Annotated in this window: 59 protein-coding genes and 1 pseudogene (2 of these 60 only partly in view); 17 read left to right on the forward strand and 43 right to left on the reverse strand. The window is 46.2% G+C overall.

Features of this window, described 5'->3' with window-relative positions:
* From P4S59_RS10945 to P4S59_RS11110, 34 genes and pseudogenes are all read right to left on the reverse strand, one after another.
* Positions 1-242 (reverse strand): annotated as a pseudogene (locus P4S59_RS10945) (chemotaxis protein CheW) (it extends 1,992 nt beyond the left edge of the window).
* 9 nt (positions 243-251) lie between these two features.
* Positions 252-992, reverse strand: a complete 741-nt coding sequence (locus P4S59_RS10950) for a protein phosphatase CheZ (protein WP_006741709.1) — start codon at positions 990-992, stop codon at positions 252-254.
* A gap of 120 nt (positions 993-1,112) precedes the next feature.
* Positions 1,113-1,481, reverse strand: coding sequence for a chemotaxis response regulator CheY (cheY, locus tag P4S59_RS10955; RefSeq protein WP_017635949.1), 369 nt, complete (start codon positions 1,479-1,481; stop codon positions 1,113-1,115).
* Positions 1,482-1,526: 45 nt separating this feature from the next.
* Positions 1,527-2,261: an RNA polymerase sigma factor FliA gene (locus P4S59_RS10960; protein ID WP_048625854.1), complete on the reverse strand. Its 735-nt coding sequence runs from the start codon at positions 2,259-2,261 to the stop codon at positions 1,527-1,529.
* Entirely contained in the window at positions 2,254-3,141 is an 888-nt protein-coding gene (locus P4S59_RS10965) for a MinD/ParA family protein (RefSeq protein ID WP_005380498.1), read from the reverse strand. Before P4S59_RS10965 ends, P4S59_RS10960 begins: the two co-directional genes overlap by 8 nt.
* Positions 3,142-3,155: 14 nt before the next feature.
* Positions 3,156-4,673, reverse strand: coding sequence for a flagellar biosynthesis protein FlhF (gene flhF, locus P4S59_RS10970; protein WP_150919218.1), 1,518 nt, complete (start codon positions 4,671-4,673; stop codon positions 3,156-3,158).
* 28 nt (positions 4,674-4,701) lie between these two features.
* Positions 4,702-6,801 carry a flagellar biosynthesis protein FlhA gene (gene flhA / locus P4S59_RS10975; RefSeq protein WP_041853026.1) on the reverse strand — a complete coding sequence of 700 codons (2,100 nt, stop codon included), beginning with the start codon at positions 6,799-6,801 and terminating at the stop codon, positions 4,702-4,704.
* Positions 6,802-7,011: 210 nt separating this feature from the next.
* Complete coding sequence (gene flhB, locus P4S59_RS10980) at positions 7,012-8,142, reverse strand: flagellar biosynthesis protein FlhB (RefSeq protein WP_006741705.1); 1,131 nt, start codon at positions 8,140-8,142, stop codon at positions 7,012-7,014.
* A 3-nt stretch (positions 8,143-8,145) separates the two neighbouring features.
* Positions 8,146-8,928 (reverse strand): flagellar biosynthetic protein FliR, encoded by a 783-nt coding sequence (fliR, locus tag P4S59_RS10985; RefSeq protein WP_005384463.1) that lies wholly within the window; start codon positions 8,926-8,928, stop codon positions 8,146-8,148.
* A gap of 8 nt (positions 8,929-8,936) precedes the next feature.
* Entirely contained in the window at positions 8,937-9,206 is a 270-nt protein-coding gene (gene fliQ / locus P4S59_RS10990; RefSeq protein ID WP_012841532.1) for a flagellar biosynthesis protein FliQ, read from the reverse strand.
* A 24-nt stretch (positions 9,207-9,230) separates the two neighbouring features.
* Complete coding sequence (gene fliP, locus P4S59_RS10995; RefSeq protein ID WP_006741704.1) at positions 9,231-10,100, reverse strand: flagellar type III secretion system pore protein FliP; 870 nt, start codon at positions 10,098-10,100, stop codon at positions 9,231-9,233.
* On the reverse strand, positions 10,087-10,500 hold the full coding sequence (gene fliO, locus P4S59_RS11000; protein ID WP_046875540.1) for a flagellar biosynthetic protein FliO: 414 nt from the start codon (positions 10,498-10,500) through the stop codon (positions 10,087-10,089). The genes fliP and fliO overlap by 14 nt, the downstream gene beginning before the upstream one ends.
* Before the next feature lies 1 nt (position 10,501).
* Positions 10,502-10,912 (reverse strand): flagellar motor switch protein FliN, encoded by a 411-nt coding sequence (fliN, locus tag P4S59_RS11005; RefSeq protein WP_012841530.1) that lies wholly within the window; start codon positions 10,910-10,912, stop codon positions 10,502-10,504.
* A gap of 59 nt (positions 10,913-10,971) precedes the next feature.
* Positions 10,972-12,018 carry a flagellar motor switch protein FliM gene (gene fliM / locus P4S59_RS11010; RefSeq protein WP_006741703.1) on the reverse strand — a complete coding sequence of 349 codons (1,047 nt, stop codon included), beginning with the start codon at positions 12,016-12,018 and terminating at the stop codon, positions 10,972-10,974.
* Positions 12,019-12,025: 7 nt separating this feature from the next.
* A complete protein-coding gene (gene fliL / locus P4S59_RS11015; RefSeq protein WP_012841529.1) occupies positions 12,026-12,529 on the reverse strand; it encodes a flagellar basal body-associated protein FliL in 504 nt (167 codons plus the stop codon).
* A gap of 85 nt (positions 12,530-12,614) precedes the next feature.
* Entirely contained in the window at positions 12,615-14,498 is a 1,884-nt protein-coding gene (locus P4S59_RS11020; protein WP_337168403.1) for a flagellar hook-length control protein FliK, read from the reverse strand.
* Between the two features lie 183 nt (positions 14,499-14,681).
* Entirely contained in the window at positions 14,682-15,125 is a 444-nt protein-coding gene (fliJ, locus tag P4S59_RS11025) for a flagellar export protein FliJ (protein WP_012841527.1), read from the reverse strand.
* 6 nt (positions 15,126-15,131) lie between these two features.
* The gene (gene fliI / locus P4S59_RS11030; protein WP_006741701.1) at positions 15,132-16,451 is read right to left on the reverse strand and encodes a flagellar protein export ATPase FliI; all 1,320 of its coding nucleotides are present in this window, start codon (positions 16,449-16,451) and stop codon (positions 15,132-15,134) included.
* A gap of 3 nt (positions 16,452-16,454) precedes the next feature.
* Entirely contained in the window at positions 16,455-17,255 is an 801-nt protein-coding gene (gene fliH, locus P4S59_RS11035; protein WP_109169799.1) for a flagellar assembly protein FliH, read from the reverse strand.
* A gap of 71 nt (positions 17,256-17,326) precedes the next feature.
* Positions 17,327-18,382, reverse strand: coding sequence for a flagellar motor switch protein FliG (gene fliG / locus P4S59_RS11040; RefSeq protein WP_012841526.1), 1,056 nt, complete (start codon positions 18,380-18,382; stop codon positions 17,327-17,329).
* The gene (fliF, locus tag P4S59_RS11045; RefSeq protein WP_337168404.1) at positions 18,375-20,117 is read right to left on the reverse strand and encodes a flagellar basal-body MS-ring/collar protein FliF; all 1,743 of its coding nucleotides are present in this window, start codon (positions 20,115-20,117) and stop codon (positions 18,375-18,377) included. The genes fliG and fliF overlap by 8 nt, the downstream gene beginning before the upstream one ends.
* Before the next feature lie 14 nt (positions 20,118-20,131).
* Positions 20,132-20,443, reverse strand: a complete 312-nt coding sequence (gene fliE / locus P4S59_RS11050; protein WP_012841525.1) for a flagellar hook-basal body complex protein FliE — start codon at positions 20,441-20,443, stop codon at positions 20,132-20,134.
* A 122-nt stretch (positions 20,444-20,565) separates the two neighbouring features.
* A complete protein-coding gene (locus tag P4S59_RS11055) occupies positions 20,566-21,975 on the reverse strand; it encodes a sigma-54-dependent transcriptional regulator (protein ID WP_046875536.1) in 1,410 nt (469 codons plus the stop codon).
* 36 nt (positions 21,976-22,011) lie between these two features.
* Positions 22,012-23,043 carry a sensor histidine kinase gene (locus P4S59_RS11060; protein WP_337168405.1) on the reverse strand — a complete coding sequence of 344 codons (1,032 nt, stop codon included), beginning with the start codon at positions 23,041-23,043 and terminating at the stop codon, positions 22,012-22,014.
* A 196-nt stretch (positions 23,044-23,239) separates the two neighbouring features.
* A complete protein-coding gene (locus P4S59_RS11065; protein WP_006741695.1) occupies positions 23,240-24,706 on the reverse strand; it encodes a sigma-54 dependent transcriptional regulator in 1,467 nt (488 codons plus the stop codon).
* 289 nt (positions 24,707-24,995) lie between these two features.
* Positions 24,996-25,406, reverse strand: a complete 411-nt coding sequence (fliS, locus tag P4S59_RS11070) for a flagellar export chaperone FliS (RefSeq protein WP_012841524.1) — start codon at positions 25,404-25,406, stop codon at positions 24,996-24,998.
* 12 nt (positions 25,407-25,418) lie between these two features.
* Entirely contained in the window at positions 25,419-25,724 is a 306-nt protein-coding gene (locus P4S59_RS11075) for a flagellar protein FliT (protein WP_012841523.1), read from the reverse strand.
* A gap of 3 nt (positions 25,725-25,727) precedes the next feature.
* Entirely contained in the window at positions 25,728-27,719 is a 1,992-nt protein-coding gene (gene fliD, locus P4S59_RS11080) for a flagellar filament capping protein FliD (RefSeq protein WP_337168406.1), read from the reverse strand.
* Between the two features lie 21 nt (positions 27,720-27,740).
* Entirely contained in the window at positions 27,741-28,175 is a 435-nt protein-coding gene (flaG, locus tag P4S59_RS11085) for a flagellar protein FlaG (RefSeq protein WP_048625857.1), read from the reverse strand.
* 92 nt (positions 28,176-28,267) lie between these two features.
* On the reverse strand, positions 28,268-29,398 hold the full coding sequence (locus P4S59_RS11090; protein ID WP_006741693.1) for a flagellin: 1,131 nt from the start codon (positions 29,396-29,398) through the stop codon (positions 28,268-28,270).
* Between the two features lie 287 nt (positions 29,399-29,685).
* Positions 29,686-30,819 (reverse strand): flagellin, encoded by a 1,134-nt coding sequence (locus P4S59_RS11095; RefSeq protein ID WP_005393103.1) that lies wholly within the window; start codon positions 30,817-30,819, stop codon positions 29,686-29,688.
* A 263-nt stretch (positions 30,820-31,082) separates the two neighbouring features.
* Positions 31,083-32,216, reverse strand: a complete 1,134-nt coding sequence (locus tag P4S59_RS11100; RefSeq protein WP_046875529.1) for a flagellin — start codon at positions 32,214-32,216, stop codon at positions 31,083-31,085.
* 149 nt (positions 32,217-32,365) lie between these two features.
* A complete protein-coding gene (locus P4S59_RS11105) occupies positions 32,366-33,268 on the reverse strand; it encodes a Dyp-type peroxidase (RefSeq protein ID WP_337168407.1) in 903 nt (300 codons plus the stop codon).
* A gap of 45 nt (positions 33,269-33,313) precedes the next feature.
* Positions 33,314-33,799, reverse strand: a complete 486-nt coding sequence (locus P4S59_RS11110) for a DUF2919 domain-containing protein (protein WP_012841521.1) — start codon at positions 33,797-33,799, stop codon at positions 33,314-33,316.
* 143 nt (positions 33,800-33,942) lie between these two features.
* Here P4S59_RS11110 and P4S59_RS11115 point away from each other — a divergent pair, with 143 nt between their 5' ends.
* The gene (locus P4S59_RS11115; RefSeq protein ID WP_041853025.1) at positions 33,943-34,296 is read left to right on the forward strand and encodes a DUF2956 domain-containing protein; all 354 of its coding nucleotides are present in this window, start codon (positions 33,943-33,945) and stop codon (positions 34,294-34,296) included.
* Positions 34,297-34,299: 3 nt separating this feature from the next.
* Entirely contained in the window at positions 34,300-34,632 is a 333-nt protein-coding gene (locus P4S59_RS11120) for a DUF4156 domain-containing protein (RefSeq protein ID WP_081441201.1), read from the forward strand.
* A 34-nt stretch (positions 34,633-34,666) separates the two neighbouring features.
* On the opposite strand, the gene P4S59_RS11125 is transcribed toward P4S59_RS11120, so the two are convergent.
* A complete protein-coding gene (locus tag P4S59_RS11125; protein WP_005380433.1) occupies positions 34,667-34,954 on the reverse strand; it encodes a winged helix-turn-helix domain-containing protein in 288 nt (95 codons plus the stop codon).
* A 292-nt stretch (positions 34,955-35,246) separates the two neighbouring features.
* Here P4S59_RS11125 and P4S59_RS11130 point away from each other — a divergent pair, with 292 nt between their 5' ends.
* The 4 genes from P4S59_RS11130 to P4S59_RS11145 are packed head-to-tail and all read left to right on the forward strand — an operon-like array spanning position 35,247 to position 37,665.
* Positions 35,247-35,597 carry an ArsC family reductase gene (locus tag P4S59_RS11130; protein WP_047008853.1) on the forward strand — a complete coding sequence of 117 codons (351 nt, stop codon included), beginning with the start codon at positions 35,247-35,249 and terminating at the stop codon, positions 35,595-35,597.
* A gap of 18 nt (positions 35,598-35,615) precedes the next feature.
* Positions 35,616-36,752: a succinyl-diaminopimelate desuccinylase gene (dapE, locus tag P4S59_RS11135; RefSeq protein WP_047008854.1), complete on the forward strand. Its 1,137-nt coding sequence runs from the start codon at positions 35,616-35,618 to the stop codon at positions 36,750-36,752.
* Between the two features lie 14 nt (positions 36,753-36,766).
* Positions 36,767-37,465, forward strand: a complete 699-nt coding sequence (locus tag P4S59_RS11140; protein ID WP_337168408.1) for a M15 family metallopeptidase — start codon at positions 36,767-36,769, stop codon at positions 37,463-37,465.
* Entirely contained in the window at positions 37,462-37,665 is a 204-nt protein-coding gene (locus P4S59_RS11145) for a DUF2897 family protein (RefSeq protein ID WP_012841517.1), read from the forward strand. The genes P4S59_RS11140 and P4S59_RS11145 overlap by 4 nt, the downstream gene beginning before the upstream one ends.
* 106 nt (positions 37,666-37,771) lie before the next feature.
* Here the strand turns inward: P4S59_RS11145 and bamC are convergent, their stop codons facing one another.
* A complete protein-coding gene (gene bamC, locus P4S59_RS11150; protein ID WP_006741687.1) occupies positions 37,772-38,791 on the reverse strand; it encodes an outer membrane protein assembly factor BamC in 1,020 nt (339 codons plus the stop codon).
* 80 nt (positions 38,792-38,871) lie between these two features.
* Entirely contained in the window at positions 38,872-39,750 is an 879-nt protein-coding gene (gene dapA / locus P4S59_RS11155; RefSeq protein ID WP_012841516.1) for a 4-hydroxy-tetrahydrodipicolinate synthase, read from the reverse strand.
* 476 nt (positions 39,751-40,226) lie between these two features.
* Between dapA and P4S59_RS11160 the strand changes: the two genes are divergently transcribed.
* Both P4S59_RS11160 and bcp read left to right on the forward strand, forming a co-directional pair.
* Positions 40,227-40,769 carry a glycine cleavage system protein R gene (locus P4S59_RS11160; protein ID WP_012841515.1) on the forward strand — a complete coding sequence of 181 codons (543 nt, stop codon included), beginning with the start codon at positions 40,227-40,229 and terminating at the stop codon, positions 40,767-40,769.
* Positions 40,770-40,785: 16 nt separating this feature from the next.
* Positions 40,786-41,256, forward strand: a complete 471-nt coding sequence (gene bcp, locus P4S59_RS11165) for a thioredoxin-dependent thiol peroxidase (RefSeq protein ID WP_005380418.1) — start codon at positions 40,786-40,788, stop codon at positions 41,254-41,256.
* 77 nt (positions 41,257-41,333) lie between these two features.
* Here bcp and P4S59_RS11170 read toward each other — a convergent pair whose 3' ends face one another.
* Together P4S59_RS11170 and P4S59_RS11175 are read right to left on the reverse strand one after the other, a co-directional pair.
* Positions 41,334-42,407: an AI-2E family transporter gene (locus tag P4S59_RS11170; RefSeq protein WP_006741685.1), complete on the reverse strand. Its 1,074-nt coding sequence runs from the start codon at positions 42,405-42,407 to the stop codon at positions 41,334-41,336.
* Position 42,408: 1 nt separating this feature from the next.
* The gene (locus P4S59_RS11175; protein WP_046875522.1) at positions 42,409-42,645 is read right to left on the reverse strand and encodes a sulfurtransferase TusA family protein; all 237 of its coding nucleotides are present in this window, start codon (positions 42,643-42,645) and stop codon (positions 42,409-42,411) included.
* A 257-nt stretch (positions 42,646-42,902) separates the two neighbouring features.
* Here P4S59_RS11175 and P4S59_RS11180 point away from each other — a divergent pair, with 257 nt between their 5' ends.
* Genes P4S59_RS11180 through P4S59_RS11195 form a run of 4 tightly spaced genes read left to right on the forward strand, consistent with a single transcriptional unit; the run spans position 42,903 to position 45,754 of the window.
* The gene (locus tag P4S59_RS11180; RefSeq protein WP_337168409.1) at positions 42,903-44,354 is read left to right on the forward strand and encodes a beta-barrel assembly-enhancing protease; all 1,452 of its coding nucleotides are present in this window, start codon (positions 42,903-42,905) and stop codon (positions 44,352-44,354) included.
* A 16-nt stretch (positions 44,355-44,370) separates the two neighbouring features.
* Entirely contained in the window at positions 44,371-44,721 is a 351-nt protein-coding gene (gene arsC / locus P4S59_RS11185; protein WP_005380410.1) for an arsenate reductase (glutaredoxin), read from the forward strand.
* Positions 44,722-45,291, forward strand: coding sequence for an NAD(P)H:quinone oxidoreductase (wrbA, locus tag P4S59_RS11190; protein WP_337168410.1), 570 nt, complete (start codon positions 44,722-44,724; stop codon positions 45,289-45,291).
* A 22-nt stretch (positions 45,292-45,313) separates the two neighbouring features.
* Positions 45,314-45,754 (forward strand): DUF2069 domain-containing protein, encoded by a 441-nt coding sequence (locus P4S59_RS11195; RefSeq protein ID WP_012841511.1) that lies wholly within the window; start codon positions 45,314-45,316, stop codon positions 45,752-45,754.
* Positions 45,755-45,894: 140 nt separating this feature from the next.
* Here the strand turns inward: P4S59_RS11195 and P4S59_RS11200 are convergent, their stop codons facing one another.
* Complete coding sequence (locus tag P4S59_RS11200; protein WP_065645522.1) at positions 45,895-47,103, reverse strand: DUF2066 domain-containing protein; 1,209 nt, start codon at positions 47,101-47,103, stop codon at positions 45,895-45,897.
* A 365-nt stretch (positions 47,104-47,468) separates the two neighbouring features.
* On the opposite strand from P4S59_RS11200, the gene P4S59_RS11205 reads away from it, so the two are divergent.
* The gene (locus P4S59_RS11205; RefSeq protein WP_047008859.1) at positions 47,469-48,722 is read left to right on the forward strand and encodes a uracil-xanthine permease family protein; all 1,254 of its coding nucleotides are present in this window, start codon (positions 47,469-47,471) and stop codon (positions 48,720-48,722) included.
* Between the two features lie 121 nt (positions 48,723-48,843).
* Here P4S59_RS11205 and upp read toward each other — a convergent pair whose 3' ends face one another.
* Positions 48,844-49,470: a uracil phosphoribosyltransferase gene (gene upp / locus P4S59_RS11210; protein ID WP_041852906.1), complete on the reverse strand. Its 627-nt coding sequence runs from the start codon at positions 49,468-49,470 to the stop codon at positions 48,844-48,846.
* Between the two features lie 179 nt (positions 49,471-49,649).
* Here upp and purM point away from each other — a divergent pair, with 179 nt between their 5' ends.
* Both purM and purN read left to right on the forward strand, forming a co-directional pair.
* The gene (gene purM, locus P4S59_RS11215; protein ID WP_046875517.1) at positions 49,650-50,690 is read left to right on the forward strand and encodes a phosphoribosylformylglycinamidine cyclo-ligase; all 1,041 of its coding nucleotides are present in this window, start codon (positions 49,650-49,652) and stop codon (positions 50,688-50,690) included.
* Between the two features lie 151 nt (positions 50,691-50,841).
* A complete protein-coding gene (gene purN / locus P4S59_RS11220) occupies positions 50,842-51,498 on the forward strand; it encodes a phosphoribosylglycinamide formyltransferase (RefSeq protein ID WP_085342905.1) in 657 nt (218 codons plus the stop codon).
* 370 nt (positions 51,499-51,868) lie between these two features.
* On the opposite strand, the gene P4S59_RS11225 is transcribed toward purN, so the two are convergent.
* Positions 51,869-52,714 (reverse strand): class II glutamine amidotransferase, encoded by an 846-nt coding sequence (locus tag P4S59_RS11225; protein ID WP_006741678.1) that lies wholly within the window; start codon positions 52,712-52,714, stop codon positions 51,869-51,871.
* Between the two features lie 50 nt (positions 52,715-52,764).
* Positions 52,765-53,340 carry a D-sedoheptulose 7-phosphate isomerase gene (gene lpcA / locus P4S59_RS11230; protein WP_005380392.1) on the reverse strand — a complete coding sequence of 192 codons (576 nt, stop codon included), beginning with the start codon at positions 53,338-53,340 and terminating at the stop codon, positions 52,765-52,767.
* A gap of 375 nt (positions 53,341-53,715) precedes the next feature.
* Here lpcA and fadE point away from each other — a divergent pair, with 375 nt between their 5' ends.
* Together fadE and P4S59_RS11240 are read left to right on the forward strand one after the other, a co-directional pair.
* Complete coding sequence (gene fadE, locus P4S59_RS11235) at positions 53,716-56,160, forward strand: acyl-CoA dehydrogenase FadE (RefSeq protein ID WP_258644781.1); 2,445 nt, start codon at positions 53,716-53,718, stop codon at positions 56,158-56,160.
* 211 nt (positions 56,161-56,371) lie between these two features.
* Positions 56,372-57,671 carry the 5' portion of a SulP family inorganic anion transporter gene (locus tag P4S59_RS11240; protein WP_046875514.1) on the forward strand. Its footprint extends 476 nt past the window's final position, so only the first 1,300 of its 1,776 coding nucleotides appear in the window; the start codon lies at positions 56,372-56,374; its stop codon lies beyond the right edge, outside the window.

A 57,671-nucleotide genomic window follows, 5' to 3' on the forward strand; every position in this document is an offset into this window, starting at 1 on the left:
TGGCCGTTTCGTAAAACGTCGAACACGTTCTCCGCACCATGACAAGTATCGACTAGCTCTGCCAAAGACAGGAAGCCAGCACCGCCTTTTACGGTGTGAAACCCGCGGAAAATTGCATTAAGTAAGTCTTTGTCTTCTGGGTTATTTTCCAATTCAACCAACTGCTCAGAAAGCAGTTCGAGAATTTCCCCAGCCTCAATGAGAAAGTCCTGAAGAATATCTTCGTCTAAATCGTAGCTCATACGTTACCTTTAAAATCCAAGACTGGACAACAAGTCATCGACTTCGTCCTGCGATGAAACCGCATCTTCTCTCAGTTCTGGATGAAGAATCGGGCCTTCGGCTTCGCTTGTTTGTGTATTCTTTTTATCTGCCGGTTCTGACAAAACTTGAATGTGTTCTTCAGGTTTATTTCCAGAGAATACGGTTAGGATTTCCACTAAGCGGCCTTCTACTTCATTTACCAACGTAATTACGCGGCGAATAATTTGGCCAGTTAGGTCTTGGAAGTCTTGCGCCATGAGAATTTCGGTCAATTGACCACGCAACTCAGTGCTGTCACCTTCGACTTGAACTAATAGCTCGTCGATTCGGTGACAAAGTGCTTTGAATTCGCTTAATTCGATGCGCCCGTGCATGAGTTCATTCCATTGAGGACGAACTTTCTGAAGGCAATCATGCAGGTTGTCAGCGATAGGAAGGCAGCAGTCGACTGCATCCATCGTTTTGTTGGCTGCTAGCTCTGTCTTCTCGATCACATAATTAAGACGATCCCTTGCGTTAGGGATTTCGTCTTTCGCAATTTCGGTCATGCGCTGATCGAGACTGAACTGCTTGAGTGATTCGTGAAGGTCTCGAGTTAAGGCTCCAATTTCTTGCAGCATTGGATTCTCGGCACCTTCGTAGATCGAGGCAACAAGCATATTGGCTTGGTCTTGTTCCCCGTTTTCTAGCATTTGAACGAGTGACTTCGCCTGCTCTAGTGAGATCATTCTGAATAGACCCTTTTACGTTTAGTTCTTCTTATCACTTTAAAAACGCTAAACGAGTCATTTAATAGGTATTTAATAATTGGTATGAATGACTCGAATAACAAAGAGAAAAAGAGAGAGTTATAAACGCTCGAAAATTTTATCTAATTTTTCTTTTAATGTTGCAGCAGTAAATGGCTTAACAATGTAGCCGTTTACGCCTGCTTGAGCAGCTTCAATGATCTGCTCACGCTTCGCTTCAGCCGTGATCATTAGAACTGGCAAATGCTTAAGTTCTGCATCCGCGCGGATGTGTTTAAGCAAATCGATGCCTTGCATACCTGGCATGTTCCAGTCAGTTACAACAAAATCGAAGTCACCTTTTTTCAGCATTGGTAATGCGGTTAAACCATCGTCCGCTTCTTGAGTGTTATTGAAACCCAAGTCACGAAGCAGGTTTTTAACAATACGGCGCATTGTTGAGAAATCATCAACAATAAGGATCTTCATGTTTTTATTCAAAATTGCCTCCACTGAATCGTAAAATCAGTGTTTTTAGTCATTTTGTGTCCACGCACTGAGCTTGGTGCGCAAACGTTGCATCGCTTGACTCAGTATTTGACTTACGCGAGATTCGCTTACGCCTAACACATCGCCAATTTCTTTCAAATTGAGTTCTTCATCATAATAAAGCGAAAGTACCAAAGCTTCACGCTCTGGAAGCTGTTTTATTGATTCAACCAGTGCTTTTCGAAATGATTCATCGGCAACCCCTTTGAACGGGTTACTGTCATCAGTTTCATCTGCAGGTGAAATCACATCATCAGAAACGCCTAAATCTTCAATACCGACTAATTTTGAGCAGTTGATATCGGTCAGAGCACTATGATATTGATCCAGTGTCATACCGAGATGCGTGGCTACTTCAGAATCAGTAGGATCTCGATTTAATTCGCCTTCCAGCTCCGCAATCGCTTGGTTAATCTCTCGATTATTTTTATGAACAGAACGCGGTACCCAATCGCCTTTGCGCATGTCATCTAACATTGCACCGCGAATACGGATACCTGCATAAGTTTCAAAGCTCGCACCTTTAGAACCATCATAATTCTGCTGAGCTTCGATAAGACCGATCATGCCGGCCTGAATTAAATCCTCTACCTGAACACTCGGCGGTAAACGGCCTAATAGGTGGTGAGCAATGCGCTTAACCAACACTGAGTAGCGCTCTATAAACGCTTGCTGGCTATTAAACTTGCCATGTTGGTCATAGGTTATCGCTTTATTCACCAAAAGGGTCCTCTGCGAATTCGGTACGATTTAGCAACCTTTCCACAAAAAATTCCAAGTGTCCACTTGGTGTTTTCGGTAGTGGCCACGTTAACGCTTTGTTTGCTAGTGAGCTGATAGCTAAAGCGGCAGGTGAGCGAGGGAACGCATCAACGACAATTTTTTGTCTTTTTACAGCCTGTCGTACTTTATCATCTAATGGAATACATGCTACGAGTTCAAGGCTGACATTCAAGAATCGCTCTGTGACTAGCGTCAACTTTGCAAACAATTCTCGCCCTTCACGGTAGCTTCTGACCATATTTGCTACAACTTTAAAGCGTTGGACCTGGTGTTCTTTACTTAACAGCTTAATTAACGCATATGCATCTGTGATTGAAGTTGGTTCATCACACACAACCACAACGACGTCTTGAGCTGCTCGCGAAAAACTGATTACCATGTCAGAAATGCCTGCGGCGGTATCTATCAGCAGGACGTCCATTTCGTCTTCAAGACTACCAAATGCTCGAATGAGTCCAGCATGTTGAGCGTGAGAAAGCTCAGTCATGCTCTGTGTGCCAGAAGTTGCAGGGATTATCTTTATACCATAAGGCCCTTCGACAATCGCATCTTTTAGCTCACATTCACCCGCTAAGACATGTCCTAGATTACGTTTTGCACGAATTCCGAGCATCACGTCCACATTGGCCAGACCTAAATCAGCGTCGAGAACCATCACCTTCTTGCCTTGGCGAGCCATACAAATCGCCAGACCCAGTGTTACGTTTGATTTCCCCACACCACCTTTGCCGCCAGTAACAGCAATCACTTTGGTCAACGATGGTTGTGTTAAGCGACGGAGGCCGCTTGCTTGATCGTGTATCATATTCTCAGTCATAGTAGTCCGCCGCCTTAGAGTCCTTCACTGTCACTGTTCCAAAAGTGAGGTTCGTTCTCTGTCGACTTCTCTAACAGTTCATTTGCTTTCGCAAGCATATATTTTGGTTGCGCTATCACAATGTCTTCTGGCACGCGCTGACCATTAGCGATGTAAGCCACTGGCATTGCGTTTTGAATCACTACACTGATGAATTCGCCTAGACTTAATGACTCATCAAGCTTCGTCATAATACAACCCGAAAGTGGTATGCGTCGGAAGTGATCCAGCGTTTCTTGTAGAACGCGACGTTGTGCGGTAGCTGGCAAAACAAGGTAGCTGTGAATCACTTCTCCGCTCTCTTGCATTAGAGTATCGAGCTGCTCAGAAAGCCTGACATCTCGTTGCCCCATCCCTGCCGTATCGACCAAAATCAGTCTTCTGTTTCTTAGCTGATATATAACATCGGCTAACTCGTTAGAATCTTTAGCAACTCTTACGGGACAACCCATGATTCTTCCGTAAATTGAGAGCTGCTCATGTGCACCTATGCGATATGTATCTGTTGTCACAAGAGCTACATTGTCGGCACCGTATTCCATGGCGGCACGTGCTGCGAGCTTCGCAACGGTGGTTGTTTTCCCCACCCCCGTCGGACCTAACAGTGCGACCACACCACCACGTTTTAAAATGTCCTGTTTAGGAATATTGATTTGATCCGCCACCAGCGACAATAACGCTTTCCACGCTCGCGCTGGTTTTGTATCTTCCGGGATATAGCACGCCATTTGGTCTGCTAACTCCGGAGAAACGCCCATACGCTCTAAGCGCTTAATCAGCATTGCTCTGAGCGGCTCACGACGTTCCACTTCCTGCCACATTAGGCCAGAGACTTGATGCTCTAGAAGACGACGAATTGACGTCATCTCTTCGCGCATACTCTCCAGCTCATCTGCAGACTCTTCTCGCTCATCACTTGGACGGCGGCGATCATAGCGTGTCGGATCCAACTTCGGCGTTGGACGCTCAAATCGATTATCTTGTGCGATTAACTTCGCCAAAGGTGAATCTGGTTGATATGGCGCTGGCTTTTCTTGGTTGTAGCCGTCGCGATGCTTATTCTGGCGTTGCAATAAAGCAGAGAGCGAATCTTCATTTTCCGCTACATGATCGTCAGCATCTGCTGCACCACCACTATATTGCTTAAGCATGTTAGCGAATCGCTGCGTCATCGAGCCTGTTTTTTCGTTGTTACTGTTATTACTGTTCAGGCTAATTTTATCTTCATCTAAATGACGATCTTGATAACGATCTGTAGAAGACGATGACATTTGACGATGTTCGTTATAGCGATTCGATTGAGAAGCACCGCGATTTTGTTGTGACGCTGCGCTTGCTTGAGACGGGTTAGATTCACTATCTATCGCCGCAACAATCGCCACCCCACCAGCCACTTTCTTGTTTGACATGATCACCGCTTCCGCGCCTAACTCCTCTTTCACTTGGAGCAGCGCCGTTCTCATGTCTTTGGCAAAAAATCGCTTTATTTTCAAACTATGAATCCATTAATGATGCGTGAGATCAGTTACCCACGGCTTGCACAATTCTGATCTGTTTTTCATCCGGGATTTCTTGGTAAGACAGTACCCGGAGATTAGGTATTGTGTTCTTCACAAATTTCGCCAACGTCGAGCGTAATACACCGGAAGTAAGCAGAACGGCAGGTTCGCCTTTCAATTCTTGTTCCTGTGTCGCTTGGCTTAGTGAAGACTGCAATCGTTCAGCGAGCCCCGGTTCAATCCCCGCGGATTCGCCTCCTGATGCTTGCATAGTTTGATGCAATATTTGTTCCAGTTCAGGTATCAAAGTAATCACTGGCAGCTCAGGCTCTATACCATTGATTTCTTGAACAATTAGACGTTTCAGACTAATTCGAACTGCTGCCGTCAATATGTCAGCTTCTTGACTCTTACTTGAGTACTCAGCCAAAGTTTGAACAATCGTGCGAATATCGCGGATTGGAATGGCCTCGTTTAACAAGTTTTGTAGGACTTTCACCACCACACCTAAAGGCAACTGATCAGGAACAAAGTTCTCAACCAACTTAGGCGCGCTGCGTCCTAACATTTCTAATAAATTCTCTACTTCTTCATGACCAATCAACTGCGATGCGTTATTAGTCAATAACTGGCTCAGGTGCGTCGCTAATACTGTCGATGAGTCAACAACCGTATACCCTAGCGCCTGAGCATGCTCACGCTGATCTTCGCGAATCCATACGGCTTCCAGTCCAAATGCAGGGTCAATGGTTGGCTCGCCATCAATCATGCCATACACCTGACCTGGGTTAATCGCTAGCTCCTGATCCGGACGAATCTCAGCTTCGCCCACCGCAACCCCCATTAATGTGATTCGATAGCTGTTTGGCGTCAGTTCAAGGTTGTCACGTATGTGAACCGCAGGGATTAAGAACCCAAAATCTTGCGATAGCTTTTTACGCACACCTTTTACGCGCTCTAACAGTTCTCCACCTTGGTCTCGGTCCACTAGCGGAATCAAGCGGTAACCCACTTCTAGGCCAATAATATCGACTGGCTGGACGTCGTCCCAAGATAGTTCGCGTTGTGATGAAGGCTCTGCACCTTCGTCGGCTTTCGCTGGTAAAGCCGGTTCTTTCGCTTTCTGCTTTTGGCGTTTATCGATGAAATACGCCGCCGCGCCAGCCGCGACCGCCAGACTCAAAAACGCAAAGTGTGGCATGCCCGGTACGATGCCCATCACACCGAGAATAGCTGCGGTAATCATCAGTGCTTTTGGGTTGTCGAACATCTGGAAGACCAGCTGTTCACCCATGTCTTCATCGGTGTTTTGACGTGTCACCATCATCGCCGCTGCAATCGACAGCAATAGCGATGGAATCTGTGCAACTAGGCCGTCACCAATAGTCAGCAAAGTATAGATTTCAATTGCCTCACCGAAACCCAATCCATACTGCGCCATACCGATCGACAGACCGCCGATGATGTTGATAAACAGAATCAAAATACCGGCAATCGCGTCACCTTTTACGAACTTCGAGGCACCATCCATCGAGCCGTAGAAATCCGCTTCTTTGGTCACTTCAAAACGACGAACTCTTGCCTGTTCTTGGTCTATCAATCCGGCATTTAAGTCCGCATCAATCGCCATCTGCTTACCTGGCAACGCATCAAGGGTGAAGCGAGCACTTACCTCAGAGATACGACCTGCACCTTTGGTCACCACCATAAAGTTGATGATCATTAAGATAAGGAAAACCACTAAGCCGACCGCGTAGTTACCACCAATAACGACATTACCAAACGCTTCAATTACGTTACCTGCTGCGTTGCCGCCTTCATGACCATGCAGTAAGACGACACGTGTCGAGGCAACGTTCAGCGCTAAACGCAACAAAGTCGCGATCAGCAGTACCGTCGGAAAAGCGGCGAAGTCCAACGGACGACGTGTGTAAACGGTCACTAACAACACCACCATCGACAACGCGATGTTAAAGGTGAAGAACATATCCAGCAAAAAGGCTGGAATAGGCAGGACCACCATCGCTAAGGTGGCCAAAACCATCACCGGTGCGCCAATAGCTGGCATTTCACGCTGAGGGATTCGTGGCAATTTATCTGCAAATGGCAGGCTTAACTTCATACTACGAGAGATCTCAATCGATTGAAGCGTCACGTTAGCTCTTACTATTAATACGCGACCGCTTTGGCCTAAAAGTTTAGGTATGGTTGATAATTAAGGCGTTTTAAGCAAGCTATGTACCATAATTAACGCCAAAATAATGACTAAACACTCAAGTAGAGCTTAATATCTGATTCAATTAGCCTTTTTAGAATTAGGCTTCTTTTAGCATTAGTGCCGGTGTTCTGGCGGGATTGGCAAATCGTAATCCTGAATTTTGGGGCGCTGACCACCTCGCTTTCGGTATTGCTTCAACTGGAATACAAATGCCAAAACCTGAGCCACCGCAGTAAACAATCCATCGGGGATCTCTTGTTCTAGCTCGGTAGTATGGTACAGCGCACGAGCAAGTGGCGGAGCAGGTACAATTGTGATGTCATGCTCTCGGGCGACTTCTCGAATCTTCATTGCCATGTGATCGGTGCCTTTAGCGATCACTACCGGCGCACGGTCTGTCTTCTGTTTATAACGAAGCGCAACCGAAAAGTGCTCTGGGTTGGTAACAATAACATCAGCCTGAGGAACATCTGCCATCATACGACGTTGAGCCGCTTCTCTTTGCAGCATACGAATGCGTCCTTTGACCTCTGGCTTACCCTCGGTTTCTTTATATTCGTCTTTGACTTCTTGCTTGGTCATTTTTAACTGATCGGCGTGCTGCCAGATTTGAAATGGAATATCGATGGCAACCACGATCAACAGTGAACAGCTGATCAACAAGATAAAGTTCAGCAGAATATCTAAAGCATGGAAGATGTTTTGCGGATACACATCCATACTTAATTGAATCAGATCCGCCTGCGATGCTTGGATCAAATAGATCGCGACACCAGTAACCAAAACCACTTTAAGTATTGATTTGATCAACTCTACCCAGCTTTGCATTCCCACCATCCGCTTTAAACCGCTAAGCGGATTCATTTTCGACAGCTTTGGCATGGCCGCTTGAGCAGAAAAACTGATTCCTCCCACACCCGCAGCACCAATCATGGCGGCAGTAAACAACGTAGCTAGCACCAAAAATAGAGGGAACAACAAATCGGTCATCGCCCCTAAAGCAATGTCAAATAGCTTTGCCGTATCAAAAATCTCTTCTCGTTGAAGATCAAATAAACGGCTCATGATGGAAAACAGTGAGCGTGCTAACGCCTCGCCAAACCACATCAGTGAAATGGCGCCAACGATCAGTACAGATGCTGATGCAAGTTCTTTAGACCGAGCAACCTGCCCCTTTTCTCTGGCTTGTTGTAACCGTCGGGGCGTGGCTTCTTCGGTGCGTTCCTGACCGTCTGATTCTGCCAATTCTTAGCACTCCAAGCGAATGAGTCGACAAATCTGCGCCTCACCCACTGTCCAGAACATTTCATAATGACTATAAAGGCCAGCCAATATGTACCAACAAAGTAATAGGCCCACCATCAAAGCAAAAGCAAAACCAAGCGAGAAGATATTCAGCTGTGGTGCGGCACGGGTCATTACACCAAACGACAAGTTAATGGTAAGTAGTGCAATAATGCCAGATAGAGACATACTCAGTGCCGTTTGGAACATAATACCAAGCCAGCCTGCCATTTCACGGAAATCAACCGCGTTGAGCGAGCCAGAGCCAATCGGCAGTGTTTTAAAGCTGAACACGACCAGTTGCAGCATTTTCAAGTGCCCATCGGTGGCAAGGAAAAACATTGTCGTCAAAAACATGAATAGCTGACCAAGCAATGGCGTGTTCTGACCATTTGCGGGATCAACCATAGAAGCGAAACCCAAACTTGATTGCATACCCAATATTTGTCCCAACAAGACAAAGGTTTGAATCATAAATTGAGTGACCATGCCCATCGCAATACCGATGATCATTTGCTCGGCAATGGTCATAAAACCCCGAAACGAGAGCAACTCAATGTCTTGAGGCACTGCAGGGATCGCTGGCATGACTGCAAAAGTGATGGCTAACCCGAGGTAAAGGCGGATTCGTGGTGAGACAAATCGAGCCCCAGTTACCGTCATCACCATCAGCATGGAAGAGATACGAACGTAGGGCCAGAAATAGTTTGCGATCCAATCTAAGACAACGCTAGTGGGGTACTCCATAGGCGCCTCTAATAAAGCACCTGAGGTAAGCGCTCAATCAAGCCATAGAAATATTCCATCAACATTTGCGTCATCCAGTGACCAAATAGCATTAGAGCCAAAAGCGTGACAATCAAACGCGGCAAGAAGCTCAATGTTTGTTCGTTGATGGAAGTCGCAGCTTGGAAAATCGCAACAATAAGGCCGATAAGCAAACTTGGGATGATAATGGCGCAGACCATGATAAGCACCATCCAAAGTGCTTCACGGAAAAGCTCGACAAACATTTCTGGTGTCATGTCTTATCCTCTATCTGCACTTATCTAAAGGGCAAAACTGCCCGCGAGTGTCGAAAGTATCAAGTTCCAACCATCGACCAATACGAACAGCATCAACTTGAACGGCAACGAAACAATCATTGGTGACAACATCATCATACCCATTGCCATCAGTACCGACGCTACCACGAGGTCAATAATCAAAAACGGCAAGAAGAGCATAAAACCAATTTGGAATGCAGTTTTTAACTCCGAGGTGATGAAAGCCGGAATCAACACCGCCATCGACACATCTTCTGGATTCTCAACTTGCTCTCCTGACATGGTTACGAACGTCTCCAAATCTTTGATTCGGGTTTGTTTAAGCATGAACGCTTTCATTGGTGCTTGTGCAGCATCAAACGCTTCTCTCGCAGTGACTTGCTCATTCAAATAAGGCTGAACGGCTTTATCGTTGATTTCGTTCAGGACGGGAGACATAACAAAGAAGGTCAAAAACAGCGCTATACCAATGATGACCTGATTAGACGGCGTTTGTTGCAAACCCATTGCCTGACGCAATATCGACATCACCACCACAATTCGAGTAAACGACGTCATTAGAATCACCATAGCAGGCAAGAAGCCAAGCATGGTCATTAACGCTAAAATTTGCAGTGTAACCGAGTAATCTTCACTGCCATCTGGGTTTGTGGTCATGGTAAACGCAGGGATGCCACCACCACTAGAAACGGACATAGCACGACTGGCGCCAGTATCACTTTGCATCGCCTGAACAGTGACGCTACTTCCATCAGCCAAGTTGTCAGGCAGAGCAGACTCCTCTGCCTCAGCAAACGAAAATGAAGAAAACAGCACGCCGACGAAAAGCAACAACGTGCTCAGGAGCAAACGAATCGGGTTACCCTTTGTCATGTTTTTTGATCAGTTGGCTAAATTGAGTCGCAAAAGCATTGGTCGCCAACTCTTCCTCTTTCAGTGGCTTATCTAACTTGGCTAACGTTTGGATTGATTGGCTGGTAATTCCAACCAAAAACTGCTCTTCACCCACTTGAACTACGGCGATTCTTTCTTTGGTGCCCACTGGCAACTGACTCACAATACGCAAGCCTTTTTGTTGTCCCATCGCAGGCACTTGCATACGTTTAAGTAGCCAAGCCAACAAAAGAATCACGCCGATCACAAGCACAAGCGAGCCCAGTGTCGTCGCAAGATCCAGATTATTTGGTGCGGCAGCAAATGCATAAGGAGCACTCAGCATTAAGCTCAGTGCTCCAGTGATTTGCGTCAATCGCGTTTTGATTGAGCGGCTCATCTTAACGTAGCTTCTTAATTCGTTCAGTTTGGCTGATCACATCCGTCAAACGGATACCAAACTTATCGTTCACGACCACGACTTCGCCATGTGCAATCAGTGTACCGTTGACTAATACGTCCAATGACTCGCCCGCTAGACGATCCAACTCAACAACCGAACCTTGGTTCAACTGCAATAAGTTCCGAATGCTGATTTGTGAACGACCGACTTCCATCGAAATCGTCACCGGAATATCCATGATGGTGTCGAGTTTACGGCGCTCATCTTCGGTAATTGGGCTTGAAGTGTCTTTTAGCTCTTCCAGTGGTGCGGCCAATACTTCATCTACGTCAACAGAAGGTGCAGACGGGTCTTCGCCAAGAGCGGCTGCCCATTCATCTGCTAGCTTTTGATCGTCACTTGGTTCCATTTTTCTATCCTGTGTTAAGCCTTATTTAATGCCAAAGCATGTCTGTTCAATAAGGTATCTTAATCGTCTATATCGTCTTCATTCTCAAGCTCAGACATGATGTCTTTGCCCAAGAAAGCTAAATCTGTTTTGACTACATGTGGGCGCTCAATTTCCTCAGAAATTTGCACCGCTAATTTGTCTTCCGAACGGCCCATTTTTACGCGGTAGGTCGGCAGGTCTTCCACAAACATTGTCGCATGTTCTGGCATTTCAATCGGGATGATGTCACCCGGTTGCAATTCCATGAGGTCACGCAAAGAGATGTCTTTTTCAAGCAAGTTAACGCGGAAGTTAACCGGACAATCCATAATCTCTTCACGTAATGCTGAGCTCCAACGGACGTCTGTCTCCATCTTGTCGGACTGAACACCTGCATCCAACAGTTCACGGATCGGCTCAACCATGGAGTAAGGCATAACGACATGAAAATCGCCGCCGCCACCATCGACCTCAATGTGGAAAGAACTCACGACAATCACTTCTGTCGGGCTGACAATGTTAGCCATACTTGGGTTTACTTCAGAGTCGAGATATTCGAACTCCACCCCCATCACTGGCGACCACGCTTCTTTGTAGTCTTCAAATACAATCTTCAGCAGCAGCTGAATGATGCGGCGTTCCGTTGGGGTAAATTCGCGCCCTTCGATTTTGGCATGGAATCGCCCATCCCCACCAAAGAAGTTTTCTACCAGAATAAAGACTAAGCGAGCCTCCATGGTGATCAACGCTGTACCTTTTAACGGACGAAAACGCACCATGTTCAAACTGGTTGGCACGTACAATGTGTTTTGGTATTCGCCAAACTTCATCATCTGCACGCCATTGATCGACACTTCTGCCGTTTTACGCAGCATATTAAACAGACTAATACGCATGTGTCGTGCAAAGCGCTCGTTGATAAGTTCGAGCGTCGGCATTCGACCACGTACAATCCTGTCTTGCGACGAGAAATCAAAATTGACGGCACCTTCGTTGTCGTTTTCTATCGGTTCATCGACGTCATCAACATCGTCAACCCCGTGCAATAGCGCATCAATTTCGTCTTGGCTTAATAGATCGGTCACGTTTTACCTATTGAATAACAAAATCTGTAAACAGTACTTTTTCAATCACTGGCTTACCGACCGCAGCGTTTAGCGCTGCTTTGATATCTTCGGAAGCACGATCGCGCAATTCCACTCGTCCCGTTGGAGAACGCAACTGATCAACCGTCGCCGAAGCAAACGTTGATAACAAAGAGCTCTCAATCAGTGGCGAATGGTACCGCGCCAACTCTTCATTCTCTGCGCCGCGAACCATTAACTGCGCTTTAATTTGTACCAGTCTGTCGCGACGGTCCCCAGTAACGTTAAATACAAATGCCTGAGGAAGATTCACGTAGGCAATGGGCGAGGCATCAGATGCCTTCGCTTGAACCTGTTGAGACGCTTCAGCCTGAGCTGGTTCATCAGAGCCCATGAGAAAGAACGCTGCAGCACCACCGCCAAGTAGCAATACCACAACAGCGATTATGATGATAAGTAACTTACCTTTTCCTTTCGGCGCATCGGCCCCTTGTAGCTGTTCTTCTGCCATTGTTGTCTCTTATTGTTCTTTTAGGTTACCGAGATGCCTAAGGAAGTCGTTTGGTAACCTTGTATTATTGCCTTTAAACGGCCTGTTATGCGTAAAAGCTAATTCCATCACGCTTTGAAGCCACATTCAAATCCAGATTGACGTCAGCATCAAAGCTCTCTTCTGATTGTCCAGAAAAACCGCTGCCTTGAGCGCTTTGACCATGTTGCTCAGCAGTATACCTACCTTGCTGCTGCCCGCTGTTTTGTTGCTGAACAGAAGAATCAGCCAATTGCATGCCCTGCTGCGCCAACATCTCTCTCAAGCGAGGAAGCGTCTGTTCAATGATGTCACGCGCTTGCGGGTTGTTCACCGTAAAATGCACATTAGCTACATCGTTGTTCATCGTCATACGAATTTGCATACGACCTAATTCTGGTGGATCAAGACGAATATCGAGGTTTTTTAGGTTCTTCGACATCATCATTTGCACTTTTTCCGCCACTTGCTCATTGGCTAGCTCTTTGGTCAGTTGCAACGGAAGCTGAGCTTGCTGCGCGGCATCAATACGCGCTTGTTGCTGCACGTTTGTTCCTTGTTGACCCGCCATCGCCTGAAGCTGCCCTGCTAAACCATGTTGAAGTTCTGGTTTATCTTGCTTATCCGCTGTCGCTTTAAGTGCACCAGCAGCCAATGCGGCATTCACAAATTTCTGGTTAATCTCTCCATCCTTCACGCCTTGAAGCGCAGTCGGCAAATGAGCTGCGGCCAACGCATCTGGCATCGGAGATACTGCGACTTTATCTGCACTCTGAACAGCTTGCGGCTGAGCTGATTGAGTCGCCAAATGAAGGGCTTGCTGAGACATCCCCATAGGCGCAGCCTGACGAGCCAAATGATGTTGTACTTGCTGCTCTGCAAGAACCTGTTTAACGTCAGTAGGAAGCGCAACAAACTGGGCAAGATCTTGCTCAGGAATATCGGCAATGACCGTCCCTTTTTTCAACCCTTCTATGATCTCTGTTTCTTGCTGAGTCAGTGGTTTTCCCTGCGCCAGTTTGGTATCTATGAGTTCGAGTTCATCCAAGGAAACATGCTGAAGCGCATCAATTTTAGAGCCATCCAACCCCACCTCCAGTGGCGATAGTTCACCGGCAACCTCATCACTGACCATGCTCATCTCGGTTGGGTGACTGACTTGTTTAGCCAGACCTTGCCAAGTAGCAAACTCAGACGAGAGCTTATCGACATCGATAGGTTGACCATGCTTATCTAAAATTGGCTCTAAGCCTTGTTCCGCCATTGCCTGCACTTGTTCAAGCGATTGAGCTGATGGCATGTCATTCAAAGCAAGTTCATCAATGTCTGTTGTTTGCTCGTTAAACGAGTGCTCTAAACCCGCTCGTTGAGGCAAAACTTTGCCACTATCGATGGATGCATTATTCGCTTTCAAGGTTTGATTCGCTTGTTCAATACGACCAAGCAGCTGTTGTCCTTCACCCATCGCGCTTTTTGCGCCATTAGCAGCTGAAGGGGCGCTCGAGAGTGAACCTACTTTCTCAGTGACATCAGCATCATTTTGCGAGTGCGCGCCTTGTTTGGCTTCCAGTAGGCTTACTTCATCACTTTGAATGGTGTTCGCATGCTCTGTCAGCATGTCGCCAGAGCGGCTTTGCTCTTGAATAGCAGTGTCTTGGCTTTCTTGCGCCAGAAACTCTTCGGCGTCGTTACTACTCGCTTGAGCCACGTCTGTGACCGCTTCTTGGCTATCAGCTTTGCCAGACGAAAGCGTGTTAATCTCGGCACTGTTTTGTTCTTCACCGTTTAGTGATTTCGTTGCTACTTTTTCTGACTTTTGTGAACCTGAAAACGCATCCGTCAAGGTTTCTAAAAATCCCTTGTTCTCCGCATTTTCTGTAGGTGCTTGTGCGGCAGAGTCAGACACTGACGTCTTGCTCGTCGCAGAAACATTGGACAAATTCACATTCATATAGAAATTCTCATTATCAGCAGCTTCGAGCGCTAGGCCGCTGCTAAATTGCACACGGTGGCAAATTTAGGTTATTGGGGTGATCATCTACAAAGATATTTGCAAAAATTACGCCAATAACAAGCTCATTGCTGCAGTGACAAAACGAGTGTCATAAGTGGAAGCAACATCAACTTTTAAACATTAAAAAGGCTTCGCTCGACGGCTGTAAAGCAACGTTGAAAACTCGTCCATTTGCTTTTGTTCTCGTTTGGCTTCAGCAAGCTGTTTCTCTTTCTCACGCTTTTCGATCATCCACTCATAGGATTTGCGTTCTTTGCGTACTGTTAACCAGTATTCTTGACAGTTTTCTACCTGTTCTTTGAAATGACTTTCTGCTTGTTTCTGCTTAGATAACGTTTCGTCTAGCTGAGTGAGAAAGCGATTTAAATGCCCATATTCGCTTGCCGTTAAGCCAGCCTGCCCACGGTCGATAAGCTGTTGGCAATAATCAAGGCGATACTTTTCGATTTGCTCAACCTGACGGTAATAATCTTCAAGTTCAGAGCGCGCTTTGTTCAGCGCAAGTACGGCTTGATCTTCACGCTCTTTAGTCTGCTCAAGTAGGAACTCCATCGCATTGTTCATGCGCTATCACCCGCCCAAAATGTTTCTAAGCATGTTGACGCACATATCGTATGGCACCGATTCTTTCATGCTCTGCTGTAAGTATTCGTCTAACTTTGGCTTCAATGTAAACGCGCCATCGATAGCAGGATCGGTGCCCGGTTTGTACGCCCCAATCGAGACCAAATCTTGGTTCTTGCGGCAAATCGACAAGACCTGACGTACCGCTTTCGACATCAGAACATGTTCTTCAGTGGTGATTTGCGGCATAACACGGCTAACCGACTTTTCGACGTCAATCGCAGGATAATGGCCTGCATCCGCCATTTCACGGGACAGCACAATGTGACCATCAAGAATTGCCCGCGATGCATCCGCAATCGGGTCTTGTAAATCATCGCCCTCGGTCAACACGGTAAAGAACGCCGTAATTGAGCCTTGTTCGGCGCTTCCGTTACCCGCACGCTCAACCAAAGCAGGTAGCTTGGCGAACACAGATGGCGGATAGCCTTTTGTCGCTGGCGGCTCACCAACAGAAAGGGCGATTTCACGCTGTGCTTGCGCAAAACGCGTCAAGGAATCCATCAATAACAGAACGTCCAAACCTTGATCGCGAAAGTACTCTGCAATGGTTAAGGCGGTTTGACAGCCTTTCAAACGCATCAATGGTGAAGCATCGGCAGGCGCAGCCACCACGACAGAGCGACGTCGTCCATCCTCACCTAAAATCTCTTCGATAAACTCTTTAACTTCGCGTCCACGCTCACCTATCAGACCGACCACAACAACTTGTGCGGTTGTACCTCGCGTCATCATGCCAAGCGTGACCGATTTACCCACACCAGAGCCGGCAAACAGACCGATACGCTGACCTTTACCAACCGTCAATAATCCGTTAATCGCTTTCAAGCCCACATCAAGTGGCTCTGAAATTGGCTTTCGAGCCAGCGGGTTGATTGGCTCAGCATTAAAAGAGGCGCGATGATCGGTATACAACGGGCCAAGTCCATCAAGCGGATTACCAACCCCGTCAATCACTCGACCAAGTAACTCCATGCCAACAGGCAAGCCAGCGTCACTGGTTAATGGCGTCACTCTAGCGCCAGGCAAAATGCCCGTAATTTGCTCGCTTGGCATCAAAAATAGGTTATCACCTGAAAAACCGACGACCTCGGCTTCCATCTGACCGGACATGGTTTCCACTAAGCATAAACTGCCAATTGGCGCGCGACAGCCTGTCGCTTCCAACGTTAACCCAACCACTCGAACCAGTTTGCCAGAGGCAACTGGGCGCGTCGTTAAGCCTTCAACTTTGTAGTTTCTTAAACGGTCAGCCAATGCTTGCATGGATTACTCACCCTCTTGATGACGGTTTGCACCACAAAAACTGTGCAACACGCTTTTGACGCGCTCTTCCATACGGTAGTTAATGCTTGATTCACCCGCTTCAATTTGGACGTCGCCTCGATTGAGTGATGGCTCAGCAACCAACGTCCAGTTGCGGCAATCAAGGTCTTCTTCGCCGTAAGCTGAGCGAATAATCGCAACGTCTTCTGGATTCAGGTGCAAGGTAATGGGATGACCTGATATTGGCAGCGCTTCAACCGACTGCTTAACCGTGTCCAAAATAATCTGAGGGTTGGTTTGTACTTCGACATGCACGACTTCTTTAACTAAACAGAGCACCATGTCCACCAGTTGCTTTTCAACCTGAGCATTCATTAGCTCTAACGGCTGAGCAAACTGATTCGCTAAGTTCATAAAGGTTTCGACTTGCTGCTGAATATATTCTTGACCTGCGGTCACGCCTTCGGCTTTTCCAAGCTCCAGCCCTTCAGTATGGCCCGCTTGCAGGCCTTCTTCTTTGCCTTTGTCGTAACCTTGCTTAAAGCCTGCTTCTTGACCTTGATACAAACCTTCCTGATAAGCGCCTTGCTTGATCAGCTCTATCTGCTCTTCGGTTAGCTCAAGTGCTTGCTCTTCTTCTGGCTCTTCAAGATTCGGTACCCAACCCGGGTCATAGTTAAACGCGGTTTGTTTTGCTTGCTTGGCTTTGGGCTCGCCGTAATCAGGCAACCCCCAACGTTGTGGTTCGATCATCGAATCATCTTCATCAGGACGGATAAATCCACGTTTTCTTTCGCCAGCCATGGGTTACCTATTATGTATTCGATTAAGAAGTGAGGGCGCTCCGCAATAGGATAATCGCGGAGCAATAGAGATTATAAGAATTCGTCCGCACCGCCAGACAACATGAGTTCGCCTGCATCGGCCATGCGACGAGCGATCGCCAGGATTTCTTTCTGTGCCGCTTCGACATCCGCCACGCGAACTGGCGGCATCGCTTCGATGTCATCACGCATCATCTCAGCCGCTCGTTTCGACATGTTCTTAAATACCTTCTCACGCAGAGAATCGTCGGCACCTTTAAGTGCTTTTTGCAACACGTCTTGTGGTACATCACGCAGCAATTTCTGAATACCTTGATCGTCCACTTCGACTAAGTTTTCGAAGACAAACATCAAGTCTTGAATTTGCGTCGCCATGTCTTCGTCTTGATCGCGAATCTGTTCCATCAACAAACCTTCGACGTTGTTGTCTAGATAGTTCATGATCTCCGCTGCCGCTTTCAGGCCACCAATCTTGGCTGCTTGAGCGCCAGCTTGACCCGCGAACTGTTTCTCCATGATTTCGTTCAGCTCTGCCAGTGCCGATGGCTGAACTTCTTCAAGGTTGGCAATACGCATCATCAGATCCAAACGCACGCGCTCAGGGAACTGAGACAAAATCTCCGCGGATTGGTCTGCTTCTAAATAAGACAATACGATGGTTTGGATCTGCGGGTGTTCGTTGACAATGATGCTCGCCACTTGTCGTGGGTCCATCCATTTCAAAGAATCCAGGCCTTTTGAACCCGTACCAAGTAGGATCTGGTCAACCAAGTTGTTGGCTTTGTCTTCCCCAAGAGCCGCCACCAGCGCATTACGCATGAAGTCTTCGCTGCCCATGCCGATGTTGGTGTATTTCTGGATGTCCTCCAAAAACGCACGGTGAACGGCTGACACCTTGTCTTGGCTGAGATCTTTCGCCTTAGCCATCGCACTACCCACACGCTGGACCTGTTTTGGCTCTAGGTGACGAATAATGCCAGCGGCATCTTGTTCATTGAGGCTCAGTAGCAAAATTGCTGCTTTTTCTTCGCCAGTAATGGTTGAGACATCCAGCTCAACTGGCATTCCCGCGGCGTTGTCATCTTGAGGTACGATATCGTTAGCCATTGTCATTCATCCAGTTTTTCACTACTTGAGCAGCAAGTTCAGGTTCATTCGCAACCAGAGCGCGAACCGCTTTCAATACATCTTCATCTTTATGAAGGTTTGGCAAATCAATACTTGAACCAAACTCAAACAGTTCGCTGCTTTCAATGTCGCTGCCAATCAGGCTAGTTTCACCATCCGCGCCAATCGGCAAGCCGTCTGGTCCGTACATTTCGTCTTCGTCATCACTGGTAGGGTTAAGCAATTTCTTCATTGCTGGGCGAACCAGAACCAACACAACAACGATGATCACTAATGCACTTGCGAACCAACGAACCCAGTCACTGAAGTTAGGGTGCTCCCAAATTGGTGGTTCTTCCAGCTGTTCAGCCTCAGGCTCTGCAAACTTCACACTCAGTACATTCAACAAATCACCACGGCCTTGGTCAAAACCGACCGTACCAATTAAGACTTGGCGAATAGCATTGATTTCAGATTCGGACATCGGGGTATAGGTCACTTCTCCCGTATCTGGGTTGACCTGACGACGGTCCTTAATCGCAACAGAAACTGTCTGACGAGCAACCGTCCCCGTCTGCTTACGCTCATGGCTGATGGTGGTATCAAGCTCAAAGTTACGCGTGGATTCTTTACGCACCGAACCCTGCCCCATGACAGAACCGTCTTTCATCTGAGCCACATCTTGCGGAATAGAGGCATCCGCTGGAGGCTGATTACTTAACGCCCCCGGAATACCCGCTACCATATTGCCGTTATTGTAATCTTCTAATTCGTACTCACTGCGGGTTGCAGGGGTATTGGGATCAAAGCGTTTGCGAGTTTGTTCAACCGCGCTGAAATCCATTTGGATATCGACCTGCGCCGTGTAGTTGCCATAACCTAAAATAGGTAATAGCACTGAATCAATTTTTTCACGCAGCGCCTGTTCCTGACTACGCTCTAATTCTTGCTCTTTGCGTCGCGCTGCAGAAGCAGGGTCTTGAGAGCCTGAACTGAGCAAACGGCCATGCTGATCTGTGACGGTAATTCGGGAGGTTTTCATTCCCGGAACGGCACTCGCCACCATGTCAACGATAGAATCAACTTCTTGCTGTTTGAGGTTCGTGCCAGTCGACAGTGTCAAAAATACGGACGCAGATGCTTCTTGATTGTGACGTACAAACACACTGTGCTTTGGCAGCGCCAATAAGACTCGTGCTTTACGAACTTGCTTCATTTCCTCAATCGCTTGAGCCAATTGACGTTCTCGACTGAGTTTAAGGCGCTCTTGCTCTAAACGTTGTGATACGCCAAAGCCCATATCTTGCAGCAAAATATCATCGCCCGCCTCTGTGGCTTGGTTTACGCCCGAGCGAACCATGCCAAGTTTGATCGAGTTGTATTCGCTCGATTCAACAGAAATGGTATTACCATCAAGCTTGTAATTGATTTTTTGCTGGTCCAGATAATCCAAAACGGGGATCAACTCTTCGGTCTCATACGCTCCAAGCGGGCGCATCTCCGGCTCTTTGACCCAAAAGAACAGCATCACGATCAATGCAACACAGATGGAGATTGACAGCACAAGTACAACTTGACGAAGTAAATCAAGGTCACCCACTGCCATATCAAATTTTGACGCACTGCGCTCCTCTAGATCTGGATTTTGACTCTCCACATCTACGTCGGAACTTGCTACCAGTGCACCATCTGAGCCGCCTTCAGTGACGGTTAAATCTGTAGACTTGTCTGCCACACTTATTACCTAAATTACACTGGCATGTTCATGAGGTCTTTATACGCCTCAACGAGTTTATTGCGAATTTGAACCGTCGCATCAAAAGCGACACTAGACTTGTTACGAGCAATCATAACGTCAGAAAGGGAAACATCGGCATCACCACGATCAAAACGGGTTTGTAAATCACCGGATGCTTTTTGAAGTGTGTTCACGTTATTGATGGCTTTAGTTAGGAGATCATTAAAATCTGCTCCAACTTTCGCCCCACTTGCAGTAGGAGCAGTATTGGTTGCTTCTACCATCATGGCGCGCATTTCTGCCTGAATACCATCAACTTTCATTAGCACCTCTAAGCCAAAAGATTGACTATTAACAAAACTGATTATTAACACAGCAATTAACGTGCCATAAGACATTAGTTAGCGGTTTGCCTACACTTTTTGTCTTATGGCGATTGCACATGTTAATTTGGGATATCTATACCAGCATCACGCATTTTGGCAAGTTTGTAGCGCAAGGTTCGTGGGCTTATGCCCAGTTTCTCCGCCATTTCTTTGCGTCGGCCGTTACACTCCACCAAGGTTTCCAAAATAATGGCGTATTCTTGGTCACGCAGCTCGCTGCCCAAGCCTTCCCCGCCAGATACCGGACGGTTCACACTCTCAGGTTGAGCGACTGGCTTAACATTAGGTACCACCATCTCTGCATTTTGCACCACATGTTGCAAGCTGTTGGCATCTTGCCAGTCCACCCCTTCTAGTAAGATGTGTTCAGCGTCGATATCACCATTCTCACTTAAAATAAGAGCTCGTTGCACCACGTTATCCAGCTCACGAACGTTACCTGGCCAAGGGTATTGCAGCAGCTTTTCTACCGCAACGGCTGAAAATTGAGGCACTGGCATCCCCATCTTGCTGCAATGACGCTCAGCAAGATGCTTGGCAAGTGGCGCAATATCGCCTTTGCGTTCGTTCAGTGCTGGCCACGCAATTGGGAACACATTCAAGCGGTAGTATAAATCTTCACGGAAGTTGCCTTCTGAGACATACTGCTTGAGATCACGGTTACTGGTCGCGAGCACGCGTACATCCAGCTTGATACTCTTACGACTGCCAAGGCGCTCCACTTCACGCTCTTGCAAAACACGTAATAGTTTCGCTTGCAGGTTTAAGTCCATTTCGCTGATTTCATCCAGCAAGATTGTGCCGCCTTGTGCTTGTTCAAACTTACCCGGACACGCTTGAACCGCACCAGTGAACGCGCCTTTCTCGTAACCAAATAGTGTCGCTTCCAGCATGTTGTCTGGAATCGCCGCACAGTTGATCGCAACGAATGGACCATCTTTACGGTTTGATGCGTTGTGAATATAACGCGACATCACTTCTTTACCTGAGCCACTCGGACCTAGCACCATAACATTCGCATCTGTACGTGCCACTTTATCGGCCAAAGCAAGTAGTCGCAGACTTTTTTCATCAGCCACGACCGCGTCACCATTGTCATCGCTTTTGATCGGTGCATATCGACTGACCATGTTCAGCAATACTTCTGGTGCAAATGGTTTCGCCATGTAGTCAATCGCGCCGTCTTTCATTGCCGACACGGCATCCTCAATGTTGGCGTACGCCGTCATTAACAGTACTGGTAAGTTAGGCCAATTCTGCTTGATGTTTTTGAGCAGAGCCAACCCGCCCATACCTGCCATTTGCACGTCAGAAACGACGATATCGACAGTATTCGATTTGAGTTTTAGTAGTGCGTCTTCCGCACAGTCAGCTTCTAACCACTCATACCCTGCCAGAGCCAGAGTATCCACTAGGGCTTCACGAAGACCTTCATCGTCTTCTACGATCAGCACTTTGCTTTGCGCCATTCTGATTCTCCAGTAATTGTTATTACCAGAAGCTGCTTACTGCGCTTCTGGTTGCACTCGCTCTAGTGGAATGCACATGGTAAAGCAGGCTCCATCACCCTGCTCTGAAATAAGTTCCAATCGACCGTCATGGGCACGGCAAACCATTTGAACAACAGCCAGCCCTAACCCGGTTCCTTGAGAACGCGTGGTAAAAAATGGCTCCATAATTTTGGCTTGTAGTTCTTCAGGTACACCCGGTCCGCTGTCTTGCACTGAAATGCGCAACTCGCCATTTACCGGGCGGAAAAATATATCGACTTGCGACTCTTTACCAGACATCTGAATCGCATTCATGACAAGGTTGCTCAACGCGGATGCAATCGCATTCGCATTGCCTAGCAACTCAGTTTGTTCTTCTTCCACTTCTAGGCAGTAATCAATACCGTTATTTTTTAGCGCGGTTTCGACCATCGGCTGATATTCCGCCACCAACTGAGCAATCGTAAATGGCTTAATGACTTTATTATCACCACCTTTAGCAAAAAGCAGCATATCATTAACCTGCTTTTCCAAATCGTGCAGTCGATCCATTAATTTGGTTTGAAAGCGCTCCCTTGTCGCTGGTGGAAGGTTTGGCGCTCCCAAATTGGATGCATATAGCATGGCGCTCGATAGCGGCGTTCTTACCTGATGAGCAAGTGACGCTACCATACGCCCTAACGACGACAAGCGTTGTAAATCACTCACACGAGCTTGAAGTAAGCGAGTTTCGGTTAAATCGGTAATCAGGATCAATTGACCTGTCGTAGAAGCCGAAATGGCTAATCGAACTTTACGACCATTCCGCAGGGAAACTTCGTGACCATCATCCTCACGAGGATCAAACACCGCCTGAATAATGTTGAACCATTTTTCATTAACCAGTGGAATCTCAAGAATTCGGTGCGCCTCTGGGTTTGCTTCACGCACTATGCCGAACGTGTCGAGCAGAATCACTCCGGCAGGCATCACATCAAGCACCTGCTTATAGCGCTCAACCTGATTTTCTACGGAATCTAAATGGGATTGGTTGGTGTTGTTATCCATTACTGCCTGTTGAAATATCGCCGCTAAAACTAAAATAGCTTGGTAAGCAATTAGCGTACCAAGCTATTTTTTATATTTATCATGACGTTAAGTCATCGACAATAAGTTGACACCCTCAGATAACGGTTTTTGGTGTCAGAAAAACGATGCTAAATAGCCCAAATGATTTAGATATCGTCTTAAATCTCAACGTTGCCTAGCGTTGTAAGTTGTACTTACGCATTTTTTCCACCAACGTTGTGCGTCGCATACCCAGCATATCAGCGGCTCGTGCCACGACTCCACCTTGTGCTTCTAACGCTTGGCTGATCATATTAACTTCTAAATCAGCCAACAGCTCTTTCAGATTTACACCTTCAGGCGGCAGCGCTTGCGGAGCGTTCATGCTGTGGTCAAGATCGTCTTGATCATCAAAGCTAAAGTCTTCTGAGAAGATGTCTTGGAACACATCACGCTCTTGTTCTTCAACCGAAATAAACGGATTACTTTCTGGTTGGAACTCCGGGATATCACTGTAGCGATATTTGGTTGGTAAGTGGTTTACATCGACCAAGCTATTTGGGTACAGAATGATCATTCGCTCAACAAGGTTGGCTAACTCACGCACGTTACCCGGCCAGTTGTGCTCCATCAGTGAATTGATCGCACGAGGGGTAAAACAGATAGGCTGGCCACCCTCCGCTTCCAGACGCGTCATCAACTCTTGCAGCAGCAATGGAATATCTTGTTTGCGCTCTTTCAGCGCAGGCATCTCGATTGGAAACACGTTCAAACGATAGAACAAGTCTTCTCGGAACGTGCCTTCTTCAATCATACTTTCTAGATTACGGTGTGTGGCCGCGACAACTCGAACATTGACCTTGATGGTGCTATTGCCACCTACGCGTTCGAAGCAGCGCTCTTGCAATACGCGAAGTAACTTAACTTGCATCGACATCGGCATATCGCCAATCTCATCAAGAAAGATCGTGCCACCGTCTGCGAGCTCAAATCGACCTTTACGTGCCGTTAACGCACCAGTAAACGCGCCTTTTTCGTGGCCAAACAATTCACTTTCTAGAAGCTCCGGTGGAATGGCACCACAGTTAATGGGCACAAAGGCACCACTGCTGTACGACGAATGATAGTGAATGTTACGCGCAACGACTTCTTTACCGGTACCAGATTCACCCAAGATCAACACGTTTGCCTCAGTGTCTGAGACTTGCTCGATCAGGTGACGAACTTCTTGAATACCTCTGCTTTGACCAACTAAGCTGCGAAAAAGCGTGTTTTTTCGTGCACTAGCAACGACATTGACCCCTTTTCGACCCAGAAAATCTTTGCAGTGGCGTAACGCCTCACTAAGCTGTGGGTAATTAAGAGGTAGTTCTAGCTCACCTACAAAATTTGGAAGATCATCCACGGGCAACGGAAATCGGCCCATGACTAAAAGTGGGATGTGGTAGGCGCTGTTTAAATGAGAGATAACCGTATTCGCCGCTTGACCTGCTGGAATGTTACCAACAATACAGCACGACCATACGCTAGACCAATCAACATCGCTGAGCTGATCAGAACTGACCGCTTCGCAATTTTCTCCAACAAATTCCAATATATTGCTTAAATTTAAACGACTTGATGCGTCATCATCAATTACAAGCAGCTTTGCCAAACCTTGCATAAGTAAGAATGATTGCCTTTATTTTAGGTGCGTTGCGGCCAAACCTTGATTTGCGCAATTGGGTGCTAAAAGAAGGCAGAACCACCACACTCAATTTACGATAGACAAAATAGGAAAATCAGCAACAAAAAAAGCCATTAGGGCTACTAATGGCTTCTATTTTATTTGAATATAAAAATAAGGCAACCAAGCAATAAAGAGGTGTGAGCTTGATAGAAACTTTGCTACACAACTCGTTGCGCAATTGACAAATATATTCCTCTAATATCTTAACGCGTTGTTTTGGTTATTAAATACCGACTTCAGCTGCTGTAAGATTATGAAACTCTGTAGGGATTTGGTCCCAAGCGGATTTGATCTCACGGATAATGTCGATAACGTCGTCGATCAGTTGAGGATCATTTTGATGGTTAGCAGCTGAAATTTGCGTGATCATAAACTCATAGAGTGAATCTAAGTTTGAAGCAATATCACCACCGTCATCCATCGATAGACAGCTACGTAGCGCAATAATGATGTCTAGCGCTTTACCTAAACGCTCACCTTTTGCTGGAATGTTGCCTGCTTGCATGGCCGCTTTACCTTGAATAAGGCGCTCAATCGCACCAGCCATAAGCATTTGAATGACTTTGTGCGGAGAAGCCGCGCTTAGCTGGCTGTCGACTGATACCTTTTTGTATGCTTGCAAAGAACCGCGCATAGTAATCCTCTTTTAAATAAATTTTTTGTACTGCTGAAGCGAACGCTGGCCATAACGAAACTTATGAAGTTCTTTTCCGACCTTTGACGTTTCCGATTGCATCAGCTCGACAATTCTTTTGGTACGAGTAAGCAACGCTTGCCACTCTGCATCCTGCTTAACCAAAGGATTTTGATGAATAATTGGTAACAGGTTTTGCAATAACCGTTCCCTGATATCGACCAAGCGAAGAATTTCTTCAGTACTAAAGTCGACTTTTTCCAATTCTTGCGTAATTAGTTGATCTATATCACTAATATCTATGAGTTCTTTTTGCATTTATTAACCCAACGCACTCATTAAGGCACCTAACTGACCTTGCATTTTGCCAGTCGCATCTTGCATGGCGGTAAACTTCGCGTGAGTTCGCTTTTCTAGGCTTTCCATGCGGCGATCTAATGCCGCTTGATCATCACTCAAACGATAATTTTGTTCTGTGAGACTTTTCTCTCGAGTACGAATGCTGCCTGTAATGCCTGTAATACCATGAATCGCGTCTTCGACTCGTTTAGCAAAACCTGTGTTGCCACCGAAGAACTTTTCTAGCTCGTTGAAGTTGTTGTTCAACTGACGATCCAACATGTCATAGTTGATTTCTAAGGTACCTTGACGCGTGGTAGTAATGCCAAATTCAGTTAATGACTTTAGGTTTTCAGGCGCTTTATCAATTTGAGTGGAAAATACCGATTTTAATCGTGAGTCTGCGCTGCGTACGGTACTGTCACCCGACAACGGTCCTTTTTGACCAGTGACCGGATCCACACTCGCCAACGCTTGAGACGTTTGATAAAACGAGTTATACGCAGCCACAAAGTTTTCGATGTCGTTACGCACACTCTGACGATCGTATTCGACGCCAATTTCAGCAGGTGGCTTGTTCGGTTCTGATTTGCCTTTAATTGTTAAATCAACACCTTCTATGGCATCTTCAATCACATTGTTATGACTAGATAGCTTTGCTACTCCATCAAGCAGAACTTCTGAATCTTGCCCTGCTTGTACCTCTGTCATACCAAGGTATTCTTCAAAAGCAGACTGCGCTTTTGCGATTTTCGCTTCTGCTTCATCAATTTTTTCTAAACGTTCACGCTCTTGAGGATCCAGCTTAGCGCGATGAATTTGTTTCGCTTGCTCTTCGGTCAATTCACCACGTTCAACTTTTGCGTCTAGCGCTTGTTTTTCACTCGCAATTTTTTGCTCAATTTCAGCTTTTTCTTGCTCAAGAAGCTGCTTGGCCTCTTTCGTCGTAACGTAAGAGTCGGTTAATGTGCCTGATGCCGCATTACTCCAACCCGGAACATCTGGTGCCTTCTCTATTGCTTTCTCGTCAAGTTCAAGCTCTGGCTCTTCATAAGAATCCAGCAAAGTGCCTGACGCAGTTTCTGTCCACCCTGGAATTCGGTCTTCAGGGCGCAAACTCGCGCGTCGGTTGGCTTCATCAATCGCTTCCTGCCCAGCTTTAGCAGCATCTGCACCCGCAGCAGAGATAGGCTCTTGGGAGCCATCATCTTGTCCATTTTCTGCCGCTTTTTGCTCTTCTGGAGGTAGAGGATTGCCGTTTGCATCCAGTTCTACTGGTTGCTCTGGGAATTGAAGAGGACCTAACACTTCTTCCGCCGCTGAACGAGCTTCTTCAAGCGCGTTAACACGGTCTTCAAGTGTTTGATATTCGAAATATTTTAGAGGGTTGCCTTTGTCGGCCTCCACACTGACTCTGATTTGATGATCCTTACCAGAGAGGTTAGAAGCAAGGATAAGGCGTGGACCTTCAACGTCGTTAATGAGAGATGCTCGAACACCGGGGTTGTCTTTTGAGCCGTTGATGCCACGTACGACATCTGCGAGCTTGGAGCTCGAACGAACGTTCACGTTGAAGGTGTCATCACCAAGCGAAATCTGCAGCTTACCAGGGCCAAACTTTGCCTCTTCTGGCAGTACGTCAGAAGCGACTTTGTGGCTCTGGGCAAGCTGCAACACATCGATAGCATATTTGCCAGCGATAGCATCTGTAGTTGCAGTAGCAGATACGATATTGTCGTCTGTCGTTTCAACAGTACGAACGGCAAACGCTTTCTCTTGACGAAAGTTCGCCATGAGATTTTTCATCGTATCCAGTGACTCTCTGAGTCGCCCATAGGCACTGATACTGGCATTAATTGTCGTGCGCTCGTTGTCAATGCGTTGCTGCTTTGGTACGCGTTCGGCATCCACAATTTTGCTGACCATGGAATTGATATCCATGCCGCCAGACATCCCCAAAGGGCCTAAACTCATCAAATCACCTCTAAAAACGACTTACACTTTTTCAGTCAACAACCCGCTGTTGGCTGTGTGCTCAGCTAGGCGACGCAATACCATTAGCATTTCTTCATCAGGAATTTGACGAATCACGTCGCCCGTTTTGGCTTCGTAAATCGTCACCACATCTCTCCCGGATTCCTCATCCACTCGAAACGCGACTCCTTTGTTTATGGACGTCACAAACTCATTCATTTGCGCGACCAATTTTTCACGTTCTTCTTTGTTCAGCTCTTGACGGCTTTCTGCCATCTCGATCGCGGCTTGAACAGAGAAGTCGTATTCGGTGTCTTTCGCTTTTTGCGGCGAAACCTCACCATTTGAATTTGCTGGGCTAGACGTGCCTATATCATTGCCATTTTTATTTGCAAACTTTGTGCCACTTGGCGTGCCGTAAGGCTGGATGTTCGATGCGTAGGAGGATATATCCATTACAATCTCCCTTCCACCTTATGGGCTAACGATAGAATCTATCGCTTTGGTGCCCCAGCACTAAGGTATTTACCTCAGGCTGGGTCAACCACTTAGCCCAACAAGCTTAGCGCTGCAGATGGAGACTGCTTCGCTTGAGCCAGGATTGAAGTACTTGCTTGCTGAAGAATTTGCGACTTAGTCATCGCAGTGGTTTCTTTCGCGTAATCAGTATCTTTAATACGGCTGTTAGACGCATTAACGTTCTCGTTAATGTTGTCTAGGTTGCTGATTGCGTGGTTGAAGCGGTTTTGGAAAGCACCAAGTGACGCACGTTGGCTGTCTACTGACTTCAGGGCACCGTCGATAACAGCCACAGCTTCTTGAGAGCCAGCTACTGTTGTTACGTCGATGTCTTTCACTGTTACGTCTTTCGGACCGCCAAAGCCGATCTCGTCCGCTAGGTTGCCAGAGAACTCAACATCACCTTGAACTTTTTGAGAAGAAGCAAATACTTGTAGCTTGCCATCTTCACCAACAGACGCTTTTACATCATCGTTTTGACCGTTGATGTACGTTGCTAGCTGCTCAATGTCGTCGCCTTGTTTTGCGCTGATCGATAGCTCTTTCTCTTCACCTTGTTTGTTGGTGTAGCTCATTTTGAACTCAGTTTTCTCACCAACAGTCCAAGATGCATCTTTACCCTCTTCTGCTGCGTAGCTCTTGCCACCCATTGCAGAAGTGTCTGAGCGCAAGCTACCCATAGAAAGCATCACTGCTTCACCTGAGTCTGCACCGATTTGGAAAGATTGCGTACCGTATGTACCGTTCAGCAACTTGTTACCACCGAAAGAGGTAGTTTCAGCAATACGGTTTAGCTCGTCATTTAGCGCTGTTACTTCTTCTTGGATCGCAACACGTTCTGCTTTTGAGTTAGAACCGTTCGCAGATTGAAGCGATAGGTCACGCATACGTTGTAGGATGTTGGTAGATTCATTCATTGCACCTTCAGCAACCTGTGCAATAGAAATACCGTCGTTTGCGTTTTTCACCGCCATGTCTAGGCCACGGCTTTGTGCATTCAAGCGGTTTGAAATCTGTAGACCTGCAGCATCGTCTTTCGCGCTATTGATTTTATAACCCGAAGACAAACGCTCCATTGATTTTTGTTGACCGTCAGCTGCCTGGTTTAGGTAACGCTGTGCAGTCATCGCAGAAACGTTAGTATTAACGTTAATCGCCATAATTGATCTCCTTAAGGCTTTAGTGAATGTACCGTCGTGTCTCTCACCTCACTTAGGTACATCTCATTTCTCTCAGTCCCTTTAACGGCGACCGATGAATATCCTTTAGAAGAAATTTTCAATTTTTTGCGATTATTTTCTTTGGCTTACTGAAATGTGATGAAGCTCTAATGTCGTGATTCGCAGAAATCCTGAGTCCCCAAAAGACAGAAAAAACCCAGCCGAAGCTGGGTTTACTCGCTCATCTCTCACCACGAGCCAATGAGGTTCTCGTCTTAGGTTTGAAATTAACCTAGCAGACTTAGCGCTGAGTTTGGCGCTTGTTTCGCTTGCGCAAGGATTGAGCTTGACGCTTGCGATAGAATTTGTGACTTGGTCATTTGAGTCGTTTCTTTCGCGAAGTCAGTATCTTTGATACGGCTCTTCGACGCGTTCACGTTCTCGTTAATGTTGTCCAAGTTGCTGATTGCATGGTTGAAACGGTTTTGGAAAGCACCCAGCTCTGCGCGGTGGCTGTCTACGTATTTCAGTGCCGCATCGATGATAGCAACAGATTCTTGTGCGCCACCTACTGAGGTTACGTCGATAGTATCTACCGTTACTTTTTTACCTTCGCCTAAACCCAGCTCGCCAGATAGGCCGCCTGAAAACTCGACTTCGCCTTCGACTTTGTTGTTGCCAGCAAAGATTTGCAGTTTACCGTCTTGGTCTACTGAGGCTTTCACTAGGTCAGTTTGACCGTTAATGTAAGTCGCAAGCTCTTCGATATCGTCACCCGCTTTTGCACTGATGTTGATTTCTTGCTCTTGACCGTAGCTGTCCGTTAGGTTGATTTTTAGGTCGTTCTTACCTTCAGCAACGTTCCAGTCTTTACCTTTACCACTTTCAGCTTGGTAGCTCACACCGCCCATCATTTTGTTGTCTGAACGCATGTCTTTTAGCTCAAGCATCACGGCTTCACCATTATCCGCACCGATTTGGAACGATTTCGCACCGTGTGTGCCGTTTAGTAGCTTGTTACCACCGAAAGAAGTGGTTTCTGCGATACGGTTTAGTTCGTCGTTTAGCGCGGTCACTTCTTCTTGAATCGCCACACGCTCTGATTTCGAGTTTGAGCCGTTTGCTGATTGTAGAGACAAGTCACGCATACGTTGAAGAATGTTAGTGGTCTCGTTCATTGCACCTTCAGCGGTTTGTGCAATTGAGATACCGTCGTTCGCGTTGCGAACCGCCACATCCAGGCCACGGCTTTGTACGTTCAAACGGTTCGAGATTTGTAGACCCGCAGCGTCATCTTTTGCGCTGTTGATTTTGAACCCCGAAGACAAACGCTCCATAGAAGTTTGTTGAGCTGAGTTTGCGTTGTTTAGGTAACGCTGAGCGGTCATCGCTGATACGTTAGTGTTTACATTCACTGCCATGGTGATTTCTCCAATTGATTTTCCGGTATAGCGGTTTCCGACGTCTCGGAAAACCAAGTAGTTCTCTCAAAGTTACTTTTATTAACGGCGCTCAAACTGATTTCTTTAGGGAATTTTTTGGATTTTTTTGGAAAAAGTTCATTTGGAGAAGGAATCGTGATGAAGCAGATAAAAAAGCAAAAAAACGTCAAATTTTCGCTAAAGCTTCTTTTCGAGTTGTCGATACAGGCAGGTTTTACGTTAAATTCGAGCGAGATCGATCATTAGCCAAGTAAGGTTAATGCTAGGTTGGGCGCTTGTTTTGCTTGTGCAAGAATAGAAGTACTGACCTGCTGCAAAATCTGCTGCTTCACCATTTGCGTGGTTTCTTTCGCGTAGTCAGTGTCTTGGATACGACTGTTGGAAGCGGCTAAGTTTTCGTGGATGTTATCGAGATTATTGATCGCGTGATTAAAGCGGTTTTGATACGCGCCTAACTCAGCACGATGGCTATCAACGTACTTCATCGCAGTATCTAGGACGGCCACGGCTTGTTGCGCACCACCGACAGACGTAATGTCGATGTTATCAACCGCATCGTAACCTTTTAGCTGTAACCCCAGTTCACTCGCTAAGTCACCTGAAAACGATAAAGTGCCTGAAGTTTCTTCTCCAGCCATAAATAGCTGTAACTGACCTTCTTCATTCACCGATGCCGTGACTTTGTCAGTTTGACCATTGATATAAGTCGCAAGCTCTTCGATATCATCGCCAGCTTTGGCATTAATTTGAATGGTTTCCGTCTCACCAAAACGATTCGTAAATGACATACTAAGATCATTCGCACCGTCTTTTACTTTCCAATCAGAGCTTGCACGTCCGTTTGCAATGTAACTAAAGCCGCCCATATCAATGCCATCACTGCGCATCGACTTTAATTCAACTTGCACAGCTTCACCTGACGCTGCACCGATTTGAAATGCCGACTTACCAAAGCTGCCATTGAGCAGTTTACGCCCACCAAAGGAGGTCGTTTCGGCAATGCGGTTTAGCTCATCGTTAAGTGCCGTCACTTCTTCTTGCAGTGCAGTGCGTTCCGCTTTGCTATTTGAACCATTGGCTGACTGTAGCGACAAATCACGCATACGTTGCATGATATTAGTCACCTCATTCATCGCGCCTTCCGCAGTTTGCATGATGGAAATGCCATCATTCGCGTTGCGAACCGCAACATCTAAACCACGCATTTGTGATTGCAAGCGGTTGGAGATTTGCAGACCCGCAGCGTCATCCTTTGCGCTGTTAATACGCTTCCCTGAAGACAAACGCTCCATGGATTGGTTCAGCATGTCAGTTGCACTGGTCAAATGACGTTGTGCGACAAGTGCTGCAACATTGGTATTAACGGTGATAGCCAAGAGACACAGACTCCAAATAAATTAAGGCTTTGGATACTTATCGACCAAATAATCGAAAGGTTTAGTCTTTTTTGAAAAAGTCTGTGGAATAGAAAAGAAGAAAATAAAAGCCCTCCAATTAGAGGGCTTAAGAAATGAAGTCTGAGAACTTAGTTGATGGCTAGCTCTGCGAGCATTTCTTGCGAAGGCGCGAAGAAGTACGCACCAGTTACCGCTGTTGTGAAACGAAGCATTTGGTCTGTTTTACCATCTGTCACGCCGTACATACTTTCTAACATCACTTTAATGTTATGAAGTGTATTACAGTAAGAGATAAACAGCAGGCCATGAGGCCCTGTTACCGTCCCGTATGGCAAGCTATGACGAACAATCTTGAGACCTTTTCCTTCTTCTTTAATATCAACGCGACCAACGTGTGATGCAGCAGGAACGTCTTCTAGCTCGATAGAGTCTGGTTTGGTACGACCAATCACTTTTTCTTGCGCTTTGACATTCAAGCGATTCCAAGCGGCAAGGTTATGTTCGAAGCGTTGAGCCATGACATAACTACCTCCAGCAAATGGGCCCTCTTTTACTAGAGCCACATCAGCGCGAGCCTCCCCTTTCGGGTTTTCTGTCCCATCAATAAAGTCTGTCATATCACGAGCATCAAGGTAACGGTACCCATACGTTTCGTCCACAATGGTGACATCTTCTGCCGTCTCTTCTAGAAACTTACGCAGAACATAAAAGTGCAAGTCGTGACGAGTAGAGTGACAGTGAATCAGCACATCAACATCCGTTGCAGGCGCTACGATGTCTCCTTCGCCAAGTTGAGTAAAATCAATAAGCTCCTCTGGCGCGTCTACATTGAGGTGTTGCCAAAACGATTTTGTGAATGCGATAGAAAGGGTCAGCGCCGCGCCTGGCTGGGTAATATTTAACTCTTCCACTAACTTTGGTAGTGCTTTCAGCTTATCCAATACGTTTTCACGGTTTTGGTTCACTTTAAGTTGAGTGTACAGTGCAAATGGCCCTGCTTCTGGCACGATCGCCGTTTGAGCTTGTGACATTGAGGTTTCCTCTATACTTTGCCCCGGTGTGGGAAGTTATTGTTTTTAATTCTTCGAAGGCTGCTCTTCATTGCGCTCCAATTGTGGCACATGAAAACAGTCTTTTACCCATCTTCCATTTAGAAGATAGATCATAAACCAAGCTAATAAGGTAATGGTAAGGGCGTTTGCCCAGTTGAATACACCATGTTCCAGATACACATGATACATGGTCTGAGCCAGTTGGATACCGCACAAGATCAAAGTGATCTCTCGACCATAGCGAGTAATTCTGTTTACCCATCCTCTATCGGGGTGACGGAGCCCCATCAACCACATGAGAAGCAGGCTTGGAATGCCCATAGCCAACCCCAAATACAGCGTACTTGAGTCTGGGTAAACAATAGCGAGTAGCTTACTGCCACTATCACGACTTACGCCAGCCATCGCAAATACAACCCATGAACGCACAAGAAACATCCATCCAAACCATAAAATAATCGGCGCTTTTAAAAATCCATGGGCGTCATATTGGTCAAACGAGTAGCGCACAACATCTTCTTCTTAATGTGATAAAACGCCACTTTAACCTATCATTTCAGAGTTGCAAGCCAGCAAAGATGAGAACTAAAGTTCATTTCATCATCTTACACAGGTAAACTAAACAAAGATTTACAATGACGTTGATGAGAAACATGAAAAAAAGAACTCCAGCTACCCCAGCGCCTTCTCAAGAAACTCAAGCCGAAGCGATGAGAATTGCCAAATCCACGCAGAAACCGGGGCAAACCAAAGAGCAAACCAAGCTTATCGCTCAAGGTATCGAAAAAGGCATCGCTCAATATAAGAAGCAGCAGAAAGAGCGCAATCGTCAAGCCGATAAAGCAAAGAAAAAACAGCAACGTGAAAAGCAACGTCAGCATGAAGAGACTATCGAACAAGACAACATCACCGACGATGCGCCAAACCATGCATCAAGCAAACTGCCTTGGATACTGCTCGCTCTGAGCTGGATTGGCTTTGCTGCTTACATAGTATTGGGGAAATAGCTGATGAGACGCCTGTTACTTGGACTTTTTGTCGTACTTCTCTCTGGTTGCACGATGCCTTCTCACCTTACTCATGCTCAAAGCCAAGATGTTCATATTCGCATTGACGCTCAGTTCAACCCTGATCGATGCGAATACAAAGGCGAAGTCACCGGAAGCGAGGGTCATTGGTATAACTACATTTTTATGACTAATGACGCGATGATGCAAGGTGCGATGAATGATTTAAAAAACAATGCCGCGGCTATCGATGCGGATACCGTTTTTATGGTCTCCCCACAAGATTTTATCACCTCATTTAGCGTACTGGGCTCCGCTTACCGCTGTAATGGGTGACGCCTGAATATGAAAAAAGCCAGCAATTGCTGGCTTATGCACGAAATCCAAGACTGCTAGCGATATCTCTCTCCCGCTCTAGAACCCATTGGCTATCAAAAGGCCCCCAATCTGAAAGTTGATAATAGCCGTCATTATGACGTCGGCCATCTTGAACGAATATGAGTTCAATGCCGATCCCAGGTAACGCCTTGAGTACATCTTGAATTGTACGACGAGGCCACCCCGTTTTTTCGATCAACTTTGGCACATTCGGCCTTTCTAGGTTTTCCACCAACAAGGCCAAATATAGCCGCCTTGCAAAAACAGGACTCAATTCCATTGACACCTCCTAAAATTGTGCTGATTCATTATTTCGTTTTTGCTCAGCGAGATGTTGCGTTTGATCAATAACTCGACTTTTCCATTTGATTTAGACGATTTTTTATTCGATTTATAGTGCATTCATCGTAAATAAGTTACGTAACATCAGTTATCTCAATCTATCTGAAAATATTTTCCACCGCATTTTGTCAGTTTGATTGCTTCTTGATAGGATGCTATAGCAGCCCAAATAACTTAAGTGCGTCTTAACCGCGCCAGTGAAAAATAGAACAAAGAAAAAAGGAAACACTATGTCGATTACCATGTTTGGTATTCCCAACTGCGATACGATCAAAAAAGCCAAAAAATGGTTAGAAGCTGAGGATATTGCTTACGATTTCCATGACTACCGTAAGCAAGGCGTTGATGTAGCTATGGTAAGCGAATTTTGTCGCGCTTTAGGTTGGGAACAGGTGCTCAACAAACGTGGCACGACCTACCGCCAACTGACACAAGAACAGAAAGACACGCTTAACGAAGAAAACGCGATCGCTCTTTTGGTAGAAAATCCGGCGATGATCAAGCGCCCAATTTTAAAAGTGAATGATCAACTTCATATCGGTTTTAAAGCTGATCAATACGCTACCATTTTCAACTCTTAAATAAAGGAATACTCAAGGATGACAGACAGTCCAGTATTGGCACTTGCTAAAGATCTGATCAGTAGACAATCAGTAACGCCGGAAGACGCAGGTTGTCAGGATTTGATGATCGAGCGCTTAAAAGCACTCGGGTTTGAAATTGAAGTAATGGTGTTTGAAGACACCACGAACTTCTGGGCTCGCCGTGGTTCAGAAGCGCCACTATTTGCGTTCGCTGGCCACACCGATGTGGTACCTGCTGGCAAACTGGAGCACTGGGATACACATCCGTTTGAACCAACTATTATTGATGGTTACCTACACGGTCGCGGTGCAGCGGACATGAAAGGGTCGCTAGCTGCTATGGTCGTTGCTGTCGAACGCTTCATTGCAGAAAACCCAGACCACAAAGGCTCAATCGGCTTTCTAATTACGTCGGATGAAGAAGGACCATTTATCAATGGTACCGTTCGTGTTGTAGAAACGTTGATGGCACGTGGCGAGAATATCGACATGTGTATCGTCGGTGAACCATCCAGCACCGAAGTGGTTGGCGATGTGGTGAAAAATGGACGTCGCGGTTCTATCACGGGCGATTTAACAGTAAAAGGAACACAAGGCCACGTGGCCTATCCTCACCTAGCCAATAACCCAGTGCACGAGTCTCTACTCGCGATTCATGAACTCGCAACAACCGAGTGGGACAAAGGGAATGATTATTTCCCACCAACCAGCTTCCAGATCCCGAACGTATCGGCTGGCACTGGTGCGTCTAACGTCATTCCTGGCGAGTTCCATGTTCAGTTCAACCTACGTTTTAGTACTGAGCTTAACAATGACGCAATTGTTCAGCGTGTTACCGAAACATTGGACAAGCATGAGCTGGACTACGATCTAAAATGGACATTCAACGGCGACCCATTCCTGACCGATACAGGCGCGCTGCTAGATGCGGTTGTTGCTGCTGTTGCCGACGTGAATGATACGAAGCCAGCCCTACTTACAACTGGCGGTACGTCTGATGGTCGCTTTATCGCTCGAATGGGTGGTCAAGTCGTAGAGTTAGGCCCTGTTAATGCTACGATTCATAAAGTGAACGAATGCGTGAAAGTGGACGATCTAGAAAAGTTGACTGACATGTACGAGAACACGTTGAAACACCTGTTAGCGAAGTAATCAGCGAGAGCACCATGACACCAGAGCAACTCACCGGCACCACAGATTCTCATCTGGAATCCACTTTAGTGGGTCAAAAAGCGTTTCTACTCCACCCTGAAGTGGCTGACGATCTGCTAAAGATGATTGAAGCGGCAACAGAAGCAGGTTTTAAAATGGAAATCGCCAGTGGTTTTCGTGACTTCAACCGCCAAAAAGCGATCTGGAACGGGAAGTTTTCTGGTGAGTTGCCAATTCTCGACGTCAACTCCCGCCCTTTCAACAAAGCAGAGTTAAATGACGAAGAGAAGTTGATGGCCATTTTGCGCTGGTCGGCACTGCCTGGAGGAAGTCGTCATCATTGGGGTTGTGATTTTGATGTCTATGCGCGCAATTTATTGCCTACTGACACCAAACTCAAGCTGGAACCTTGGGAGTACCTTGATGGCCACCAGCAAGCATTCTACCAATGGTTAAAAGCCAACCTTGGTCGATTCGGCTTCTTCTTCCCTTATCAGCAAGATTTAGGTGGCGTTTCGATTGAGCCTTGGCACATTAGCCACCGCACTGTCGGGCAACAGTGCCTCGCGCAATTGACGCCTGATGTGCTCAGAAACCAGCTGATTCAGCAAAATCAGACCGACAACATTGCAGGGATTGACGTCATACTGAATAATTTGGATAACGTCGTTGCCAAATTTATTCACAATATCACGCCGCCGGAGGCTCTATGATAGAAATACTCACCAATCCTTGGGTCATTATCATTGTAGTGTTGAGCGTGGTCATTGGTAACATTGCCGCACTCAAATACACCGCAAAAATGAAGTTTGGTCAGATGGATAAAAGCCGTAAGAACGATTTAGATAAGCTGAACACGTTGGATAAACAGCGCTCCGCTGACGAGGAGAGCAACAAAGACGAGCCTCGTTAGTTAAACACCTACTTTATCCCGACACGCCGAATATAAGCATCAAAAAAGGGACCACTGGGTCCCTTTTCAATTATTGTGTAAACGTATCGCGTTAAGTTCGCTTTGGTTACTGCTTCACCGTCGCAGCCAATACAGGCGCTAGTGATTTCAAAAACTCTTCTTCTACTGGCTTACCAGAGGAATCCGTAATATTGATAGACGTACGGTTGCCTAAATCGCCAAGTAAGAATGTGTACTTACCAGCGTCTAACTCCACTGGTTTAACGCCGATATCGTTCCAGAATTCATCATCCGGAGACGCATATTTCGCAGTGATTGTGCCCTGAGACTGGCTACGCTCTTCAATCTTAAAGCCCATCTTAGGTAGAATATTAGGCAGACGTTGCCAAAGCATGTTGTATTGCGCGCGCGCGACAATCACAGGAAGCCCACTACGGTCTTTACCCATTGTAATTGGGATCTGTTTAACCAACTCTTGCGCTTTACGTTGTGCTTCTTCACGTACTTCTTGATCGTAGCGAGCGGTTACCAAGTTCGTCATGAACACATTGTAGCGCTCACGGTTGGTCGCCGTTACTTCTTTCACTTGATTGCCTTCACGCCAGTCAATAAGACTAACTTTAAAGCCGTGTCGACCATTTGCTTCAGCACGTACGATCTCATATCGGCTACCAATTTCCAGCTCTTCGTCTGGCGAATCCCACGTCACCCAACCCGTCTCGATGCGAGAATCTGTTTGGCTTTCAACTGGAATCTCGTTGGCCGCGACCATGTTTTGTACCGTTTGCCAAACTTTATCTAGTTCATCTTTACGAAGTAGCCAAAGTGTCACTTCACCATCACTACTGCGGTCCAGACGTGCACCAGGAATAAGCTCTAGGACTTGTTGAGGTGGACGAATGTCGACATCTTTACCTACACCACCAGCATAGTTACCCTGAGGGATCTCATAGTTCGGATAAAACTGTGGCTGTGCGCCTTGTGGGACATTCCACTCACCCAAATTGGGGGAGTTCAAATACTCGAAGTCATCTTTTGCTTGACGACGTTGATTGGCACCACCTGAACAGGCAGTCAATACGAATACAGCTAATGAACTTAACACTAACTGGCTTGAAAGCTTCATCTATACTCCTAAAACACCGAGGGCGCTTTGGCCCCCAGTATGAACTTCAATCCTAGTAACTCAATCTTAATAGCTCAATTTTAATAAATACCGGCGTCGGTTAACGCCTGTTCAACGATCGGCTGCGATTTTTCAGAAAGTGTGGTTAAAGGAAGACGCAAACCACCTTCTTCAATCAAACCAAGCTTTTGCGCTGCCCATTTTACTGGGATAGGGCTTGCTTCAATGAAAAGGTTTTTGTGTAGAGTCATCAAGCGTTGGTTAATCGCTTCTGCTTCTTCATACTTACCTTCACTTGCCAAATGGAACATGTCTGCCATGTCTTTAGCTGCAATATTGTTCGTTACCGAGATAACACCATTGCCACCAAGTTTCACAAAATCGAGACCCGTCGCATCATCGCCACTTAGTAAGATAAAATCTTCGCCACAAAGTTCACGGTGAATTGCAATTCGGTCCAAATCGCCCGTTGCATCTTTTAAAGCCACGATATTATCAAGCTTTGACAAGCGTGCCACTGTTTCTGGCTGCATATCAACAGCAGTACGGCCTGGTACGTTGTATAAAATTAGAGGCACATCACTCGCTTCAGCAATTGCCTTGTAGTGCAAGAACAAACCTTCTTGAGTTGGTTTGTTGTAATACGGTGTCACACTCAGGAAGCCAGCAATACCAGAATCAGCCAGTAATTTGCTAAATGTTACTGCCTCGTGGGTTGCATTTGCACCCGTGCCAGCAATCACAGGGATGCGACCGTCGGCAAACTCAACAGTTTTATTAACGACCTTTACATGCTCTTCAATGGTCAGTGTCGCTGACTCACCTGTTGTGCCTACCGCCACAATACCGTCTGTACCCGCTTCAACGTGGTACTCTACTAGCTTTTGCAGACTGTCAAAGTCTACTTCGCCATCTGCTTTGAATGGCGTAATCAGCGCTACGATACTTCCTGAAAACATGTTTATCTCCCTCATTTAACTCTTTCTGCATGGTACTGTAATGCGATTGAAAAACACAAGAGCGTAAACTCGCTTACAAAGTACAAATGAATGAATAATTATCAGTTGTTAGAGGTCTAGCAACTTAATTGCTCTATTTGGTTTGATTAGCGGCAATATTGATAATCGTGTTGGGCTTTCGAGTGACTTTAGAATCTATCAGTGATTTGGAAAATACTGAAGTGCACAAGCCAGGAAAATATACTCTTTGGTCGTGCTCACCAAGTCAGACCTGAGTGAATAAAAAGACCAAACAACACGCAAGCACATCATGCAAACGTTTATTCCCTCAACTCCCTCGTTTACTGCTTGCCTCCAATCGTTCACCTCAAGAGCCAACCTGCTTTTTTGTAAACTAAAAAAAGAACTGACTCGATATTTCTCCGCAATATCTGTGCTAACATCTCTCTATTGAAGAAAGGACAAGAAGCTCATTTATGAAGCAACATCTGGTACTTACAGCAGTTGGAACGGACCGTCCAGGCATTTGTAACCAAGTCGTACACCTCGTTACTCAAGCCGGTTGTAACATAGTCGATAGCCGTATCGCTATCTTTGGAAGTGAATTTACGCTGATCATGCTCCTAACTGGGAACGCCAGCAGTGTGACTCGAGTAGAAACGCAATTGCCCCTACTTGGCCAAGAGCATGACCTGATTACGATTATGAAGCGTACGTCGGCGCACGAATTGCTCGACAACAGCTACACAATGGAAGTGTTTATTGAGTCTGAAGACCGCCCAGGTCTGACTGAAAAGTTTACTAAGTTCTTCGCGGATCAACAGATTGGTTTGGACTCTCTTAGCGCCCAAACTATCAGTAAGTCGAAAATTCAACTTGATGCCGACCAATTCCACATTGCGATTACCGCATCAGTAAGTGCGGATTGTAACTTAATGCAATTACAAGAAGATTTCGATGAACTTTGTCAGTCGCTCAACGTACAAGGTTCTCTGAATTTCATTAAAAACACACTATAAAGTAAAGGAAATCACCATGAATACGCTGACAGCAGGCTCGCCAGCGCCAGCCTTCTCTTTGCTCGACCAAGACGGAAATACCGTTTCTCTTGAAGACTTTAAAGGCAAGAAAGTACTTTTCTACTTTTACCCTAAGGCGATGACGCCGGGTTGTACTACACAAGCAAAAGGTCTACGTGACATCAAAGCTGAATTAGATGCGCACAACGTGGTTGTACTTGGCGTAAGCATCGACCCTGTAAAACGCCTAGGCAAATTCATCGAGCGTGATGATTTAAACTTCACCCTGCTTTCTGACGAAGATCATGCCGTTGCAGACCAATTTGGCGTTTGGGGCGAAAAGAAATTCATGGGTAAAGTATACGATGGTCTTCACCGCATTAGCTTCCTGATCAATGAAGAAGGCGTGATTGAACACGTGTTCAACAAGTTCAAAACCAAAGATCACCACGAAGTCGTATTAAATTACCTGAACGAAAACGCATAAGCGCGATCCGTTCTCAAATAACAAAAAAGCCCAGCAAACTGCTGGGCTTTCTTTTGAGCATTGTACTTTGGTAACGCCTACTCTTGTTCGACTGGTTCGTTTTCTTCCGTACTTGGTAAGGCATGCCATACGGCTTTAACTAGTGTCGCCAACGGAATGGCGAAGAATACGCCCCAAAAACCCCACAAGCCACCGAAGACTAACACTGCCACAATGATGGCAACTGGGTGTAGATTTACCGCCTCAGAAAACAGAACAGGAACCAACACATTACCATCCAGCGCTTGGATAATACCGTAAGCAAGCAGCAACCAATAAAATGGAGGCGCAAGACCCCATTGGAACAGACCAACGATGGCGACAGGCACGGTTACAGCTGCCGCACCGATATAAGGAATTAACACCGATAGACCGACAGCTACGGCAAGCAGCGCCGAATAGCGAAGATCTAAAATGGCAAAAGTCACGTAGCTCACGCCACCCACGATTAAAATCTCGAGCACTTTACCGCGAATGTAATTGGAGATCTGCTCGTTCATTTCATGCCAAACTTTATTCGCGAGTTTACGGTTTTTCGGCAAAACACCACTCGCGATTCTTAGCATCTCTTCTTTGTCTTTCAGTAAGAAGAAGATAAGTAGTGGCACTAAAATCAGGTATACCGCTAGCGTCGCAATACTGACTAATGACGCAAGTGAGCCTTTTACTACACTCTCACCAAGTCCCAACGCTTGGTTTTTGGCATTTGTCACCACGGTTTCTACAATTTCTAAGTTTGCTAACTCAGGATGACGTTCTGGTAACGTGACAATAAACTTTTGTAACCCGTTGTACATGTTTGGAATATCGTTAATTAGATTACCGACCTGAGTCCAAATCGTCGGAACCAAACCAAACAAAGCGATCAACATCAATCCGACGAACATTAAGATCACGATGATGACTGACAAAGTGCGCGGCACGCCCATGCGACACATTTTTACGACTGGCCATTCAAGTAAATAAGCCAAAACGATCGCGACAAGCAATGGCGCAATCAAATGCCCAAAGAAGTAAATGGTGATAAAACCAAACAGCAAGATCGCGACGAGACTTACTGCATGAGGGTCTGAGAAACGTCGTTTATACCAACGACTAACCATTTCAAACATCTTATGCGGATTCCTTATTGAATACAGTCAATGTGTAGTGCTCTGATGTAGATTGGCAATCAACTGAGTACCCTTGGGCACTGAGATAGTTCACAATGTCTCGTTTAGAGCTGTTATCCACCACTTGAATAACAAGTTGATGATACTGCTGCGTTTCTCCTTGAAAGACTTCAGCAGCGTGACGCTTTGCAAGTAACAGTGCCATAGGGCAACGTTGTTCACGCAAATCAAGTAACATGGATTCCATTGTATTGCTCTGCACTTATGATAGGGTTGTATTGTAACGGCTTTTTGAGCTGGTGCTAGCACTTCTGACATGATTTAACCACATGCTGAAATGACTCGGATATAAAATAATTTACGAAACCAATTCATTTATTTCCGGTCTTATTGCTAGCTTATATCCTCGCGGATAACCAAAACGCATGTGGCGCTGTTGAGAGGTTCTCAGCCTCTAACCACATGCTTATGTATTTTGGAGAACCTTTTAAACGTATGTTAAAACGCACTCGCTCGCTAGTTTGCTTATGTCTTGCAGCTGCAATCAGTTCGCCGACAACCTATGCCAATAGCATTGACTTGCCAGACATTGGTACGGCTGCTGGTGGCACGCTCTCAATAGACCAAGAGTTGATTTACGGCGACGCCTATATGCGTATGCTCAGAGCCAGTAAACCTATCGTTAATGATCCTGTTATCAATGAATATATTGACGCTCTCGGGCACAGACTAGTAGCCAATGCGAACGATGTAAAAACGCCGTTTCACTTCTTTATGATTCGCGACCGCAATATTAACGCGTTCGCGTTTTTTGGTGGTTACGTAGCGTTGCACTCTGGGTTGTTTCTTCATGCGCGTTCAGAAAGTGAGTTGGCCTCTGTTGTTGCTCACGAGATTGCGCACGTCACACAACGCCACCTTGCGCGCAGCATGGAAGAGCAAGCACGTCGCTCTCCGGCCACATTAGCTGCACTCGCTGGCGCATTACTGCTTTCGATTGCCTCACCAGAAGCGGGGATGGCTGCAATTACGGCGGCAACCGCAGGTAACATGCAAAGCCAAATCAACTACACTCGCGCGAATGAAAAAGAAGCGGATCGCTTTGGTATTTCAACACTGGCAAAAGCTGGTTTTGATGTTCAAGCAATGCCACGTTTTTTTGGCCGTCTTGCAGATGAATATCGTTATGCGAGTAAACCGCCGCCAATGCTACTGACTCACCCACTACCTGAAGATCGAATTACCGATAGCCGTGCGCGAGCAAGGACCTATCCACCAATGCGAGTTGTGCCTTCAATAGACTATCACCTAGCGCGTGCGCGCATTGCAGCGCGGTACGCCGGCATTGACGGACAAGCTGCTTTAGGCTGGTTTGAGCGAACTCAAAAGAAAGCCTCTGCGGACATTACACCTGCTTTTGACTATGGGCGAGCACTCGTACATTTAGACAGCAAACGCTTGTCTCAAGCGGAACCTATTTTGAAAAAGTTGCTGGAGCAGGACCCAAGTAACCCGTTCTACCTGGATGCTATGACGGATTTATATATCGAGAAGAAGCAGCCAGAAAAAGCAACCGAGATGCTCCGTAAAGCGTTATCTCGGAACCCTCAAAATAAAGTATTGACCATTAACTATGCCAATGCGCTACTTGAGGACAATAAAAACGATCAAGCCACGCGAGTTCTTCAAAGATACACTCATGATTATCCTGAAGATACAAATGGCTGGCACCTAATATCGAAGAGCTACCACGCGCTAGGACGTAGTGATGAAGAGTTGGCTGCGCGAGCGGAAATTTTGGCGTTGCGAGCAAACTGGAATAAAGCGATTCAATATTATAGTGAAGCAAGTAAAATGGCCAAGTTGGGCAGCTTAGAGCAAGCTCGATACGATGCCCGTATTGACCAACTCATGATCCAAAGAGATCGATTCATGGCATTACAATAACGAAATGGAGAAAACCATGTCAGTCGTGATTTATCACAACCCTCGTTGCTCAAAGAGTCGTCAAACACTTGAACTGCTTGAGCAAAATGGTGTTACACCGGAAGTCGTCAAATACCTAGACACACCACTTAACGTAGATGAGCTAAAAGCGCTGTACGCACAGCTTGGCTTTTCATCTGTACGTGAAATGATGCGCACCAAAGAAAGCGAATACAAAGAACTTGGCCTAGGCGAAGACTCTGTTAGCGATGAGCAATTGTTCGAAGCAATGGCGAAAAATCCAAAATTATTTGAGCGTCCGGTGGTAGTTGCCAACGGCAAAGCGAAAATTGGTCGACCACCAGAGCAAGTGTTGGATATTCTATAAATGGATTGCCAGATCCTTATTTTGTATTTCAGCCGTCACGGCTCGACAAAACAACTGGCAAGACAGATAGCAAGAGGAGTCGAATCGACTCCTCAATGCCAAGCAATTTTGCGTACAGTTGAAGAATTGTCACATCACTCACACTCCCCTTCTGATCCAATTGTTACTCTAGAGGAACTGAAAACGTGCGACGGTCTAGCGTTTGGCAGTCCCGTCTGGTTTGGCAACATGGCTGCGCCTTTAAAGCACTTCTGGGATCAGACTACATCTTTATGGGTCAGTGGTGACTTAATCGATAAGCCAGCTTGTGTCTTTACCTCTTCCTCTTCGATGCATGGTGGTCAAGAAACAACGTTACAAAGCATGATGACCCCTTTGTTGCATCACGGGATGATGGTTTTGGGCATTCCTTATGCCGAACCAGAGTTACACACTACGCAGTCCGGAGGCACTCCGTATGGCGCCAGCAGTGTAGGCCATGAGGCAACCCTCAGCAGTGAAGAGATTCGTCTGGCACAACAACTAGGCAAAAGGCTGGCAACTGCAGCGTTAAAACTAAAAGTCTGTTAGTAAAATCAAGGATAGTTAATCGATGTCTGACTCTTTAGACCAAACACCACTCGGTACACAGGCTAAAACCTATCGTTACCTAGCTTTATTTGGCAACTTAGCCTTATTAGCCTGGGTCGCAATTTGGCAGCTTGCGTTGTCCCCTCACCCTCACCTTAGCAGCACAACACTTGCTATTGCTTGGTGTATTCCGCTATTACTTCCGTTGCCTGGTATTTTGGCTGGTAAGCCTTACACTCATGCTTGGGCTAACTTTGTTCTTATGCTGTATTTCTTGCATGCGCTGACCATCCTTTATGTGGATGGTGGAGAACGTTGGCTTGCGGCAGTAGAGTTGCTCCTGACTTCACTCGGTTTCGCTGGCAATATTTTGTTTGCTAGAGCGAGAGGCAAAGAGCTAGGTCTTAAGTTGAAGCGCCTCTCTCAAGTAGAAAAAGAAGAAAAAGCGAAATTCAATAAATAACGCCAATCGCAATCAATCACTGAGCATTGGTTCGAATACGAATTTAGAAAACAAAAAGAGTCGCTATTGCGACTCTTTTTTACGCTTACCACATTGGTGTTTGATCCTTGCGCTTGACGCCTGGAACGCTATCAATGCGATTACGATGCCGAGCGCCACTCGTAGATCAAGTCATACTGTTCTCGGACAGGCTCCACAATCATCGGCTGAGTTGGTTGCGTTTCGTCCTTTGCTTCCGCCGCGATATCCGCAGGCACTTCAGACTGCACTTTTTCTACCATAGCTGTATCTTTAGCTTCATTCATCGGAGCAATTGGCTCTGCTTCTTGAGTTAAAGCTGGGGCATCAACTTCACCTAAAGGATCTTCAAAAACCATTAATTGAGAAATAGAAGAAGCTTCTTTCTCAAAAGCTTGTTGAGATGCCAAAAGATGGATGTTGAGCGTCAGCTCATCACCTTGGACACGCTTAATTTCCGTACCCGCAACCGAATTAAGTTGTTTTAACGCATTCTCTAAACGGAAGAAGTCCGTGGCAGACGTTACATTAAGGACTTTCACCGCCAACGCTTTTGAAGATTTTCCAGATACTACCACTGCGCTCTTACTCGCGTAGTAGTCAGCGATGCCATCAACCATCTCAGCAATGGCATTGGCGCCTGATGCGGAACCGTTACGCGGAGAGCGCTGTGCTTCAACAATTCTCATTGGTGATTGATCGTATAACGTCCAGCGAATTTGTTCACCTTGAGCGCGCACAACTAAAACGGCATCCGCTGGGTAGCGCTGGCTCGCTTGGCCAATTGGCTCAATAAAGCCGCCCCAAAGATCAGAAACATTAACACCAGTTACATCATCAAAATCACCAACCGGGATCGTGATCGGCAAGCCTCTCGATTTCGCAGCACTGCGAAGTGCTACAGCGTTTGAAGAGTCGGAATGCTCCCAAGCAATATTACGATCGTATCCCTGTTCTTCCACCATCCAAACCAAAATATTGGCACGATTTGGCGACCAAGATGGCAATTGAGCTTGTGTTAAAAGCGAGCTGATTTGGTCACTGTTAAACAACATTTTTAAGCTCGCTTTTCCATCAACCTGCCCATAGCTCAGTTGGGAAATGTAACGCGCACTTGAACCAAGTGCCTTTTTAATCACTGGATTGCTTAAAGAGGATTGAGAACCGGTCGCTCGAACAATCACATCCTGCATACCTTGTTGACGAGCCAGAGACTCACCGTCGTTCTGCTCACTGTCGATAACCACTTCGGCACGATAGATATCCACCTGAGTTAATGCATATACTGGTAGGGACAACCAACCTATCAGTAAGAGAGCTAAATAGCGCATAGTTTTTATAATCCTCTGAACAAGAACCCGAATAATAAGCAACTATCAAATCTTGAGCAAGGTAAGTACTGAGTAAATTGTCTGTATTATGACCAGCTTTGTTAACTCGGGTCTCAACGAGCACTCTAGTGTTGTTTTTCATAATAAACTCATTGCTTATCCAGCTATCTCAACAAGTTAGACAGTTCATTTTTCATCGTCACGCAAGACTCGTAAAAGAGGCCAATTTGCAAGCAACTAACTCTCAAAAACGCTATTTATGGGAAAGATTCAATCGAAAGTTTGATCCATGCAACATTGCAAACGATTGCAGGATGATAGTATTCGCCGGATTTGTCTGCGTATCTTGAAAATAGGGAATTATTATGAAAAACGCGTTACAAGGCGCTCAAATGCTCTTTGTCGCTTTTGGTGCTTTGGTGCTTGTGCCGCTGTTAACTGGCCTTGATCCAAATGTCGCCCTCTTTGGTGCCGGTGTCGGTACTCTCCTCTTCCAATTAATGACTAAACGTTCTGTTCCCATCTTCCTTGCCTCTTCTTTTGCGTTTATTGCTCCTATTATGTTCGGTATCCAAACTTGGGGTATCGGCGCAACGATGGGCGGCTTAATGGCAGCGGGCCTGGTTTATGTGGCTTTAGGGGCGATGATCAAAGTGCGCGGTGTTGGATTCATCCATAAAATTCTCCCGCCTGTTGTCGTTGGCCCTGTGATCATGGTGATTGGTCTTGGCCTTGCTCCAACAGCAGTGAACATGGCGGTAGGTAAAACCGGTGATGGTGCTGCACAGCTTGTTAATGGTGATGCTGCGATCATCATCTCGGCGGTCTCACTGCTCACAACCATTGTACTAAGCGTTTTTGCAAAAGGCTTCTTGAAGCTCGTTCCTATTGTTGGTGGTATTCTTGCTGGTTACTCTGTTTCTCTATTCTACGGGGTGGTTGATTTCACTCCTGTAACACAAGCGGCTTGGCTAGCTATGCCAAACTTCACCGCGCCAGAGTTCAACATAAACGCAATCTTGTTCATGATTCCTGTCGCTATCGCACCTGCGGTAGAGCACGTAGGTGACATGCTTGCTATCTCAAACGTTACAGGTAAAAACTACCTGAAAAAACCTGGCCTTCATCGCACAATCGCAGGTGACGGGGTGGCAACTATCGCAGCCTCGATGGTGGGTGCTCCACCAAACACCACTTACAGTGAAGTTACAGGAGCAGTAATGCTAACCAAAGCATTTAACCCTGTGATCATGACTTGGGCTGCGATCACTGCAATCGTACTTGCATTGGTAGGTAAGCTAGGTGCGGTTCTTCAAACAATTCCTGTGCCTGTCATGGGCGGCATCATGATTCTGCTTTTCGGCTCTATCGCCACAGTAGGCCTCAACACACTGATCAAGAATAACGTTGATTTACATAAGTCTCGCAACCTAGTGATCGTTGCCGTAACACTTGTATTTGGTATTGGCGGTATGGCTTTCGGTATTGGTGAGTTCAGCCTACAAGGTGTGAGCCTATGCGGTATCGTGGCAATTATTCTTAACCTTGTGTTACCAAACGATTTAGGTGAAAACCACGTTGTAGATAACGCACAAATGGAAGAAGAGAACGCGAAATAGTGCGTCTGCGCTGCTTTACTGAGTGGCGCATTTTATTCTTCTCGTATTATAGATATAAAAAAGGCTTGGTTTTCACCAAGCCTTTGTTTTTTCTGTTCAGTCGTAGTAATACATTAAAGAATTACTTAGTACCGAAGATCTTATCACCTGCATCACCTAGACCCGGTACGATGTAGCCTTTGTCATTTAGCTTCTCATCGATTGCCGCAGTGTATAACTCCACATCTGGGTGTGCTTTTTCTAGCGCTTCAATACCTTCTGGTGCAGCAACAAGTACCAACACTTTGATTTGGTTACAACCTTTCTCTTTTAGAAGATCGATCGTAGCAATCATAGAACCACCTGTTGCAAGCATTGGGTCAACAACAAGCGCAATACGCTCATCGATGTTAGAAGCAAGCTTGTTGAAGTAAGGAACTGGCTCAAGTGTTTCTTCATCACGGTAAATACCAACAACACTGATACGTGCGCTTGGCATGTGCTCAAGAACACCGTCCATCATGCCTAGACCTGCACGTAGGATTGGTACTACGGTTACTTTTTTACCTTTAATTTGGTCTACTTCTACCGGACCGTTCCAACCATCAATGGTCACTTTTTCTGTTTCAAAGTCTGACGTTGCTTCGTAAGTAAGTAGGCTACCGACCTCAGTCGCTAACTCACGAAAACGTTTTGTGCTGATGTCACCTTCTCTCATTAGACCAATTTTATGTTTTACTAGAGGGTGCTTTACTTCAACAACTTTCATGTCCATCTCCGGCTATAGTTGGCAATATTTAAACAAACCTTCAGATTATACATGATTTTTACAGGGATATCAGGATAAATCACTAAAGAAAAAAACAGACGCAAACGTTTGCTATCTATGTTTAAGCACTGTTAGAATAGCGCCGTTTTCATATCCAACTTAATACCGAGGACTTCCCTGTGAGTGGTAACAACTCTTCTCTTAGCTATAAAGACGCTGGTGTAGATATTGATGCAGGCAACGCGCTTGTGGATCGTATTAAGGGTGCGGTAAAACGTACTCGTCGCCCTGAAGTTATGGGTGGTATCGGTGGTTTTGGCGCGCTATGCGAATTGCCAACCAAATACAAACAACCTGTACTGGTTTCTGGTACTGATGGCGTAGGTACTAAGCTTCGCCTAGCACTGGATATGAACAAGCACGACACTATCGGCATCGACCTTGTTGCGATGTGTGTAAATGATCTTATCGTGCAAGGCGCAGAGCCACTGTTCTTCCTAGATTATTACGCAACTGGCAAGCTAGACGTTGATACCGCTGCGGATGTTGTTTCAGGTATCGCGGAAGGCTGTATTCAAGCAGGTTGTGCCCTAATTGGTGGCGAAACTGCGGAGATGCCTGGCATGTATGAAGGCGAAGACTACGACGTAGCTGGTTTCTGTGTTGGCGTAGTCGAAAAAGAAGACGTGATCGACGGCACGAAAGTCGCTGCTGGTGATGCACTTATCGCTGTTGGCTCAAGCGGCCCACACTCAAACGGTTACTCCCTTATCCGTAAAATCCTAGAAGTATCAGGTGCAGATAAGAACGAAGAACTAGCAGGTCGCACTATCGGTGAGCACCTACTAGAACCAACTAAGATTTACATCAAATCAGCACTTAAGATGATTGAGAAACACGACATCCATGCGATTTCTCATATCACTGGTGGTGGTTTTTGGGAAAACATCCCACGTGTGCTGCCTGAAGGTACAAAAGCAGTTATCGATGGTAGCAGCTGGGAATGGCCAGTGATCTTCAAGTGGCTACAAGAGAAAGGCAACGTCGACACACACGAAATGTACCGTACGTTCAACTGTGGTGTGGGTCTAATCGTTGCACTACCTAAAGACCAAGCGGAAGCCGCGGTTGCTCTTCTTCAAGAAGAAGGTGAAAACGCATGGGTGATTGGTCAAATCGCGCAAGCTGAAGCGAATGAAGAGCAAGTTGAAATCCAATAATTTGCAAATCGAGCTCACAAGATAAAAAGAATGAGGACACTAGATGACTAGGTCCTCATTTTGCTATCTAGAACAATAAAAACCATTCTATTAGTAGGTAGTTTAGAAGCTACATAACTCTAACCTACAATACCAAGGCACTCTCGACATCATGAAAAACCATACCCTAAAAAACATTGTGGTCCTCATCTCGGGTAACGGAAGTAACCTGCAAGCTATCTTGGAAGCTTGCGAAAACAGCATGCCAAACGCACGAGTGGCAGCCGTGTTCTCTAACAAAGCAGATGCTTTTGGTTTAGAACGTGCAAAAAAATTTGATGTAGACGGTCACTTTGTCGACCCTAAAGCATTCGACTCGCGTGAAAGCTTTGATGCAGAGCTAATGAGTCAAATCGATGAATACCAACCAGACGTGATTATTCTGGCGGGCTACATGCGTATTCTGAGCAGCGAGTTTGTTTCTCATTACATGGGTAAGATGATCAATATCCACCCTTCTCTTCTACCAAAATATCCTGGGCTACACACACACCAGAGAGCAATAGATGCTGGCGACAAAGAACATGGTACGAGTGTGCACTTTGTAACGGAAGAGCTTGATGGTGGCCCTGTCATACTGCAAGCAAAAGTTCCGGTATTCGAAGACGATAATGCTAGTGTACTTGCAGCGCGTGTTCAGGCTCAGGAACACCGAATCTACCCTATGGTGGCTAAGTGGTTAGTAGATGAGCGCTTAATCATGAAGGATGGTAAAGCCTATTTAGATGGCGCAGAGCTTGGCGCACACGGCTACGCCTCCGATGAGTAGTCCTGAATACCAAACTCCAAACACAAAAGAGCAGCCTGAGAGCTGCCTTTTGTTATTTTGAAACATATAAACTTGATTCAAGAAAGCCGTAGTGAGACTAGAAATCTAAAACCCAACATTCTAAAAAATCCCATAACCACTTGAGTAACACGACACTCGGAAAGTAGATTCTGAATCTGGTTCGTTCCTCACCGTTCAGAATGACGTGGTGTTTTATGAGAAATTTCTATCAGTTACGTCTTTCCGGCAAGCCTTAGCGAGACTAGGAAGCTAGAAAGTATGAGAGTTCACCAGTATCCGTCCTCGGTTTAAACGCATAAAAATAAAGCTCGCGATTAAGCGAGCTTTACGAGTTGTTCCGAATTAACAGCTATTCTAACGGCTCAGTTGGCGCTTGATTGCCCGGTTTCGCCGCTGCAAACGGCACATTCACCAGTTCAGAGGCATTGTTTTTCACTAGTTCACCTAGGTGAAACAAGCCGTACTCGCCAGGTTTCATCCGCTGCCAAGCTTCGTTACCCGTTAAAGGTTGAGTCGCGATCACAGAAACAATGTCATGTGGCGTTGTTTCTTCTTGGAAGTTAATTTCCACATCTTCATCAAGCAAAGCGGCTTTACCAAACGGTGCGCGTCTCGTGATCCAATACAAATGATTGGTGCAATACGTCATTACATACTCACCATCACTCAGAAGCATGTTAAATACACCCTTCTCTCTTAGCTCATCACAACATTTAGCAACATATAAGAATACCGATTCCATATCCTTTGGCGGCTCAGGATATCGATCTTCCATTTGCTTCAGCAACCAACAAAAGGCCAGTTCGCTATCTGTCTCGCCGACAGGTCGGTGTCGACCCGTATGTAAGTCTTGATAGCCTGAGAGCTGACCGTTGTGCGCAAACGTCCAATACCTACCCCATAACTCACGTGTAAAGGGATGAGTATTTTCTAAATTAACACCACCACGATTCGCCTGCCGGATATGACTAACGACAGCACGACTCTTGATAGGATAATTTTGCACTAACTCTGCAATTTGCGACTCACAACTTGGCTTGGGATCTTTGAAAGTTCGAAAACCTTTCCCTTCGTAGAAGGTAATTCCCCATCCGTCACGGTGTGGGCCAGTTCGACCTCCACGCTGCATGAGCCCGGTAAAACTGAAACAAATATCCGTCGGAACATTAGCGCTCATACCGAGCAATTCACACATGATTAAAAAACTCCCTAACAACACAGCTCGAAAAGGTGGCCGTGAAACGACTATTCCATCTCTTTTTCAATCAACTGAATGATGATATGAATAATCTTAATATGAATTTCCTGAATACGGTCTGCATAACCAAAGTGTGGCACGCGGATTTCAATATCGGCAAGCCCTGCCATTTTGCCGCCATCTTTGCCTGTTAGCGCAATCGTCTTCATGCCTTTCGCTTGCGCCGCTTCAATCGCTTTCAGGATGTTACCTGAGTTACCTGAAGTCGACAGACCAAACAGTACGTCACCTTTTCGACCAACGGCTTCTACATAACGGGAAAACACGAAGTCATAACCAAAGTCATTACTCACGCAAGAAAGGTGGCTTGGATCTGAAATAGCAATACCAGCATAGCCAGGACGGTTTTCTCGGTAACGGCCTGTTAACTCTTCGGCAAAGTGCATCGAATCACAGTGAGAACCACCGTTACCACATGACAGTACTTTACCATCTTGCTTGAATGAGTCAGCAATCATTTTCGCCGCTGCTTCGATTTGCGCAATGTTATGGTCATCGCTTAAAAATTTGTTGAGCACTTCAGCAGCTTCGTTTAATTCACTTCTAATCAGATCATGGTACATAAGACGTTCTCTTTATTATTTCGGCTTCAGTCAGTCCTAGATTCACTGAGCAAATTGTTCTGATACCAATTTGGTATCGGACATTTCATAAACCTGAACTCGGGTTTGATTACTCTGAGTTTACCCACAAACGAGAATTAGTGTCGATAGTGAACCAACAGATTTAGATTGGTGATGGTAATAAACTTGTCAACTTGCTCATGAAACCATCACTCAAATCGCACTTTAGAACTTTAACTCTACTTAGATCACTTTTTATCCAATCTTATGTTTTACATTTCCTTAATATTTTGATTACACTTAAACCAACTGGTTAGACCTCTCACCTAACATACAGACGTACAACACTTATAAAGTCTGAAAAGGAAAATACATATGGACATCTTGCTCTCAATCATCACGATGACGGTCGTGCTAGGCATTACGCTCTACCACCGCATGTCTCTCGTGAAATCTATTAGTTTACTCACAGCAGCTATGTTAGCGCTTACAGTAACAGGCGCGGTTGGCGTTACTGGTTGGACGATTTACGTTCTTGCTGCCGCTGTATTCGCGGTTCCTGGCGTACGTCAGTCTTTGATAAGCCGCAAAGCATTAGCGCTTTTCAAGAAAGTGCTGCCAGCTATGTCTCAAACCGAAAAAGAAGCGTTAGACGCAGGTACCGTCTGGTGGGAAGCCGAACTATTTAAAGGCAAACCAGAGTGGCAAAAGCTACACGCGATTCAAGCACCTAAGTTAAGTGCGGAAGAACAAGCCTTTTTAGACGGCCCTGTGAATGAAGTGTGCGCCATGGTGAGCGATTTCCAAGTGACCCATGAACTCGCGGACTTACCGCCAGAAGTATGGCAATACCTGAAAGATCACAAATTCTTCGCCATGATCATTAAGAAAAAGTACGGTGGTCTTGAATTCTCAGCATACGCGCAATCACTAGTACTACAAAAACTAACGGGTGTTTCTGGCGTTCTATCGTCTACCGTTGGTGTTCCTAATTCTTTGGGCCCTGGTGAGCTACTGCAACACTACGGTACTGAAGATCAGAAAAATCATTACTTACCGCGCCTAGCTGAAGGTAAGGAAATCCCTTGTTTCGCCCTAACGAGTCCAGAAGCAGGCTCTGACGCTGGCTCTATTCCAGATTACGGTGTGGTTTGTAAAGGCGAATGGGAAGGAAAAGAAGTACTGGGTATGCGCCTGACTTGGAACAAGCGCTACATCACCCTAGCGCCAGTCGCAACGGTACTAGGCTTAGCATTTAAACTTCGCGATCCTGAAGGTTTGCTAGGCGACAAAGAAGATCTTGGCATCACTTGTGCGCTTATCCCAACTGATGTCAAAGGTGTTGAGATTGGTAACCGACACTTCCCGCTCAATGTGCCATTCCAAAATGGTCCAACGCGCGGTAAAGACATCTTTGTTCCTATCGATTTCATTATCGGTGGTGAAAAAATGGCGGGCCAAGGTTGGCGTATGCTGGTTGAGTGTCTATCGGTTGGTCGTGGTATCACGCTACCTTCAAACTCAACAGGTGGCATCAAAACTGCGGCAATGGCAACGGGCGCTTACTCACGCATTCGTCGCCAGTTCAAACAACCTATCGGTCACATGGAAGGCGTAGAAGAGCCATTGGCACGTCTGGGTGGTAACGCTTACGTAATGGACGCGGCAAGCAACTTAACCGTGGCAGGTATCGACTTAGGTGAAAAGCCATCAGTAATCTCAGCTATCGTGAAGTACCACTGTACGCACCGTGGACAACAAAGCATCATCGACGCAATGGACATCGTAGGCGGTAAAGGTATCTGTATGGGACCTTCGAACTTCCTAGCCCGTGGTTACCAAGGTGCGCCAATCGCGGTAACGGTTGAGGGTGCAAACATCCTAACTCGTTCAATGATCATCTTTGGTCAAGGTGCGATTCGCTGTCATCCATACGTTCTTGAAGAAATGAACGCCGCGTACTCTGATGCCAGTGATGCTGTAGAGAAGTTTGATAAAGCGCTGGCTGGTCACGTGAGCTTTACCATGAGTAACCTCGTTCGCAGCATCTGGTTTGGTTTGAGCGACGGTTTAGGTTCTTCATCACCAACCAAAGATGCAACCAAGCGTTACTACCAACAATTGAACCGCTACAGTGCAAACCTTGCCTTGCTATCGGATATCTCGATGGCAGTGCTAGGTGGCTCTTTGAAGCGTAAAGAGCGTCTATCAGCGCGTCTTGGTGACATTCTAAGCCAGCTATATTTAAGCTCTGCGACGTTGAAACGTTTTGAGCAAGATGGCCGCCCAGTCGAAGATTTACCATTAGTACACTGGGGTCTACAAGACAGTTTGAAACAAGCGGAAGTGGCGGTAGACGAATTCTTAGCAAACTTCCCGAACAAAGTGATTGGTCGTGCACTGCGCGTGTTAATCATGCCATTCGGTCGTGTACGCAAAGCGCCAAGCGATAAACTAGACAGCAAAGTGGCGCGCATTCTACAAACGCCTAGTGCAACGCGCTCACGCATTGGTCGCGGTCAGTACCTTGAACCAACCGAGCACAACGCAGCAGGTAAGATTGAGCTTGCCCTGTCAGTCATTCTTCAAGCTGAGCCAGTGTTCGACAAAGTATGTAAAGCTCAAGGCAAACGTCGTCCATTCCTACGTTTGGATATGATTGCTCAGGAAGGGCTAGAGCAAGGCTTTATCACGCAAGAAGAAGCCGATCTACTAAGAGAAGCTGAACAGCATCGTCTGGATACAATCAACGTTGATGACTTTGAGCCGGAATTGCTCGCAGCAAAGCCGCTATACCCTCAGATGGATAGCGTTGCCTAACTTTCTAATCTGAAACCATAAAACGGGAGTGACAACTCCCGTTTTTTTATTGCTACCAGAATAGCGTTCATAACACCTCACACCACGAAGAACCTCTGTGCAAGCGCAATAAAATCCACGCACTCCGAACCTTCCCCCGATTTCCAGTGATAACTAACTCACAGACGTTCCAAGCAAGCGGTGTATACTTTTAAGTAACTCACTCACATATATGGTAAATCCGTTGGCTAAAATATTATTCGCACAGTGGTTCCCTGGGCTTGTTCAGCTTAAGCATTATCAAAAAGAATGGTTTGTTAACGACTTTAGAGCCGCCTTTTCTGTTGTCGCGGTTGCCCTGCCAGTTGCCATAGCTTATGCACAGCTAACCGGTGTATCTGCAATTGTCGGTCTGTACTCGTGTGTACTGCCAATGTTGGTGTACGCCATGATGGGCACATCTCGACAACTGATTGTCGGACCCGATGCAGCAACTTGTGCAGTGATTGCCGCCGTTGTTACGCCGCTTGCCGCAGGTGATCCCACAAAACATTGGCAGTTAGTCATGACCATGACAGCGATGACTGGTATTTGGTGTGTACTGGCAAGTCGTTTCAAGTTAGGGGTGTTTGCAGACTTCCTTTCTCGCCCGATTCTTTTGGGTCTACTCAACGGTGTCGCTCTCACGATTATCGTTGGTCAGTTTGCCAAAGTGGTCGGTTTGAAATACGAACAACGTTATTTGCTGGAACGCTTATGGGAGGCTCCACAACGATTAACCGAGCTTCATTGGCCTACCGTAACTCTGAGTATCGTGACGGTTGTCGTTTATTTACTCACCAAACGCTACCGACCAACTTGGCCTGCTGCCATGCTGGCGATACTCGTGACTACCGCGTCAGTTTGGTTTTTCCATTTACAAGAGATGGGCGTATCCGTAGTTGGGCTCACTCAAGGTGGTTTTCCTCAGTTTCAAACGCCGGAGTTTGAGCTAGGTGAAGTTCGTGAGCTAGTGGTCCCGGCGCTCAACCTTGCGATTGTCAGCTTTGTTAGCATGATGCTCACCGCGCGCAGTTTCGCCGCTAAAAACGGTTATGATATTGATGCAAATAAAGAGTTTCAGGCGTTGGGCTTTGCCAACATTGCCTCAGCGTTTTCGCAAGGTTTCGCGATAAGCGGAGCTGACTCACGCACAGCGGTAAATGATGCCAATGGCGGTAAATCTCAGTTAGTTTCGATTGTCGCCGCAATCACCATCGCCATTATTGCGGTATTTATTTATGAGCCTTTACAGTTTATTCCCATCGCATCACTTGGTGTCGTGTTGATCATCGCATCCCTGTCGCTGCTCGATCTCAAAGCCATTTGGAAATTAAAATCTCGTGACAAAGATGCGTTTTATCTGGCCATCATCACTTTTATTTCTGTTTTGATCGTAGGCGTAATACCGGGGATCACTTTGGCGGTACTGCTAGGGCTGTTTCAATTTTTGCGTATTGTCATGCGACCAAGTGATCAGCTACTTGGCTTGG

The sequence above is a fragment of the Vibrio sp. M60_M70 genome, from assembly GCF_037162085.1.
Lineage (GTDB): Bacteria > Pseudomonadota > Gammaproteobacteria > Enterobacterales > Vibrionaceae > Vibrio > Vibrio diabolicus.

What these genes read in the sequence shown, in the direction of transcription:
- P4S59_RS10950 (WP_006741709.1), bottom strand. Translation starts at nt 992, where the DNA reads ATGATCTCACTAGAGCAGGCGAAGTCACTCGTTCAAATGCTAGAAAAC.
- cheY (WP_017635949.1), bottom strand. Translation starts at nt 1,481, where the DNA reads ATGAAGATCCTTATTGTTGATGATTTCTCAACAATGCGCCGTATTGTT.
- P4S59_RS10965 (WP_005380498.1), bottom strand. Translation starts at nt 3,141, where the DNA reads ATGACTGAGAATATGATACACGATCAAGCAAGCGGCCTCCGTCGCTTA.
- flhA (WP_041853026.1), bottom strand. Translation starts at nt 6,801, where the DNA reads ATGAAGTTAAGCCTGCCATTTGCAGATAAATTGCCACGAATCCCTCAG.
- fliR (WP_005384463.1), bottom strand. Translation starts at nt 8,928, where the DNA reads ATGGAGTACCCCACTAGCGTTGTCTTAGATTGGATCGCAAACTATTTC.
- fliQ (WP_012841532.1), bottom strand. Translation starts at nt 9,206, where the DNA reads ATGACACCAGAAATGTTTGTCGAGCTTTTCCGTGAAGCACTTTGGATG.
- fliP (WP_006741704.1), bottom strand. Translation starts at nt 10,100, where the DNA reads ATGACAAAGGGTAACCCGATTCGTTTGCTCCTGAGCACGTTGTTGCTT.
- fliO (WP_046875540.1), bottom strand. Translation starts at nt 10,500, where the DNA reads ATGAGCCGCTCAATCAAAACGCGATTGACGCAAATCACTGGAGCACTG.
- fliN (WP_012841530.1), bottom strand. Translation starts at nt 10,912, where the DNA reads ATGGAACCAAGTGACGATCAAAAGCTAGCAGATGAATGGGCAGCCGCT.
- fliL (WP_012841529.1), bottom strand. Translation starts at nt 12,529, where the DNA reads ATGGCAGAAGAACAGCTACAAGGGGCCGATGCGCCGAAAGGAAAAGGT.
- P4S59_RS11020 (WP_337168403.1), bottom strand. Translation starts at nt 14,498, where the DNA reads ATGAATGTGAATTTGTCCAATGTTTCTGCGACGAGCAAGACGTCAGTG.
- fliJ (WP_012841527.1), bottom strand. Translation starts at nt 15,125, where the DNA reads ATGAACAATGCGATGGAGTTCCTACTTGAGCAGACTAAAGAGCGTGAA.
- fliI (WP_006741701.1), bottom strand. Translation starts at nt 16,451, where the DNA reads ATGCAAGCATTGGCTGACCGTTTAAGAAACTACAAAGTTGAAGGCTTA.
- fliH (WP_109169799.1), bottom strand. Translation starts at nt 17,255, where the DNA reads ATGGCTGGCGAAAGAAAACGTGGATTTATCCGTCCTGATGAAGATGAT.
- fliG (WP_012841526.1), bottom strand. Translation starts at nt 18,382, where the DNA reads ATGGCTAACGATATCGTACCTCAAGATGACAACGCCGCGGGAATGCCA.
- fliE (WP_012841525.1), bottom strand. Translation starts at nt 20,443, where the DNA reads ATGAAAGTTGATGGTATTCAGGCAGAAATGCGCGCCATGATGGTAGAA.
- P4S59_RS11055 (WP_046875536.1), bottom strand. Translation starts at nt 21,975, where the DNA reads ATGGCGCAAAGCAAAGTGCTGATCGTAGAAGACGATGAAGGTCTTCGT.
- P4S59_RS11060 (WP_337168405.1), bottom strand. Translation starts at nt 23,043, where the DNA reads ATGGATAACAACACCAACCAATCCCATTTAGATTCCGTAGAAAATCAG.
- P4S59_RS11065 (WP_006741695.1), bottom strand. Translation starts at nt 24,706, where the DNA reads ATGCAAGGTTTGGCAAAGCTGCTTGTAATTGATGATGACGCATCAAGT.
- fliS (WP_012841524.1), bottom strand. Translation starts at nt 25,406, where the DNA reads ATGCGCGGTTCTTTGCAAGCATACAAAAAGGTATCAGTCGACAGCCAG.
- P4S59_RS11075 (WP_012841523.1), bottom strand. Translation starts at nt 25,724, where the DNA reads ATGCAAAAAGAACTCATAGATATTAGTGATATAGATCAACTAATTACG.
- fliD (WP_337168406.1), bottom strand. Translation starts at nt 27,719, where the DNA reads ATGAGTTTAGGCCCTTTGGGGATGTCTGGCGGCATGGATATCAATTCC.
- flaG (WP_048625857.1), bottom strand. Translation starts at nt 28,175, where the DNA reads ATGGATATATCCTCCTACGCATCGAACATCCAGCCTTACGGCACGCCA.
- P4S59_RS11090 (WP_006741693.1), bottom strand. Translation starts at nt 29,398, where the DNA reads ATGGCGATTAACGTTAATACTAACGTTTCTGCGATGACTGCACAGCGT.
- P4S59_RS11095 (WP_005393103.1), bottom strand. Translation starts at nt 30,819, where the DNA reads ATGGCAGTGAATGTAAACACTAACGTATCAGCGATGACCGCTCAGCGT.
- P4S59_RS11105 (WP_337168407.1), bottom strand. Translation starts at nt 33,268, where the DNA reads ATGTCACAAGCTCAAACGGCGATCGTGCCAGAAGCAGGGCCATTTGCA.
- P4S59_RS11115 (WP_041853025.1), top strand. Translation starts at nt 33,943, where the DNA reads ATGAAAAAAAGAACTCCAGCTACCCCAGCGCCTTCTCAAGAAACTCAA.
- P4S59_RS11120 (WP_081441201.1), top strand. Translation starts at nt 34,300, where the DNA reads ATGAGACGCCTGTTACTTGGACTTTTTGTCGTACTTCTCTCTGGTTGC.
- P4S59_RS11125 (WP_005380433.1), bottom strand. Translation starts at nt 34,954, where the DNA reads ATGGAATTGAGTCCTGTTTTTGCAAGGCGGCTATATTTGGCCTTGTTG.
- P4S59_RS11130 (WP_047008853.1), top strand. Translation starts at nt 35,247, where the DNA reads ATGTCGATTACCATGTTTGGTATTCCCAACTGCGATACGATCAAAAAA.
- dapE (WP_047008854.1), top strand. Translation starts at nt 35,616, where the DNA reads ATGACAGACAGTCCAGTATTGGCACTTGCTAAAGATCTGATCAGTAGA.
- P4S59_RS11140 (WP_337168408.1), top strand. Translation starts at nt 36,767, where the DNA reads ATGACACCAGAGCAACTCACCGGCACCACAGATTCTCATCTGGAATCC.
- P4S59_RS11145 (WP_012841517.1), top strand. Translation starts at nt 37,462, where the DNA reads ATGATAGAAATACTCACCAATCCTTGGGTCATTATCATTGTAGTGTTG.
- bamC (WP_006741687.1), bottom strand. Translation starts at nt 38,791, where the DNA reads ATGAAGCTTTCAAGCCAGTTAGTGTTAAGTTCATTAGCTGTATTCGTA.
- dapA (WP_012841516.1), bottom strand. Translation starts at nt 39,750, where the DNA reads ATGTTTTCAGGAAGTATCGTAGCGCTGATTACGCCATTCAAAGCAGAT.
- P4S59_RS11160 (WP_012841515.1), top strand. Translation starts at nt 40,227, where the DNA reads ATGAAGCAACATCTGGTACTTACAGCAGTTGGAACGGACCGTCCAGGC.
- bcp (WP_005380418.1), top strand. Translation starts at nt 40,786, where the DNA reads ATGAATACGCTGACAGCAGGCTCGCCAGCGCCAGCCTTCTCTTTGCTC.
- P4S59_RS11170 (WP_006741685.1), bottom strand. Translation starts at nt 42,407, where the DNA reads ATGTTTGAAATGGTTAGTCGTTGGTATAAACGACGTTTCTCAGACCCT.
- P4S59_RS11175 (WP_046875522.1), bottom strand. Translation starts at nt 42,645, where the DNA reads ATGTTACTTGATTTGCGTGAACAACGTTGCCCTATGGCACTGTTACTT.
- P4S59_RS11180 (WP_337168409.1), top strand. Translation starts at nt 42,903, where the DNA reads ATGTTAAAACGCACTCGCTCGCTAGTTTGCTTATGTCTTGCAGCTGCA.
- arsC (WP_005380410.1), top strand. Translation starts at nt 44,371, where the DNA reads ATGTCAGTCGTGATTTATCACAACCCTCGTTGCTCAAAGAGTCGTCAA.
- wrbA (WP_337168410.1), top strand. Translation starts at nt 44,722, where the DNA reads ATGGATTGCCAGATCCTTATTTTGTATTTCAGCCGTCACGGCTCGACA.
- P4S59_RS11195 (WP_012841511.1), top strand. Translation starts at nt 45,314, where the DNA reads ATGTCTGACTCTTTAGACCAAACACCACTCGGTACACAGGCTAAAACC.
- P4S59_RS11200 (WP_065645522.1), bottom strand. Translation starts at nt 47,103, where the DNA reads ATGCGCTATTTAGCTCTCTTACTGATAGGTTGGTTGTCCCTACCAGTA.
- P4S59_RS11205 (WP_047008859.1), top strand. Translation starts at nt 47,469, where the DNA reads ATGAAAAACGCGTTACAAGGCGCTCAAATGCTCTTTGTCGCTTTTGGT.
- upp (WP_041852906.1), bottom strand. Translation starts at nt 49,470, where the DNA reads ATGAAAGTTGTTGAAGTAAAGCACCCTCTAGTAAAACATAAAATTGGT.
- purN (WP_085342905.1), top strand. Translation starts at nt 50,842, where the DNA reads ATGAAAAACCATACCCTAAAAAACATTGTGGTCCTCATCTCGGGTAAC.
- P4S59_RS11225 (WP_006741678.1), bottom strand. Translation starts at nt 52,714, where the DNA reads ATGTGTGAATTGCTCGGTATGAGCGCTAATGTTCCGACGGATATTTGT.
- lpcA (WP_005380392.1), bottom strand. Translation starts at nt 53,340, where the DNA reads ATGTACCATGATCTGATTAGAAGTGAATTAAACGAAGCTGCTGAAGTG.
- fadE (WP_258644781.1), top strand. Translation starts at nt 53,716, where the DNA reads ATGGACATCTTGCTCTCAATCATCACGATGACGGTCGTGCTAGGCATT.